Below are 57405 nucleotides of genomic sequence, written 5' to 3'. Positions count from 1 at the left end.
AAGTTATCGTTACACCGTCTAATGATTCGAGATAACTTCAGCCTGTTTTAAAATCAGCTCTACCGTACCCGGTGTTTTATCCGGCGGATACTTATACTTGCGCAGTGTCTGGCGCACCAGAATACGCAACCGTGCGCGGATAGCAGATCATTTTCAGGCCGAACGAAGCAAATTCTCAACCCACAAAACATCTCGGTGACCGGCCACAATTCTTCGAGCAAAGGCCGACAACTCCGCACTCTCAGAAATATAATCCGCAAGAGCACGCACATGTTCTGAAAACGAATTATCGATATCCACATTTCCAGATTCTGTTAGTGGAAATAACCTATCGGCGGCATCAATCTTTCGCGTTATTGAAACAGCGAGCGTCTTGCGTTTGTCAACAAGGTCAGAGTGATCCAAGTGGTAAAGCCTGATTGATTCAGCTGCTCGCCTATTGCGACCGACATGTTTCTCCTTCGAATATGTCGGTATAGGCCTTCCAGTTTCGTCAAAATCTATAAGGCCGGGTTCGTCTGGCTTGCACGGGTCCAAAAGAATTGGACCCTCATTTGCCTCATCTGCACAGCAAGTTGCCCGCTTATTCTCATCATGGAGGGGAAATTTTTCTCCTTTCCCCCTGTCTTCTCGCTTTCTTTATCCGACCGCACACTGTTGCAGAATGTACATGCAAATCTATAATTGGAAGGGCTAAAAGCCGACCACGGATATTTGCTCTTTGGACGGAAGTGATCTACTGCTCCATCAGACCGTTCCTGCACAATCTCGCAATAATAACATTTGTCATGCGAAAGCTTCATTAATGGTCGCTTTAGGTCGCGCCATACATCCGAATGATCTTTAATTTTTCCAGGCTCATCTGCGATAGCGGCGTCTGCACGCACCTGCCAGCCATCTGGTAATTCCAACTGGTCCAGATTAATATAGCGCACGTATCAATCCCCCTTCTTATTCAAGGCATTCTGAATTAGACGGTGAGCTTTCTCAGCCTCGTCAGGCAGCTCTTCCCTTTCACTTACTGGCATCGCCTCCTGATCCAGCCTTCGCAATGCCTCTTTAAGTTCGGGATCGCGCACCTCATAGCGGAACCCATAAGTTTGGAGCTCTTCGTTGATTTCCTTCAGCGTTTTCCTGTCATCTTCACTTAGCACATCCTGTCCGCTGAGATGACGCTTCCTCACAAGCAGATCTTGGGTATGGGTGTCTAGGGCCGCACTCAGTCCAAACATTTCACTGGTCATCACACCCGCATAGCCCATTCCACGCGGGTGCGTGTCCGGCTCCGCAGCCGAGATCGCCTGCGTATCCTTATCACGCGTAAGAATCTGAACTTGTTCCTTCTCAAGCTCAGCTACGGCAACTGGATTGTGCGTTGCCAGAAGAACGTGACTACTTTGCTTTTCTGTCCCATTCACATTCAGAAAATTGCGGATATGTTGAAGATACTCGACGCTCCATCTTGGGTTAAGGTGCGTATCGGGCTCGTCGAGCAGAAACAGGCTTTCCTCTTCCGCTGTGAAGCGAAGCAAGCCTAGTACAGTTAGAAGTTGTTGTTCGCCTTCGCTCAGTTCACGGAATGTAACAGACCCGTCATTTTTCCGCAGCTTGACCCTGATTCGTACCTCGTCGATTAACTCAGAAACATAGGTACTTTCCAAATCTTGAAAGAACTGGGCGGTGCTCTTTCCCGCTGCCAGCTTGCGCAGTGCGTCAAGGTCTTTCACGAAAAGATATAAGAATTCCAGTGTTCGCGAGTTCCATAGACTGACCTTTTCTTTGCGAGTGATCCGCAATGGCGCAAGAGATATATCGTAAAGTGTCGCCAAGAAATCGGATACGACACCACGTGCATTCCAGAAGCGTGGGTCGCCGTCATTGGATGTCCATGACGGCTGTCTAAGAACAAAGAGAACGGATTCGATTCCCCCTCTTCAAGGCCGAGCTGTTCCTGCAAAAACTTGTCTGTCAACTCGGCGTTATTCACTATGAAAGACAGCAAAACAAAATTGCTATGGACTGGAAGCGCATAGAACAGGCGCTTCAAGCCAGGATTTTTCCAGCCCGCAGGTCTCTATCGTACCGTTCGAGATATTTGAGAAAAACCTCTTCCATCCTTTCGCTTTGGCCCGAATAATAGCCAAATACAAACCTCGGCAGATAGCCGTCATCTGGATTTCGCAGCTTGGAAAGAGCCAAGGCTTCGCCGGGGGATTCCTCAAAGCTGAGGGCAGCAGGCGGAGATTTAGCATCGGGATTATAGGTCGCGAGCTTAATGCGATATGCTTCCTTGCCCGCTGGATCTGCATCGATGCGAACCCATTTGTCCTTGATCTGATAGCAAATTCGATAAGCAAAGGACGGTTTGTTTTTGTTCCCCTTCCCATCCTCACCCATGATCAGGTCCCGGAAAAGAACTGTAGCTGCCTCCAGAACATTTGACTTGCCAGTCCCGTTTCTGCCAATCAATACAGTAATCAGATGTCCCTGAGCGAAGTCAATCGTCAGGTTTTTCAGGTTTTTATATTCGCCAATCCATAGCCAATCGATACGCATGATCACTCCTCACTGATCGGCATCAGCCTCAACCAGTCTTCATTTCCCCGGCGCTCGACCTCAAGGTCACCATTTTGCAGGTGTATCCGCAGCTCGTTGTAGAACTCCTCAACCGCATCAGATGTCGCGCCATCGCCAATGCCCAACGCTTGCGCTGCGTGACTAGCGGAAACCCAACCTTCTTTGGATTTCATAACCTCAATCAAATTCGCCATCTTTGCCCCTCTTTTAATTGGCTTGTGGGGACGCGCTGCCGCCTTGCGTCCTGAGCTTGTTTTTTCCTTTATTGCTGCGCTTTCTGTCTTTATCCTCTCGATCAGGATTGAGGCGGGCTCATCATTCAGATTTTGTGAAACAAGCTCTCCCCTGAATGCTGTTTGAAGAATAGACGCGTCAAGTCTAGGAAGCTGATTTGATGCTGCAGTGTATTCGTCAGATACACGGTCGAGCCAAGCAAAAGCGATTTCAATCCGACGGACAATTTCTGCCTGTTGCTCTTTTGGTGGCAACGGCAACGGCGTGCTGTTGAGCTCTTTTTTATTGATTTTTGGTAGTACAGTACGTCCTTCACGCAAGGCAGAGAACTGCGCGAAATCCTCGCTAACAAGCCAATAAAGCAAAAATTTTGCTTCTAATTGTGAACCAACATTTATTGGATACATGTCTGCGCTGCAAGCGCCGTCAAAGTCGACAAGTACCGCTTTTCGGAGATAAGGTCGAATTTTTGAATATAAAATCTGCCCCGGATAAAATCGTTGTTTGGCGCTTGTGACGCCGTCCTCTCCAATCGTCTGATATGACAGAAGCTTCGCCGTGCCACTTTGGATGTTGTTAGGTGCAATATGTGGCAGAGCAAGAATGCTATCCGGGCGAACCAAATTGGCGGCAACAGCAGCAACCTCCTCAAATCTTACCCAGCGCCAGTCTGCTGGTAAATTCCAGCATCGGCTTTCGAGTAGGGTCGTTTCGCTCTCCATCTTTCCGATCAATCCGCCGTTAAAAGAGAGAGCCAAAACACGCGTCCTGAATTTTTCAATCAATGCTGGGATATGATCGAGTGCATCGCGAGCGGAGGCTGTGCGGGAGGTCAGATAGTCAAGTTTGGCAACGATCCGTTTTTGTTCAGCGAGGGGTGGCAGCGGAAGAAGATGTTCTTTCAAATACGCTGCAGGCACACGCTGTTGGCCAACAGCACCTGTCATTACTTTGCGAGCGTCGTCACGAAATGATATTTGTCGGATGAAATACCAAATATACTCTGGAATAACTCCGCCATAGCTGCGCAATACGTGGAACTCGGTTGAACCGAAACCAATGCCGTTTACAAGCCCTGTGGCGATAGCAGATTTTCCATTTTCCATCGATGGCGTAATCTTCGCGAAGATGACATCCCCTTCAGAAAATTGCGTAAACCCTTTGGCGACGTCACGTAGCGGGCGCGAAACATCATCAACAATGGCTCCGGAAATTTCGCTGACAGCTGCCATAGGAACGAAGGTCACCATGTCATCAGGCTCCAAGTCAAAAGACCTGCGCGGATTCACCTCCACAACATCTTTGAATGCAACTTGTGCCCACCCTTTCGGCAAATCACCCATGCCCACCTCCCATTTCGTGGCACGGGCTTTTTACCAGTCGTAGCTGCTCTGTTTTGATCCCTTCGCTCTCTAATCGGTCTGTTTCAACCGCCAAAACCAACTGGATTATTCGCGTAAATTCTTCCCTTATTGTCATTCGTTAACCTCAGAAGGCTCAATGAGCTCTCCGACTACGGCTTCAATTTCATTCATTGCCGATTGAAGATGTGAGAGGATCAGAGCGGCAATATCTTCTGGAGTTTCTGCCGCATCCTGAGCGTCGCCGCTTTCATCGCGCAACCAAGAAATAGCCAGACCATCTTCCCGATCAGCAATCTCTTGCCGCGAAAAGCAACGGAACCGACTCGTTTCGCCTTGATCCTCGCGCGTTGATTTGCCGTGCGGGTCATTTCCGAAACAGCACTCAAATTCGGCGAAGTGCTCGTCGAGCAACGGTGTGGTCTTTCCGAATACTGGCATGTTTGTGCGCAAATCATAAAACCAGACAGACCTCGTGTTATCTTTTTTCTTACTGCCACGGCTAAAAAACAGAACATTTGTCTTAACGCCGGCGCTTGTGAAAATTCCTGTTGGGAGCCTAAGAACCGTGTGCAGATCGCATTTGTCCATTAGTTCGCGTCGAACCAATCTACCAATACCATCATCGAACAGCACATTGTCCGGCAGAACGACCGCTGCGCGCCCGCCCGGCTTTAGGCCAAGATATATGTGCTGAAGGAAGGCCAATTGCTTGTTTGCGTTATGGTAAGGGATATCAGCGCGGAGCGATCTTCTGCTACCGGCCTTGCTCCCAAATGGTGGGTTGGCAAGAATAAGATCGGCGGGCTGGAGCCCATTTGCATCATCCGTCAGTGCATCGCCGTATATGACCTCGGCATCGAGGCCATTAAGAAACGTATTCATCAAACAAATTCGACGGGTATTTTTTTCAATTTCAACGCCTTGATATTTTGGGGGCGTTTTCGCGTATGCCTGTTTTGTATTTTCGGAATGAATAAACTGGTCCGCCGCAATTAGAAATCCGCCACTTCCAACCGCAGGGTCCTGAATTATCTCACCCAATTTTGGTTTCATGGCTCGCACCATGGAATTAACCAGTGCTCTTGGAGTAAAATATTGACCTGCTCCAGAACGCACATCTTGCGAGCTCTTTTCGATCAGCCCCTCGTAGATGTGTCCAAATCTATCACCCGAGAGATCATTCCAATCAATTTTGGCGATGCCATTTACTACGGCGCGAAGGTTCTCGTCGTGCGAAAACACTGTAGTGGGAAAGGCGTATATTGCCTGGATCGTTTCACTTTCTGCGCTAGTACCAAGGTGGGTCAGCATCTCCTGATAGAAGCCCAGCAAGCCATCTTTAGGATGACTCAGGAGGTCTTTCCAGCGGTTGCCAGATGGCAGAAGACGTTCAACACCATTCTCTTCTGCAATTTTGAGGAAAAGGAGATACGTTAATTCAGACACGTATTGGTGATAGCTGATCCCATCACCACGAAGGATGTGGCAAAGGTTCCAAATTTTCTGAACTATATTCGCATTTTTCATATGTTGCTTCTTTCACTCTAAACGCTTGAATGAATGCAAACGTAAGCTTGTCGGCCAAGAACGGCTTTCTCTACGGCATTCATCCTTGGCCCTCTGAAGCAACTGGCCTGCCGCTGGCATTCTCGGTCTGACCAGCATGCTTTGATTTCATCGCCGCTATGTATACTCGCATGAACTCCCGAATGACCTGCGCGGCGGGACGATCCTGCTCGCGGCATATCTTGAGAAATTCATCGCGAAGCTCCCGCTCGACACGGATTCGCATTCCGGCATCTTTTTCTTTCATAGCTCCAAGTGTAGCCTTTGGATACACATCAAGCCAAGTCGAAAGTCCGCAAGGAGCCGAAATTATCCGGAATTTGGCTAGCGGGCGTTTTGCGGCATATGAACGCCTGAGCCGACGCAGTAGGTCCGGCAGCTTCGTTGATGGCCTCTCGCTGTTTAAGAAAGGGCTTACAGTTGTCAGTAAGGATGTTTTTAAAGGTCAGATTGACCTTTAGGGAATATTTGGAAAGAACTGTGTCAAAGTTGTTTTTGTTCAGATTAACTTTTCCATGCTCTTACAGTGGCACAGACTCCTGACCGTTACTGAAGTCTGTTACCAACAGTGCGAAAGTTGGTCTTCCGCAACTTTGGTGGAAGAAAATCAATGAAAATTTTTAGTTAACAACGATCTAAACTGTTTTAGGTCATGGATATGGGAGAAGCAATTCACCAGAGCAGCTGTTGACGAATGAAGGGATGTCTGAACACCTCTGGGAAATATTCTTTGAAGTAGTCAAGCAACGTATGTCCCGGTGATTCATAACGCCCAGATCGCGTAACAAGTCTGATCTGAGCACTGCCGTTCGCGTGAATGACGAATGGAATTTAGAGATGTAGCAACTTAATCTTGCCCGGTTATTGCTACTTCAGTGCATTATCCGCATGTTAAAATCATGGTCGCTAATGTGGCGGACCATGTGGAGTTGCAGCTTGGCATCTCCCCAGCAAGCAGGCCAATTCAGGTGTAATTATTCTGCCAGCAGGCCTCCTCAATGCTGTAAATACCGGTACCGCAGGCAGTGCAGCGTTTTTCCCCGCTGTAATGGTTAGCGCACCAGACGCAGTACCAGTCCAGCGACATTACCGGGGAATCCAGGGTATTGAAAAGACTGCGTAATGTTCTTCTGCGTATCTCCGCTTTCACTGCCGGGTCAATATGCGCACAGCTCATCAACGTACTGGCAGCTACTGTCCTCTGGTCATGTTCGAACCAGGGTGAGTCAGCGTGCGTGCCGGTATGGAAGATGAGTCGACAGCCACAGGATAGGCAGCTCCATACCTGTCCCGGCATGTTCGCCGCTTCACTGGTGGTCACAAAATGCCCACGGTGGTCACTGGCGAGGTAGCATTTCAGCATACGAATTCCGGCGTTCTGTTCCTCACTGGTAACGGTCTTAAAATTCATCGGACTGACTCCTTACCGCCATACGACATGCAGGCAGGTACCGTCCCGGAACGAGATGGCTGTCTGTGTGGAGGATGGCGGGTTACAGGTTGATTATGGATGACTGGAACTGATGGTTCAGGGGTTTCGGCTGCAAATGGGGCAGGGTTTCGCGCCGCAATAGCGCCGCTTATTGTGTTCGCATTGCCAGCGGAGTGATATGCAGTTAGCCGTTTTACGGGAGCGATGCTGGCCGGTTGACTTCACTACTCCCGTGAGTTGGCAATAACCTGCTGCATCCAGCTCTGGACTTCACTTTTATACCAACGGGAGCTGCGTCCCAGTTTGATGGGTTTCGGGAATCTGCCATCTTGAATCAACTTGTAAAACCACTTGTCGGTCATCTTGGTGTGTTTGGTGATGTATGCCATGTCGATAAGAGGGTCTTCTGCATTAAGTAATGACGCGGCGGATGGGGTTGTACTGGTAGTCATGGAATTTCTCCCTCTGAAAATGAATTTTGGGAGGAGACCGGCGTGGGTTGAGTTCTGTTGCACACCGGTACTCCTTCAGAGGATAAGGCGTGTATGTAAAATATTACCTTGGGAGGCTAGGTAAGGGACTGGGAATGGCAGGAGGTCAGCCCTGGCTACAGCCAAAGTTACGCCCGCCATCACCGGTGACTTTGGTGTGGTCTTTAGCGAGGTAATCAGCCCGAGCTAGGGCTTGTTGAAGTTGTGCGCTGTTCCCCCTGTCAATCCATAGCGCTGGATTCTCAGGGAAATTCGCCAGTGTGGCATGCTGCTGCACGTCCACCTGCAACGCGCTACACCAGGCCTGTTTAATCATCCCGGCCAGGGTGTGCGGTGAATTGTAATCACCAGCTCCACACCAACTCTCTCGGTTCAGCAGTAAAACAGCGTGATAGTGCTTTTTACCGCTACGCTCGCCGAACTCCCGAGCCCAGACATACCGCAGCGTTGTGGGGTGTACCCGCTTGCCCTCCTGCTTTCTACGCAACTGACAGGCGGTAATTTTGGCTTTAAGGGATTCTGTAAAACGGGATATTACAGCGGCGTCAGTGGCGGCAGGGGCATCAGGCAGGCGTAGATCAACCCTCAGCATTAATACTCGTGGATAGGCATCCAAGGCATTCTGAAAGGTAGCGGCAATACGTTGCTGCCAGAAATCGTTAAAGATGTAATTCATGAGGAAAGTCTCCGGTTGAATGTGATTCATATCCATTACCGGTGACATAAAAAAAGACAGTTTCGTTAAAACAGAATCGATGACAGCTACGTATTTAAAACTGCGACTGATACAGTCGTCACTTTGCTGACGGTATTTCTTCTTGATGTTCATCTATGTGCTGAATATAGTATCAAAGTGTCTGTAACGCGCCAGTAAACGTTAATTTCTTTTATCTTACTTATACCTAAGTGACTACAGTAAAGCAGTAAGCACTACGATTTTTATGGTCTTGATACAGGAAGGGTTGAGGCTATAAACTAGCCAGAATAACGAATGGGCTGATCGGAACTCCGATCTGTTTACATGTGTTTCTAATCAGTCATAGACAAAGAGTATCTTCGGTAAAGATATTGTCGCATAAGTTCCAGATTAGTGTTAATAACTTCATTTAGTCAATTTGTGATGTGTAGATGATTAACAGCTATGCTTGCTGGTTATCCATTGTGATATGTACTTATACAGTTACAATGATGATATCAGGTAGTGCATAGTGAGTGGTTGCTGATGATAACACTTGCTTCATTTTTATTAATTAGGATAATGACTGTAAGAACATTATTATGTCGTTACTGACACTTCTTTGAGGTCAATATAATCAAGGTGCTTAACCTGCTTTACGATTAAGGTAGATCATGATACATACTCTTCTTTATTGTTTATATTACCAATCCGACAAGCAGGGCGGTATGCCCATGGTACAGATGGGGTGTACAGAGCGGTAGTTTTACTTCACGGGACATGTTGCCACTCTGGAGTTATGGTAGCTATGGCGGACAAGCATCGGTCAACACGGTAAAAATAGTCGCTGGAGTTTACAGGTCTGTAGCTAGACGGCTTAGTTTTTCGATTATCATGAGCTAAGAAAACCTCTGTAACGATCCCTACAGCTCTGAGATGAAGCCTGATGGGTAACCAGCGTAAGAGTCCCGGAATGACAGATTTTTTTACGTTATTTGTGTTGTTGAATTACATAATTTGTGTGGCGTGATGGCAGCCTGATCGGCTATCTTCAGAGAACAGAGAAAACAAAATGGTTGTTCTGATGTCTGGCGGATAGCCAGAGTCATGACGACGGACAGGAAAGGAGTCTGACCAGTGACAGTGTTCAACATGTCTGATGATTTTCGTTTTATATTCCCGAAAAAGGCAGATAAGTATAAGAATGTGATGGTCACATCTGTTGATTTTCATCGGCTGGAAAAAGAATATTGCATTTGTTTTTATCAAAAAGCTAATGATGTACGAACTGAAGATGTTATCAATCTTATTACTGTTTTAAGGTCTGAGTACGCAGGACTTCAGCATGGAAAGCTGATTTTTAATTCGGAAGGTAAGGAGAGTTGTGAACGAAATAAATGGATTTTACTTGGGGCGATAAAAAAAGATATAGATAAAAAGATGAGAATGTTCACTACTGCCAGACAGTTTCATAACGATATGAAACACAGATATAAAAATGCTGGCACACTCTGTTTCTCTTTATTTGCCGAAGGTATCTCCGGAAAGCCCATTCCGGATCACATGAAAACACTAAAAACGCTAAGCTCCCGCTTTTTTAATAATATCCGATCCAGAACTACATTTAAGCACCATGTTTTGGGCTATTTCTGGGTTGTGTTAAAGAACAGTTCTGATAACCGGCCTTACTTACATGTTAATTTTTATATTGATACTTTGGGTTTTAATAACGTTATTGGTGAGGAAATTAATTCTTGCTGGTTTAATGCTCTCAAAGCCATGGAGGATAGAGAAGGAGGGGTATTGCACCTTACTGTGACAAAAGAATATCAGAATGGGTTGCTCTTAAGAAGTACCAGTGGTTACAGGGAGCAGTCTGGAGAGAATCACGCTATTTTTACTCATTTCAATTCTGATACAAGTGTAATTACTCAAGATTTGAACGCTGCGAATTCAGAAATATACAAGCAGTTTACCAATAATAAAGATAAACAGTATTTCATACATTATCTTTATGCACTCGCTAAAGAGTCTTACTTTATTGCTGAAAACACTCATTTCTTTGGTTCTTCCTCAGTGGTAAAACGGTTGAAATAAATTTCAGATATATATCATCCTGGTGAACTGCAACAAACCAGTTGCGCTGGTCCCTTGGTTATTTCTCCCAAAGGCATAACCTGTCGCTTAAAGTTTTCTTTGCGCAAAAATCCACCATTTCTGATGACACATCCGTGCAATAGCCCCTTTTACAGTATGACCTCACATCACACTGACTGAGGACGGATAATGGCTGTCTACCGTAATGATCCTGATTTGAATCTGCTGGGCCAGTGCAGCAATGAAGAACTGCAATTACTGGTTTCCATCCTGACCACTGACCCACGCGATGGCGACACTCGCTGGACAGAGAGTCTGTCCAGTACCCCGGAGTACCGCCTGTTAGCACCAGAACACCGCCGCTACTGGCAACTGATAGCCGCTGAGTTTCAGCGTTATGGGGCAAACACGCTGGTAAGCCTGATGAGGCTGGGGCAGGGTGTGACCTATCGGGAAATTCTCGGCGATGTCTGCGACAAACTTGATGTGAACTACAACCCGAAAAGTACCACTGAGACCATTGAATTGACTCTGTTGATGAAGGTGCTGGAGAAAAGCCTGGACCAGATGACAGCGGAAGAGTTGACTGCCTTTTCCCGGACGATGCAACTCGATCTGACCAACCCGACGCCACAGCTTATTCTGATGGCGGTACAGGCTGCCATTCGCACCTCCACCCTGGCCGCTCTGGAGCTCGCCACTGTGCTGTCCGCCAGCGTCATAACCTCACTGGGCGGTATCGCCACCTGGGGCACAGTGGTGGCGGCCTCCAGGGCGCTGTCTGTCATTGCCGGTCCCGTCGCCATTGCGCTCAGTTCGGCGTGGATGATTTCCGACATTGCAGGTCCGGCTTACCGGGTCACCATACCGGCCTGCATCATAGTGGCCTGGCTCCGTCAGCAACATCTTTCCCGTTAATCCGCTTCGCCTCTGCCAGCCCAGCTCTGGTCCGACACTTTTCAGCAGGGAGCATTGATTATGCCTGAACAGGGACACCGTTATGACCGGCTGGCCAGCCGTCTCGCCATACTGGTCAGTCGTCTCTTTATGGGCGAGTTACTTAACGTCAAACAACTGGCGCAGGAGTTTGGTGTATCGGAACGTACCGTCCAGCGCGACCTACGTGAGCGTCTCCGCTATCTCGATACCGAAAATAACGGAGGCTGTTTCCGGCTCCGAGATGCTCGTGGACCTTTTCGCACCAATAGTGACATTCTTCGATTTGCTCAGATAACCAGCGTAGCACACTACTTTCCGGCGCTTGATCCCCGACTGCTGTCGGTTCTGCTCGACAGCGGACAGGAATCACCCTGCATTATCTGGAATGCACCGCCCCGTCAGGCTCCGACGTTATTCGGCGGCTTTCAGGTCATCGTTCAGGCTATCATCCGTAACCGCCGTATTCATTTTCTGCATCAGGGCCACCAGCAGTCGGCTGTAGCCCCTTACCGACTTATCTGTCTGGACGGGGAGTGGTACCTGGTGGCCTTATCAAAAGAGCGTATTCAGGTGTTCACTCTCTCAGCCATTACCGATGTGGTGATGACCATCAGCAGTTTTGCGCAAAACTGCCATACCAGCCGCATCTTTCAGGACCCGAGATTCATTCAGGCCCTGCCGCATTTTCAGTACATCAGCGGGCTCATTCGGGAATGAGCCCGCATTCCCGTCCTTCAGGACAGTTTGTTTTACTCACAAAAGGATACATCCATGAATAAATCATCACTCAGCGCGTTGGTGCTGGTCTGTGGCCTGGTTCCGGTCATCGCGCAGGCTTTCGGAAATAAGGACACCTGGTCCAGTGGTTGGGGCCAGGGCGTATCGGAGTTTGTCATCAAGGGGAAAGGTCAGTCGCAACTATCTCTGACCTGTGAGGATTACGGCTCGCAACCGGCCACGGTCATATTTACTGACGCCAGCGGGCATCAGGTCAGTATGGATGAAGATAAAAGCCTTCAGGTCAGTATCGACGGTGGAGCACTTATTGATATCAGCGAATCTGGCAGTCGAGTGGGCGGTAATAACTTGGCGCTGGCCTGGGCTCAGTTACGTAAGGGCAAACAGGTCTCAGTAACCGGAGACGGTGTTAAGCCTGCCACATTCACGCTGTCCGGGGCGACTAAGGTTTTACCGGCATTCGGGACACACGGCTGCGTGGGTAAAGATGTTCTCTAACCTGCATCTGAATTAACGCCTGTTGATTACGTTATTTTTAAATGGAACAGATTATGAAATTTAAACACATGCTGGTGCCCGCACTGTTTGTTCTGTCAGCCCAGGCGCTGGCAGAGCCAACGCCATCCATCAAAGTGGAGACCAGTAATCAGGTTCACCCTGCCGGAACACGCTACGTCACTGTCGTGGTCACTGCACTGGATAACACCGTGAAAGTCGAAAATATTGACGTGAACCGGGGAAACTGTCGCATTGCCAACCAGAAATATCTGTACTCCAGCAATAAAGAAACTATTTTGCCTGCCACCCTGCGTTACGGGCAGTCCGTCAGCGTGAGTTTTTATAATAACTGCGTGGCTTCAGAAGTCGTCGTCACTACTGATAAGGGGGATGGCGTTACACTTACCACTGAGTTCCCCGCCCCTGATTAACGTTTCCCCACCTAAAAAATGCCACATGACCAACGGGCTGCCGCTGCGCAGTCCGGAGTAAACCCTATGACCTTTCTGAAAATGCTGGTGACGGCCCTGGCCCAGGCACTGACCTGGTGCGGCGGCCATCAGGCCCGGCAATTTATTGAAATTCGCCTGCGTCAGGCAGGCTACGATGACAGCAGTATTGATACCGCCCGGGAAGCGGTTACATTGCTGGTCACTGCACTTATCACCGCCCTGATGGCGCAGATACTGAAGATTCTGGATACACTGTAGTCCCGCCCGCCACATCCCTCCCACCGTGAACATCACATTCTGCCCCTGCCTCCTTACGGAGCAGGGGCTTTGGCTTTTATGTCGTCTTATAACCAGATAAGGAATTTGCCATGAGATTAGCCAGCCGTTTTGGTCGGGTGAACCATATTCGCCGCGACCGCCCCTTAACCCGCGAAGAACTGATGCAGTATGTCCCCAGCGTCTTCGGGGAAGACAAGCACGGCTCCAGAAGCGAAAAGTACACCTACATACCCACAATCACCCTGCTGGAGAACCTTAAACGCGAAGGGTTCCAGCCATTCTTTGCCTGTCAGTCACGAGTGCGCGACCAGAGCCGACGGGAACATACAAAGCATATGCTGCGCCTGCGTCGTACCGGTCAGATAAACGGTCAGCAGGTGCCGGAAATCATCATTCTGAATTCGCACGATGGCGCATCGAGTTTTCAGTTACTGCCGGGGATATTCAGAAGTGTGTGCACCAATTCGCTCGTTTGCGGACAGTCGTTTGGTGAGATCCGCGTGCCGCACAGAGGGGATGTTGTCGGGAAGGTGATTGAGGGGGCCTATGAGGTTCTCAGCGTCTTTGACCGGGTGGAAGAGAAACGCGATGCGATGGAATCGCTTTTGTTACCGCCACCAGCACAGCAGGCGATGGCGAAAGCAGCATTAACCTATCGATTTGGTGAAGAGCATCAGCCAGTCACTGAATCGCAAATCCTTTCCCCACGCCGCTGGCAGGACGACAGCAACGATCTGTGGACCACGTACCAGCGTATTCAGGAAAACCTGATTAAAGGTGGCCTATCCGGGCGAACAACGAAAGGTAAACGCGCCCACACTCGCGCGGTTAAAGGTATCGACGGCGATGTGAAGCTCAACCGCGCCCTGTGGGTGATGGCTGAGAATATGCTGCAGCTTGCGTCATGAATCTTTTTATTATCCTCCATGCCCGGCCATAAACCAGTGGGGCATTTTGTTTTAAGGAACTGTGATGTCCGAATTCACGTTATCACCCATTTTTCCGGTTAACGAACAACGCATTATCCGCCGGGCACTACGTCTGCTGGAAAAATACCAGCGCCAGCCTGGAGAGTCGTTTACCTCAACCCGCTTCACGAAAACCTGGTTGCAACTGCAGATGGCGGGCCTTGAGCGGGAAATCTTTATCGTCCTGTATCTCGATAACCAGCATCGTCTGCTGGAGCGTGAAACGCTGTTTACCGGCACGCTCAGCCATACGGAGGTGCATCCCCGGGAAGTGGTCAAATCGGCCCTGAGGTATAACGCTGCTGCGGTCATTCTGGCCCACAACCATCCGTCCGGCGAAACGGAGCCCAGTCAGGCAGATAGGCATATCACAAAGCGGGTAGTGAATGCACTGGCACTGGTCGAAGTGCGGGTGCTGGATCACCTCGTGGTAGGGGATGAAGTGATGTCATTTGCAGAGCGCGGTTGGCTGTGACTCCGGCTAAATATCAACAAAAGTAGACTTCTATGTCTTTATCTGATTCTCACCAATGGGGACTGCAAAGCGATATCACCCCTCGCTTTGGGGCAAGGCTGGTACAGGAGGGCAACCGACTGCATTTTCTCGCTGACCGGGCCGGATTGACGGGGAGTTTCACGCCAGAAAAACTGCAGAAACTGGATCAGGCTTTCCCGCTGTATATAGAACAACTGGAAGCAATGCTGCGTTCCGGTGAGCTAAACCCACAGCAGCAACATCAGGTGACCATTCAGCTTACGGGTTTAACCTGCATAGCGGATACCCGTGGTAGCTGCGGCTACGTTTACCTCACTATTTATCCAGCCCAGTAACGCCTTCTCTCTTCTTTTCTCAGGACTCCACTCATGCATATTTCAACTGTACCGGCCACGGTGCCGGTTTCGTCACGCCTGTCGCCCGTGCAGGTCTGGCAGCTACTTTTAACCTATCTGCTTGAGCATCATTACGGCCTTACGCTCAACGACACACCATTCCATGATGATTCAGCCATCCAGGAACATATCGAAGCAGGGATAACACTGGCTGATGCGGTGAATTTCCTGGTGGAACGTTATGAACTGGTGCGCATCGACCGCAAAGGATTTACATGGCAGGAGCAGACACCATTTCTGACCGCTATCGATATTCTCAGAGCCAGGCGAGCTACCGGATTAATGAATATATAAATTCTTCGAGCATCATTCCTGATTTTTACCTCTGAACTTCCCACCTTATTTATTCATTGCATAATGCGCCTGCCATTCCCGGCAGGCGTGTTTGCTTTTATACGGACAAAAATCATGCAAACAGAAGCTGAAGTTTTAACTGACCATAATGAGCTAATTTGCTCGACCAGTATTGAACGTATCGTCACTGGACGTGATGCTGCGCTGAGCTTGATACAAATCCTGATCCATAAGCTTGATGATATCTCGCGGCTAACCTCCAGCATCGGTGGTGATGTGGCGGAGCATTGGGCGATGCGACAGGGCCATTCCTTTGACTGCTGGCTGATGCAACCAGTAGACAAAGCGATGCCGGTGATTACCCGCAATATCGATCGCAGCATCTGGCGCGATCTGATGCTGAAGTCCGGGATGTTGACCTTGATGGATGCGGAAGCCCGCAGTCAGTGGGCGAAGAACCTGGAGGAGGGCAATCTCCCGGCTATTAGCGAAGCCAACATACTGAGTACCTTTGAACAACTCCACCACAATAAGCAGGATGTTTTCGAACGTGGGATTATCAATGTATTTAAAGGGTTAAGCTGGGACTACAAAACCAATAATCCCTGTTATTTCGGTAAGAAGATTATCGTCAATAATCTGGTGAAGCATGACAGATGGGGCTTCAGTCTGAACTGGGGCTGGCGGCGCGACCAGTTAGCCGATCTGGAGCGAATGCTCTGCCTGCTGGATGGGAAGACCATTCCCGATAACCGGCATGATGTCTCTGTCCGGTTTATGGACTTTGTGCGCGACAACCCGCATCAGCAGGCCTTTAAGGATGAGCTGTTCACCATTCGCTACTTTCAGAAGGGCAGCGGGCATATCACGTTCAAGCGTCTGGATCTGGTTGAGAAGATGAATGACATCGTGGCAAAGCACTTTCCGGGGATGTTGCCTGCGAAATGAGATGTGATGTTTTTATAGGCACCTCTGTGCTAACCTTAATAGGAGTTATTAAATGTTATTAAACGAGGTAATCCCTATGGGTTCGCTTACTAAACAAACCATCAGCGCACAGATACCTGTTGAATTGGCTGCTGCTGTCGAAAATCTGGCAATTGAGTTGGATCGTTCTAAAAGCTGGATTATCAAGGAAGCGTTGACCAGTATGCTGGCCGAAAGAGAGCGACGCCATCAGAGCATCCAGGCTGGTCTTGCAGATGTGGATGCTGGTCGCGTGGTGAGCCACTCGGACATGGTGGATTTTGCTAATCGCTTAAAGAAATCCTGATAGATGGAAATTTACTGGACGCTTAAAGCTCAGGATGACCTGGAGCGTATCTACCGTTTCGCCCTTCAGTATAGCCGCCAGCACGCCGATGACGTTTTGGATCGCCTGATTACTGGCTGCGCTGGCCTTACAGCGCATCCGGCAATTGGCGTACAGCAGACTCGGTATGAACCCCGGGAAGTCCGAAAAGTGTTATTTGATGATTACGAGGTTCATTACGAACTCCGTGACAACGACATCTATATCGTGGATCTCTGGCATACCAGAGAAGAACGATGAAGAGATTTTCTTTTCGTTCACGAGTGTTGATTAGTGAGTAAAAACACATTTTTGTGTTTTTACTCACTTTTGTGTTTTAATGGCACTTTCTATTCCTTCTGAAGGATGGATGCCATGTTACAGAACAACATCAAACAGCTCCGTACCCAGCTATCTATCACCCAGCGCGAGCTGGCGTTTATGGTCGGCACCAGCCAGCAACAAATTCAGCGTATCGAAACCGGGAAGGTCGCGGCAAAACTGAGTCTCGCACAGGCAATATGCAATGCCCTGGATAAGCCTCTAAATGTCGTGTTCCCGGAAAGCGATCGGTTGATAAACGACTTCCGCAAGAAGCGTCGTAAAACTGATGAAGATCTTGAAGTGATAGCCACAAGCGGCATTGAAATGGATAGCGGTCTCTGGACCGTAAAACTTTGGCTACAGGGACAGCAGGACTATTTGCTGTTGCCCATTTCAGCTGCGGATAAGCGGAGGTTTTATTATTATTTTCAGGAAAAAGTCGGCCCAAACACAGAACGCTTCTTCGTTTTTGATTCTTCTGAGTATCGTTATGCGTTAAATATGCGTGAAGTGGTATTTCATCAGTTTCTGTCTGATGGCTTTGCCCCCATCGAGAGCGAAGAGGATGATGTCTACGAAGATGATTATTTTAATGTCCATATCACTCTGGTGAACGGCGGACCAGTGATTCCACTAAGTGTTGAGCCTGATGCGCCGCAAAACGAAGAGACGGATGATATCGGCCAGTTGAATGCGTTTTTTGACACGCTGGATTGCGAGCCTGAAACCACGGATCGTTTTATGATAACCGACGAAGATGGGGAAGATGTTTTTATTCGTATTGGCTCTATCGCGATGGTGCGAGTCACGCTTGACGCCTTAGAGCCTGTGGAAGATGATGAGGAGTAATTTTTGAGTTAGCTAAGACTTCAGAGAATCGCGTTGAGTATACATGTGAGTATATATGGCGGTTCTCTTATTTTAAAATTTCAATTATTTCAGTTGGTTATGTAGATAATCGCGGTGCGGCCTTCGCACCATAGTATGAAATTAAGTCACCTTAGGGTGGCTTTTTTTATGCCTGAAATTCAGTATCCGCAAGGCTTTCCTCGCTTTTGCACTCAACCTAAGTCAACCTGATTCAATCTACATCAACTTACTGATGCGGGTACAATTGCGGGTATATCGCGGTTCGATAATGCTAGTACCCACACAGAACCCTTGAAAGGATACTCATTATGGCTCTGAGTGATGTGAAGGTTCGTTCGGCAAAGCCTGAAGCAAAAGCCTATAAGCTGACTGACGGTGAAGGTATGATTTTGCTGGTTCACCCTAACGGCTCCAAATACTGGCGACTGCGTTATCGCTTTGGCGGTAAAGAAAAGATGCTGGCGTTGGGGAAATACCCTGAAGTGTCATTGGCGGATGCCCGGGCACGCCGGGATGAAGCCCGTAGGCTGTTAGCTAATGGCGTCGATCCCAGTGAGAACAAGAAAGCCGTTAAGGTAGAGCAGGAGCAAGAGGCGATAACGTTTGAAGTAGTTGCCAGAGACTGGCATGCCAGCAATCAAAAGTGGTCTGAGTCCCATAGTGCTCGTGTATTAAAAAGTCTGGAAGATAATCTCTTTGCTGCTATTGGTAATCAGAATATTGCTGAGCTTAAAACACGAGATCTACTTATTCCAATTAAAGCCGTAGAGATGTCTGGACGTCTTGAAGTGGCGGCTCGTCTTCAGCAGCGCACTACGGCTATCATGCGCTTTGCTGTGCAGAGTGGACTGATAGATTATAACCCAGCGCAGGAAATGGCAGGGGCGGTTGCTTCCGGAAACAGGCAACATCGACCGGCACTGGAATTAAAGCGTATCCCTGAACTACTTCAGAAAGTAGATAATTATACTGGTAGACCATTAACCCGCTGGGCGAGCCTGTCCATAATTCTGTGTAACTGCCAGCGTATTAAAGGTGCTCGTTTAGACGGTCACCAAACTCGATAATAAAGGAGACTGTAATTTAAATTGTGTAATTGCCTGTTTTTGATATGTTCTTCCTGACAATGGAGACAGGCAAATTATGGACGAAAAGAAACTTAAGGCACTGGCTGCCGAACTGGCTAAAGGCCTCAAAACCGAAGCCGATCTTAATGCGTTTTCTCGTATGCTGACCAAGCTCACCGTCGAAACGGCGTTGAATGCTGAGCTTACCGAACACCTTGGTCATGAAAAAAATGCCCCTAAAACAGGTTCGAATACCCGCAACGGTTACTCATCAAAGACGCTGCTCACTGATGATGGCGAGGTCGAACTGAATACACCCCGTGATCGCGAAAACACTTTCGAGCCTCAGTTAATCAAGAAAAATCAGACACGTATCACGCAGATGGACAGCCAGATTTTATCCTTGTATGCCAAAGGAATGACCACAAGGGAAATCGTTGCCACATTCAAGGAGATGTACGATGCCGATGTGTCACCCACGCTAATATCCAAAGTCACTGATGCCGTCAAAGAACAGGTCACCGAGTGGCAGAATCGCCCCCTCGACTCACTGTATCCCATTGTTTACCTTGACTGTATCGTGGTGAAAGTGCGTCAAAATGGTAGTGTCATCAACAAGGCCGTCTTCCTGGCTCTGGGGATTAATACCGAAGGTAAAAAGAACTGCTGGGCATGTGGCTAGCCGAGAATGAGGGAGCAAAGTTCTGGCTCAACGTGTTGACCGAGTTGAAAAATCGGGGGCTTCAGGACATCCTGATTGCCTGCGTGGACGGCTTGAAGGGCTTCCCAGAGGCGATAAACAGCGTTTATCCGCAAACCCACATCCAGTTATGCATTATCCACATGGTGCGTAACAGCCTGAAATACGTTTCGTGGAAAGACTACAAAGCGGTGACTAGCGTGCTGAAAACGGTGTATCAGGCCCCGACAGAGGAAGCCGCCCTGATGGCATTGGATAAGTTTGCAGGTATCTGGGATGAGAAATACCCGCAAATCAGCAAAAGCTGGCGTACCCACTGGGAAAATCTCAACACGTTCTTCGGTTACCCTGCGGATATCCGCAAGGCCATTTACACGACCAACGCTATAGAATCGCTGAACAGCGTAATCCGGCAGGCGATAAAGAAACGTAAGGTGTTCCCAACAGACGACTCAGTGCGAAAAGTGATTTATCTGGCGATCCAGGCAGCATCGAAAAAATGGAGTATGCCAATCCAGAACTGGCGGTTGGCGATGAGCCGCTTTATTATCGAGTTTGGTGACCGTCTAAACGAGCACCTTTAATACGCTGGCAGTTACACAGAATTATGGACAGGCTCTATAAATTAGGCGATGCTTGATTACAGCCTGTTTAAACTGGCTGTCGAAACAGCCAGTTTAAACACCGGCACCAATGAAATCGCCATATGAATCTTCTTCAAGGCTGATGTATTCCACCCTCCATTGATCCATCCGCCTCAATGCATACAGGGAGAAATGAGTATCGGCAACAGCAATGCACGTATTCAATTCTATAAGCTCTGAATGTCCCAAGATTGGATCACCATAAAACTTATAAAACAATGCCTTTAGATCAGAACAGGTTTGTTCAGCCGCCCCTCTGGCATCGGGGCCACCTTCAGTTGCATCATAAACAACATTGATAGAAAGCTCATATGGTATGCCTTCCTCAAGATCGTTAAATCTTTCTTCGCCCAAATCGAAAAAAACTCCGATCAAATGCTCTGCGTTTGTGGCGATAATGTCCGCAACTTCTTTTTCGAAAATAAACTTTTTATCCTCGTCGTAAGCCCGCAAGCGCTCTTCAAACGAGTTAGGAAACGCTGGACGACCATACTTAGCTGCTAACCATTGCTTAAGAGCTTGTTTCTCTTCTGTGCTAATGGAGAATGCCGGATCGTTTTCCTCACAACGGAAAGCTTCTTTAGAAATGATGACTTTTCTTTCATGCCGAAGCTCTACTGCGTTCTTCTTAGCACTTTCTGGGTTTTCAAAGCATAGATCGAGGATTCTCGGATGCTTAGCTCCTTTCATCTTGCTTGACCCCTTTTTCAAGGGGCCAAACATCAGTTCCACGTTTTTTTCAGAATTACTCTGTAAATCACAATCATGCGTTATAACTACAACTTTATGGTTCGTTTCATCAGGCTTCAGAAGTCCAAGTGAAACGGCATCATCATGTTTAAGAACATGCCCCTGACGCCATGATGTTCCTCGTACCAACATAAATGTGATTTATTCCTCTACTGTTCCAGGAATTGAAATAGATGACTTCCAATCATCTGTCGGTTTCGCCTTGCTTGCTAAGTAATTGGCCGATTCAGCAGCTGCATTCATCGCTTTAGCTTCATCAATCAGTACCTGAACTGGCTTGTTCCAATCCTCACCTTCTTTTACTAAGTCCATCAATGACCTACCATTGAATGCTTTCATTTTCACCAATAGCTTCGCATCATTGAGTCCAGCTTTGGAAAAAGAGTCAGCAACATTACTGAGGTTGGTAATGAATTGGACTTTTGAAGCATCATCAGGCTGGTTCTCCCCTGACAACCATTTATAGAGAGCCTGCCGAGTTATCCCCAAATCCTTAGCCAGTTCTGACATTGATGGAGACAGCACTTCTCGAATATTAGCCAAATGTTGGGCAACATTCCTGACATCAACCTCAGGAGAAATTGCAGGCGTGTACGTTGACTCTATGGAATCAAATGCAAACTGAACCCTTGGCTGAACATACTGACGCCATTGCTTATAAGCATTTACAGGGTATGAAGCCCCCGTACCAACTAATAGTAAAGATGCGGCGACAGCAACAACACCTGATACACATGAGCTTGACTGCGAATCTGGAGTATACCGATCTACAGAGCCTATGCTTCCAGTAGGAATTGCATACATTTTAGTCACCCCCGTTGTTTCAGTGCCATTTAGCACGGGCAAAATCTGAAACCATGCCTTCAAATGCTTCTTTAACTTTACTATGCAACGAAAGAATCTGTTTTTCAATTAACTGCAAATCAGTTGACATGTTGCCTTCAACATAATGATCTGTATCAATTATTGCGTGCATACGATGCTCTGTGTTACTAAATCTCGGCAGCGGCAGTAAACCATTAGGAATCATATCTGGCGGAAAACCTAGTTGACCATTCATCTTATGTATGCGTGAAACCATAAATCCATTAGAGATCAATGGCTCAACACATGTCTGATATACAGACTCTTGTATGGACTGTATTGGCGTCCATCCAAAATCAACACCATGAAGTTCCTTTACAAGATACTGCTCAATTGTTTCGCTTTTCTCAGGAAACACAGCATCCAAATATCGAAGCCCAATCCGGCTTACCAACGATGGCTTAGCAAATTCAAGAACTTTGCTCAGACCAAGTATTAATGACGCGATGAAAGGTACATGATTATCATAATCTGTTGTATGGAACGTAATGAAATCGTTGCCTAAAACAAAACCAGACCTTCTATCTGCATCAATCATCAACCAACTTGTCACAGGCTCAAATGAATGTACCGGTGGCTCATTGGGGTTTTTCATTTCAAATTTCAGCTGAGTTGTATTGGAAACTTCAAATAAAGGAAATCCTTCAACTCTTAGCGCATCTTGTATGTCTGGAACATACTTACTCATTGCAGCTACTGGAGTAAACTTTACTTGCACCAATGCGTAGTAAACGGGCGCATTGGACATACGTTCGCTGTTAGTACTCATGCCGCCCTCCTTGAAGTTGTTTCATCTCACTATCTCACTATCTCACTATCTCACTATCTCACTATCTCACTATCTCACTAACTGTAGTTTACACATAGGTTGACACTTTCTCCATCATTAAGTTCACTATGACATCAATAGCCAAAACTCTTACATAATCGCTTCGGCGCGCGCTCGTATCCCCGCCACGCCTGCCCGCTTTGTGTAGTGGTTTTCATGCACCTGCATGACATAAGCAAAAGCCCGCCATTCCTGGCGGGCCTCAGCAAAAACGATCCTCAAACGATCATGCGGATTCATGCAGCATAGTCATGCACTACCCTGCTCTGCGTCGCCAGCAGTCCTTCTCCTGCGTGTTGATGGCTTTTTACTACCCAACTTGCGGCAGTCTTTCCGGTCGCGCGCTTCGTCTTCTTTAAATTTATTATACGTTTCAGTGTCAAAAAACGAGATGGTTTCAACTTCATCTTTAGGGATCAGTACACGGAAATCCTGGATATTCAGACGCGACATCCCACCAATAACACCGCTTTCAAGATAGTGCTGATGATAGTTCGTCGTGATGCTTATTGTGAGATCGTCTTTATCACGATAGCCGCTTAGCATAGGGAGTATTTCCAGATGTTCTGACAGCCCATTTTCCAGCGCCGGACACGTCACCAGGCCAACATAGATTTTTCGCGATGAGAGTGTCGCGATGATCGGAAACTGCCGTGCTGATGCTTCCATCAGCAAAGACTCAAAAGAGTTATTCCCCACAGCCTTAGCCAGGGCATCCCAGCGGCGATCACCGCTCTTTGTACGCAACTTATTACCCAGACCAGAAATTGCAGAAAACACAATTGAAATAACAACCCATGCAATCTGTTTGATTTCATTGATACGCTGGGCTTTATCGGATGAGGTAGACAACATGCCGTTGAAGCTATCTGGCGTAAGGTTAAGCTCATTGGATAGCCAGCGGAACCCGCCTGTAATATTCAGGACGAAGGTCAAAAAGCCACCGAGCAGAAAGAACACAATTCCCCAGGCGGCGACAAAAAAATAAGCGTCCCAGCCATTGGAACGCTTATATCTGTAACGTGTTGAAAGTGATAGGTTTACATATATAAAACCACTAACCAAAATCACTGCTAAAAGTAATGTTGCCATTATCGGGTTCTGTAATAATGTTTTGCTTTGACAGTGCTCGTCTTGATGCCTTCAAGCTTATCCATCTGATCTCTGATGGCTTTCATAGCTTCTTCGTTGGACAAATCTACGGACACAAAACCATCTTTACTCAGATTGAGCTTGTCCTGGTTCTCTTTCAGAACCCGTGCCAAACGTTCAACTGGATTACCCAGCCTCAATGCGGCGATACTTGACATAACCCCTCCTTCTTATATGGCGCGGAAGTGTACACTTCGTCACCAGCAACCACAACAGCAAATTCCTTATAACTAAGACAACCGTTTTAACTGTTGGTTGCGTTACTTAACTTAAGTTCATTGCCCCTAATCGCGCAAGATGTTTCTGCCTTAACCCGCTGCATTTAGCATATATAGTGCCTCTTATGAGAAGTAGGCACTAACAAAGGAATTTTCTAACGCCTCGCGCGGCTCGTTGTTCAACCTTGCGGACGGTAAAAACCAGTTTTATCGTCCGCAACGTTCGCTAATGTAACCAGCTGTCGTCCTCCCAGACCTGCTGCATTATTTCCATCACTCGCTTTTTATCTTCATCCAGTTTTAACCCGCTCAGCTCAACGCCGTTGGCGCTGCCCTTGCGGATACGAATTGCTGTTTTGGGATACAGAGGGCGCTAATTACGGTAAAGCTCGGATTCAAGGGCGTCCAGTGTAGCCTGGCTAATCTTCTGCTCTTTATCGATCATTATTTCAATGCGCATACAGATCCCCTTAACTGGTTACGTCCATCGACCGACCGTATTCATGGCTGCGGATTTTCGCCATCAGCTCGTCGGTCAGTTCGGACACCCACTGGATAGCCAGCCGCTTTTCTTCGTCGCTGCACTCACTAGCCGCTACAAGCTTGATAAAAAAATCAATGCGCTGGAGCTTCAATGACTCCAAAAGATAATCCTGCATTTTCCCTCCTATCACTACCTCGGATACATAACAACTGTATATATATCCACTGTTTGTAATTACAGTATAGTAGGGATTTGCGAATGTAAACCGTTTTTTATCTGTCAATTAGAACGCTCTGATGCGGATCAATAAGAGCAAGAATTGTTAAAGCTGCGGCATCAGTACCACTGACGCCATTTGTCATCTTCCTGCAGACGGTGGTTGCGGTAAAAAATACGCAGCCCGGCAGCTGACGGAATACTGCCGCCGCGCAGAAGCAGGTCAATCTCTGACTCGCTACCATCGAACCCTCTGGAACTCAGTTCTGCCTCAAGCTGCAGGCGCTGCTGATCCGAAATATTCTGTTTATATGCTTTTTTCCGCTTCGGTTTTACCAGCCTTAACCTGGCTGTCAGCTCCCGCCGTTCCTTCTGGCCCATGTTGTGGAGATATTCCTGCAGCTCCTTCTCATCCATGGTTTTAATATCGGGTAAATCACCCCCTGATTTGTTCAGATTTTCAACAGGGGGACAGTTATTGCCACGAGTCCGAGTCCAAGGGGCGCAAGCGCCCTGGTCGGCTGCCGCCTCCTGAACGTCAACGGCCTTACGAACCTTTTTCCACTTCACCGCGTGCGTGCAAATCTTGCCCTCTGCGATCGGGGACCAGATACCATAGATACGGATACCGTGATCGCCGTAGGCGCTTGGTTCGTCGTTAAGCTCATAGGCCGTGCGGACAAGGTGATGTTTGCGGGGAACCAGTACACCGCCCTGCTTCATGATGTAGGTAGCAAAGCAGCCCGCATCAGCTGCCGCCAGTACCGCATCCAGACGCGGGTTATCCAGTACCGGTGCGCCAGCTTTGCGTTCACCCTGCACTCTCACCGCCTGACCAGCCAGCAAGCGCAGCTCTCGGTATGCCTGACGCCCCGGAATACCAAAGAAACGGAACTGCTGGACACGATGCAGTGACGCCCAGGCGCTGACATGCTCGGCGCTGTCACGCAGTGTTCTGCCGGTTTCTTTGCTGATTTCTTTAGCCAGCCCGCACCCGTCGATGTTCTTGCTGATGTATTTGGCGATGTAGCTGGTCGGCGTGCCCTTACGCGGGTTGATTAGCTCGGACTTGAAGCGCGGCCCGGTATTGGTGCCCAGCTCCTCGCGGTCTTCACGGATGGCAAACTTGCGCAGCATCGCAGTGATGGAACGGCGGTCTTTTTTGCGCATGAAGCACAGAAGATGCCAGTGCACGGTGCCGTCATGGTGCGGCTCTGGCGCAGCCCTGCCTTGTGCATTGCCTTGCGGAAAGCGGCGAACGTATCAACCAGATAGTCACTGCTCTGCCGGACAGTGGCGCTGGTCCACTTCGGATTAGGTCTGCCGTTGTTGAGGGTTGCGTGGAAGCGTGACGGGCAGGTGATGGTATAGAACACTGCGCAGTCTCCGCGCATTTCCGCTATCAGCTCCAGTCCCTTAACACAGGCCATCATTTCATTACGGCGATGTGCCGGGTTGCTGTTGCTGGCGTTCACCACGTCTTCCATGTCCAGCGTATCACCGTCTTCGTTGACCAGCTCGTGCGAGCGGAAGAACTCCAGCGATTTGCGGCGCTGCTCGCGTTTGTGGATCACGGCTTCATAGCTGACATACGGGGACGCTTTTTTGTTGACCAGGCAGACGGCGCGCAGCTGTTCCTCCCGCCACTCGCAGCGCATCTGCCACAATTTTCGATACCACCAGTCCGCGCACAGCATACGCGCCAGCGACGATGGGATCAGTTCATAAGGCACCGGCTTGCGGCGGTGCTTTTTGCGGCGTAACTGCTCAAACGCTGGCGGGATGACCTCAAGGCGCATGGCTTCTGCGGCAACCCTTTCCCATGCCTGGCGGATTTCTTCTGGTTTAACATCGTCGCTGACAAACAGATCACCGCAGGCCGCATCAAGACACATGCTCATATGTGCCGCAACCAGCGTGGAAAGGTGCTTGACCTGATCCTGATTCATTTCAGGCAGTACCAGCAGCCCCTCCAGCCCGTCATGGCTCGCCATGAACCGGAAAGACGCAGACACCTGACTGTTACGCACGCGCTCCAGCCGCTCAAGACACGGCCTGATAGTTTCGCGTAGGTAGCGGGAATAAGCCTTTGCCCTGCCCAGGCTATGGAAATATTTAATCCGTTCCAGCAAAGGCTTGCTGATGTGGGGCGGCATGGCGTTAACGTCAGCCAGAATGACCAGATCAGGATTAAAACGCTGCTGCTCGCGCGCCATTTTGGCACGACTAATCAGCCGGTCCTGCTCCATTTCGCGCTGGACAGGATCACGGGATTCATTGAAGAAATAGCGTTCCCAGACCTCATCGCTCAGCGCCTCACGGCGCAGCTGCTCCTGCTCGTTATCCGCAGCGTAAAGAGCGATCAGGTTTGAAAGCGCAGACTCCGGCGCAACTTCCGCCGGGTCCAGATATGGGTTAACCGCTTTTTTAGGGTTATTCCATGAAAAGGCCACGGCGGCCTCATTCGAGCCGCCGGTGGTTGGTGCATTATGTAATGTGAATTTACTCACTGCCACGCCCGCACCTCAGTTTCCACCGAGATATCTGGACCGGACGCCAAATCGACACCAAACCAGCCTGCTGATTTTGTGGCGATGATTTCTGCTGCAGATTTACTATCACCGGCAGCCACACCCATGCTGCGCTTTGCAGTGATACGATGGCGGGTAAAGTTACGATAAAGCGAACGGGTCAGTGATGTGTCGCTGTTGGACACGATAACCGGATGACCTTCTGATGACCGGCGCTCCAGAATTGTAGTGGATCACAAAATTAGGACACCGGGATAACCTGTCTCCACTGTTCTTCATACGCACAAGGGGGTATACCCCCGTTATGCGTATGAGGACGAAAAACGTTGTAATAACCGTTTATCCAATTGCTGATATCACGTATCGCATTGCCAAAATCAACATAGCCTCCCTTTGGCAACCACTCACTTTTTAGACTACGAAATACCCTTTCCATTGGTGAATTATCCAGGCAATTCCCTCTGCGACTCATGCTTTGCATTACCCCATATAGCCAGAGTAACCTTCTATATTTATTGCTTTTATATTGACTGCCTTGGACGGAATGAAAAAGCAGACGACCATTGCGAGGGCGAGTTTCCAATGCATTACGTAAAGCCCTACACACCAGGTCAGCGTCAGCTGTTAATGACAGAGCTGACCCCACAATCCGGCGTGCATATAAATCCACAACCAAAGCGAGATAACACCATTTATCCTGTAAACGAACAAAACTGATATCGCCACACCACACGCGATTGGGGGCTGAAGGGGTAAATCTGCGACCCAATATGTTGGGTAATGCAGGACTGTTATTATCGTTTATTCGGTAATGGTGTTTACGCGGTTGACAGCTTGTCAGGCCGCACTCTGTCATCAAGCGTCGCGCCAACCATCGACCTACATCACATCCACTCTGGCGCAACATTTGGCTAAGTGTACGGCTGCCTGCCACACCACGACTGAGTGCATGAAATGCTCTCAGTCGGCTACGTAACTCCACTCTACGAGCATCAAGGGGACGTCTTACATAAGCATAATAAACGCTGCGATGAACCCCCAGCAAACGGCAGAGTGTCACTATCGGCCATTTCACCTTTAGCCGTGTGATTAGCGGACAGATTTTCCGGGGATTTCGCTCATCAACACGGCAGCCTGCTTTAGTATTTCTTTTTCCATCTCAAGGCGCTTTATCTGCGCTTTAAGCTGCTGAATTTCCCGCTGTTCGGGGGTAATAGCGTTCCCCATCGGCTCAATGCCGCGGAGTTCTTGTTGATAAAGCCGTATCCATTTACGCAGATGGTCAGGATTGAGTTCAAGTGATTGAGCAACCTCTCGAACATCGCGCTGATATTTAACGACTTGCTCGATAGCTTCAAGTTTAAACTCTGGGGAGAATGTGCGTTTGGTTCGCCGAGTTTTGAGCATGTATCACCTCATATTCACTGTTTTAACATTAACAGGTTTTAGAGATGTCCTGAATGACCGAACCACTACAATGCCGCTATTACATATCAGGCCAGCGACAGTATTGTCATGTCCGTACCGCTATCGCCCCTGGGTGGGGCGTTCATTCGGATGAGAAGACCATATTCGGGGAGGGACGCAATAATGCCTGATTCAGGACAAGATAAAACTTCTGCGTTGTCATTAAATATCGGCAATAAAATAAGGCGCCTGCGGCAGTCACGGGGAATTTCGTTAAACGACCTGTCTAAATTGTCTGGGGTTTCAAAGGGAGCGTTATCCAAACTAGAGTCAGGATCTTCCTGCCCCCGTGTCGATACGCTGGACGCTATCGCCACCGCTTTACGTTTACCGGTTGGTGATTTGCTGAGTGGCGGCAGCAGGATGTATCCCTGTTTTGAAAAATATCGTCCTGTACCAGGCGAGTATTCGCAAATGATGAAATTCCGCATCGGCCCCGGCAATACCTCCGAGATATGGTTCCTGCAAATGGATCCGCAGGTCACTATCCACAGTCCCGGGCATTCAGACGGGACGCATGAACATATTCTGGTTCACAGTGGGACCCTGCTCCTGCGCTTTAGCAAGTACGAGGTCATCACATTACAGCCCGGGGATTTTTATGGTTTCTCCGCGCAGGTTGCGCACGCGTACAGCTCAACGGAAACGGCAATTAGCGCAACGGTGGTGATGTCTCACCTCGAGCCAGGTTAACTCCGCCTCGTCATTATCTGGCGAGGAGGCTTCAGGCAAGGCGTCGTAGATCCGGGTATTTGTTTACTTAAAGAAACAAAAACGATGACCTGAAAGCCAGGCGGAAAATTATTTTATAAATAAAAGAGAGTAAATTTAGTCAATTGGTTGTGAGTTGATGAATTTCTGCGCTCGTAACCGGGAAACCTGTTGTTCTGCGTGCAGGCCGACTGTATTGTTATTTCGAACAACTGCACTGGTCTTCTCGCGCTGTATTTTGCCGCAAAGCGAAGCAGGCGTAAGGGCCGGACCGCTGACCGTGATACGGTCGGTTTATCCGTGGTCAGCCGGAGTTTTTTTCAGCCGTTAATATCGCCTTCAGGCTGAGCGCCGTGCTGCCCATTGTTGGCTCTGTTTTACGACAAAATAAATCTACCCGGATTATATATGTGTGACGGAGAAGATGAATGCGTAAGGTTAATTTGAAAGAAAGTTTTGCTCAATTCAGCGATCGCTGGAGTCCAAAAATTGTCGGCGATATTAATGACGAGTATGTCAAACTGGCTAAATTATCCGGAAAGTTTGACTGGCATCATCATGAACATGAAGATGAGCTTTTTCTTGTTATCAGTGGCCGCTTGCGGATGGGGTTAAGAACGGGCGATATCGATCTTGATGCAGGTGAATTTATCATTGTGCCGAAAGGAACCGAGCATTGTCCTGAAGCGTTAACCGAAGAGTGCTGCGTCGTTTTACTGGAGCCCAAATCGACCCTGAATACGGGCAATATCGTCAATGAACGTACCGTACATGAGCTGGATAAATTGTAATCGCGTCTCCTGACGTTAGGTAGTCTGTCAGCAACAAACCGGGGCTTTTCTGGCAGCTTATTCGGTATCACTTTATGAGAAAAATGTCTGCTGTTCGCTCAGAGTAATCCTTGGTCCTTGCCGTGGACAACTTTTGTGCCAGAAGCGGACGTTACTAACATCGGAATGTACTAATCTGCGGGGGCTGGTCAGCGCAATATGGCAACATACGCTGCTGTAATGACATCAGCTTGTAAAGTAGTATGAGTTCTTCTCCTGTCACACTTGGATACTCAATGACATTACAAGCGGCCTATCTTGAAAAGCCTACGCCCGGTGATGAAATGGAAGGTGTTTCGATCATCGACATCAATCCTTTTAGCCCAAATGGGGAAAAGGATCGGCTACTGCTAATCAGTAAGGACGCTGAACCCATTCTGATTTTACAGTTGTATGTACGTGCAGATGAGGATGGCTGGCTGATTTCCAGCGCCTTTTCTGATTTTCTCCTGAATGAATCCCACGTTGCAATCATTTGTGGCGACCACTTTCATGTTTTTGACATGGCCACACACTCGTTCAGAAGTCATCCATTAGGTGATTACGTTGCCCATATTTATTCAATTCCTGACATCCATTCTGACAGGCTACATGATCGGGTTATGGTCACCACTTACTGCCACGTTTTTCTGATTGATATTCCAACTGGCATTCTCTGGAAATCCAGTCAGTGCGCCATTGATGGCGTGATCATTACATCAATAGAGAATGATACGGTGCTTGGCCTTGGAGAGTGGGATCCGCCAGGAGGCTGGGAACCTTTTAAGCTCGATCTCAAAACGGGTATCCCGATTTGAAGAAAAGGGGTTATCCTCACAGTAATTGCCAGAAGCGGAACTTGCTTACATCGTGCTATGTTAGTTTGCTAGGAGCAGGTCAGACCGATGTCAATGGTGGCGTCAGTTCAGATTGCTGGCTGGAGCAGTACAATCTCTTTCTGACAGACTTTGCCCGGATGTCATGTGATGATGAAAGTCAGGTAGGGTATCTTTGGGAGTACCATAAGGGAAAGGCCAGATTGCGGGTTATCTTCGCCCTTATGGCACATCGATGCGCTGCGACATGATTATTGCAGCCCTTGATGTATGGAACCTCCAAGCTGAAGAGACGCTGGAATTTATTGATAAGATGAAGCCTGCCTGGCAGGCATAAAAATCTTACAAAAGAGCAACGAAAGAGTCTGGAATCACCCCTATTTACTTCGGTTATTTTCCACGGTTGCCATTTTTCACGTTGTGAATTGAACACATAGCCACCAGTATACAGAGCATACTTACCAATAAGTTTTAAGAAAATGAAGAAAGGGCGCTTCACTATACTTCGCTGTGAGATGACGGGCGTACATGCGGTATCAGCGGATACCTCCTTCAGCTTCGGGCGTCATACTCATGACCAATTCGGCATTGGCTTAATTGATCGTGGTGCTCAGGTGTCGATGAGCGGGCGAGGCATTGTCGAAGCCAAAGTGGGCGATATCATTACTGTTAATCCGGGAGAAGTGCATGACGGCTCTCCGCTGGGGGCAGAGAGCAGATCGTGGCGAATGCTTTATTTTGAGCCGGATGTTCTATCCGGCGTTATTCAGACACTGACAGAAAGCCGTTCTGGCTGTGTCGAGCTGTCCAACCCGGTTGTACATAATCATGAATCAGCGACATATTTTTCGACACTCTTTCGTGCATTGACAGATTCTTGTGGGGGGTACAGCGAAATTGAGCGGGAAGAAACACTCCTCTTTTTGCTGACAGGCCTCCTTGGTTACCAGCACCAGGAAGGGGCTGTAGCCCCAAGAGCAATTGCCCTTGCGAGGGAACGTATTGATGATGATCCCTCATTACCACTGTCACTCGATGAGCTATCAGACCTTGGCGGAGTGAGTCAGTTTCAGCTATTGCGTGGTTTTTCAAAAGTTACCGGGCTCACTCCGCATGCTTATCTTATTCAGCGCCGATTACAGAGGGTAAGGCAATTAATCGCTGGTGGTATGCCTCTTGCGGATGCATCGCATGCCGCTGGTTTTGCAGATCAGAGCCATATGACCCGGCTTTTTGTTCGTACATATGGTATTACGCCTGGAGTCTATGCTGTGGCGATAAAATGAGCTGCAATTTTATTCAATACAAATAGTAGTGACAGGCGGCATCTTTATGGAAACGTTCAAAAGAGAGGTCTGCCAATGTCGTTACACTACGCAACTGAAATCCGTTCACTGTTCGAAAGGCTCCACTCTGGCATAGTGACTGTTGATGGCATCCATCCGAATGCCAATCCTTCAACGCAGATTGCATTTTTACATGATATTGCCAACAAGCGGCTGGCGGCTGCCAGTGAGGGAGAATTTGTTGAAATCAAGGCCTGGAGGCGGGCTTATTCCTTGTTGGGACTCAAACCAACACAATATCGCTGCGCGGCTGAGGCACTCCTGAGGCGCTATCGCAAAGGCGGTGAATTCCCGGAACTTCATCCTCTTATTAGCCTGTGCAATGCGGTTTCGCTCGCGTTTGCTATCCCTGTCGCCGTGTTTGATCTTGATCGAGTCACCGGGGATATGACTGTCCGGCCAGCAAACGGCGAGGAATACTATGAGTCTTTTGCAGGGGAGACTGAACATCCTGAATCTGGTGAGATCATTTTTGCTGATACCTCTGGCCGGGCCCATGCACGGCGCTGGACCCATCGTCAGAGTGGCTGGTCTGCAGTGAGTTCAACAACCTGGCGTGTGATGATTGTCGCCGAGGCCCTGCATGAAACGTCCCGTGAAGATATTACAGCTCTCCTGTCGGCGCTAACTCAGTCGCTATGTCAGATATGGCCAGAAGCTTCAGTCAGTGTGGAGGACACAATGTGACACCTGAGTTTCTGTTTACTACCTTCATTATCGTTGCATCTCCAGGTACTGGCGTGCTCTATACCATCGCTACAGGGCTTTCAGACGGCGCACGTGTAAGTATGATTGCGGCATTAGGCTGCACGCTGGGTATTGTTCCACATATATTAACGGTTATTACAGGGCTTGCCGCATTGCTGCATACAAGCGAAATTACCTTTCAGATAATAAAATATCTGGGGTCGGCATATCTGCTTTATATGGCATGGAAGACAATGAATGAAAAGAGAAAACTGAATATTAATAATGAAATGAGAAGCCAGAGTTACCGGCAGGTTATGACTTCAGCGATACTTATTAATTTGCTCAATCCAAAACTGTCAATGTTTTTCCTGGCTTTCTTACCGCAATTTGTTATTAAAAATGAGATATCACCGGTTACTCAGATGCTGGAGATGAGTCTGATATTTATGGCTATGACTTTCTTTATATTTATCTTATACGGAGTCTCTGCTGCCAGAGTACGCCAGTATGTTGTTGCTAATGCAACTGTGCAACGATGGGTGTTACGCTTCTTTTCTGTTGCTTTTGCAGGGCTTGCAGTTAAGCTGGCATTAATGCAAGTTTAAACGAGAAGAGCTTTAATAACAGGCGCATCTAATAATTTTCCGCGATAGAAACATTTTTTATTGATGTGAGTTTATTATTTCAGGCCTTTAAATTAAAGGCATAATCATATCTAAAAACTCCAGGGGAAGTATTGCGTCAGATTTAAATAGCATTGCCTTGTTATATTTGTAGCAGGCTTTGGCCTTGTCACGCTTGATGCCGAGCTTAGCAAGGCATTTGTAAGGCACACATCGCTTACCTCTAAAACATATGGAAGGCAATAACCATGACATGCTGATGGGTATTGTTGTATTCGCGGGAGTAACGCATTTTGCACTCTGGCTTTTGTCTCAAGCAGCACTGTTCGGTTTTGGTACAGAAGAATGGCCAGGAAATGTTCCTGTTTCTCAGGAGGCGAGTTTGACGTTAGGGGTATCGACATGGCGACAGACATCCTGATGAAAAAGGGTGATCAGTTGTTAATCGCCAGACGTCTGGCCCCCTGGGGGCCGGCAATTACTCGGTTACTGAGCCCGTCGCGAACCCGCGCAGGTTATTGGCCAGCGGAGTAAGCAGATCGAAATCAGGCGGCAGTGGGGCAGCGGCTTGCAGGGAGCAACGCCTACAGGAAAGGGAACACGGCCTGCAACTGGCGCTCGGTGGCCGAAACTGCGATGTACCGTGTCAAACAGCGGTTCTGTGGTCCTCTGCTCCAGCGGGATGACGAGGCCCAGGTTGGCGAGACGATGGCCACGTCGGTGCCTTAAACAAAATGATGCGTGCAGGCATGCCAGAACCTGTACCCATTGCCTGAAGAAGAGGCTGACAAGCCGATGTTTTGGCTAAATTCGATTTAGTCAACCAAGCCGATATCTGCCAAACCAGTGTTGCAAAAACGGAAGGGCCCCTAGATTCCGTTGTTCACGCAGGCCCCATTTAGTAATAATTAATGGTAAATGTCAGCTTACCATTGGCCTTTCCTGGTGTTGGATTCGCGGTGGTTTGAATATAGCGGGCAGCCAACGGAACACGTATCGTCGAGCTGCCGTCTTTCGGCAATGTCAACACCTGCTCAGTGGCGAAGTTAAACGGCGTCGGCGTTTGGCTGCTCAGCCCCCAGCCAATCTGGATCCCTACGCCCGATGCGGCTCCCGGCACCGTTGTGTCAATCGCCATGATGCCATTGGCGGCATCCACCACATCTCCCGCCGGTGTCAAACGCACGCCAATACTGTTATTGGTCGAAGTAGCCAAAGTGCCAGTCCCTGTTCCTGTCGCGGGATAGTATTCAAACATTAGCGTGGGGTTTGCTAAGTTATAAAATCCATGGAAAGTCGGGCAGTTGGTCATTGAAATGGATGCGTCAATCCACGGCGTGGTTGAGTTAATACCTTTGAAATGTACCCCCTTCTCATAAGAGCCGAGCGATACAGGCACATCTGGGGTCGTACAGGTTTGTGAAGTGACGGTTAATTGCCCCTGAAGCCTGACCGTATGCGCTTTAATGGGGAACCCGGCAATAGCCGCATAGCCCCTCGGATTGGTGAGATCTATCCCAAAGCTAGGGAGTTGAGAGGAATCAAGGGAATAATTACCTGGACTGATTGGCCCTGTCTTAATCAATGAAACACTGAGCTTGTTATTTGCCATGCGCACTGCGAATGTTCCGTCACTGGCAGCTGTCGCAGATATATCAGTGGAGTAAATTGGTGAACCCAGTGTTGCCGCATCAGTTTTATCTCTAATTGAGATCGCGACGCCGATCCCGGGAATATTGGTGTTATAGACGGCACCACCAAATGGGCTTCCTGACCAGCTGCTAAGGGGTAAAGGTGCGCTTCTAATCATAACCGTAACGTTGTACCAAAATGATTCATTGGGGGTACCATTACACATAGCCCCTATTGCAAATGTTTCTCCCGCGTGCCACCGCCCCTGATAAATTACCGTACCAATCGGGATATCTGCACCCGCTGAAATGATCGGCGGACTCAGTTGCACAGTATCAACACGGGGCATACCAGCCACTGGCGTGCATGACACCACAGCCCAACTGCTGAGGCTGTTCATGGCCAAGAGTAGCCCACCAATGATGTAGATAACGCTTCTCATAAGTCGCCTCATTGTTTGTTTATTACTCTCAAGGCTGAAATGGTGCAAAGCAATCAACTAACCGTGACAGTCACTGATAATAATAATTATGATAAAAGTCAGTTTGCTTTGGCCTTGCCGGGTGCTGGATTGGCGGTGGCCTGAATATAGTGGGTAGTTAGCGAAAACGTATCGTTGAGCTGCCGTCTTTCGGCAATGTCATCGCAGGCCCAGTGGCGAAGTCAATTGGCGTCGGCGTTTGGCTGTTCAGCCCCCAGCCAATCTGTAGCCCTACGTCCGATGCGGCTCCCGCCACCGTCAAGTCGATCGCATGATACCATTGGCGTCGGCCGCCACATAACCCGCAGGCGTCATACGTCCCCTCAACATTGTTATTGATTGAGGTGATCACACTGTATATTCCTGTAGTGTAGTGCATTTGATGGTTTACAGATAAACCAGCGAAACGAGCAGGTAGGGAAGGGGGAGGCTGGCAGAGCCAGCCGAATATCAGCGTTCAATCCCTTTTTAAGGGTTTGCCAGACATTTGACTAGGCCAATGTGGAATTTGAAACAACATCCCTGCATTAAACCTTTTTAACCAATGGCATGTAGGCAATAACCTGCAATCGTCCCTGGCCGTGTTGTCTGTGCTTCGTTATAGTTATTTATTGGTTTTCCCTGGTGCTTGACAGTCTGGCAGCACCGAACCTGTTGTAAAATAGTTCGGTTTTTTAACTGGAAGTGACTCCAGTACAGACTTCGTGGCACAGATAGTAGTACATATATCGGGATAAAATAATCTGGCTATAAGTACAGCTGACACCTGTACTTCACAACTTCAGCCTGATTGAACGTGGCCCTGGTTCTTGAAGCGCAAGCCCCGTACTACCAGGGGTGTTGCTGTAGAATATCGGAGCTTTCGGCATAGAGTCGCTATCTGGTATATTCAACTCTGTAAAGTTATTTCAGATGTCGGGAGAAAGCAGTTAATGGAGTATGAAGAAAATATTAGTAATGTTATCAGAAAACACCTGGAAGCTGCATTGAATGATTTCGGCGAGTTAATCTGGGCGTATGTTGTCTTATACAAAAAGGATATGTCATGCATCTTTGGCGTAACAAACTACCCAGGGGAGTGGGTAGAGCATTATAAAGAAAATGGTTTGCAGTATACCGACCCGGTGGTGATCACGGCGCTGAACCGGTTGACGCCCTTTTCATGGGATGAAAATCTGATGACTGGCTCAGGGTTTCATTTTTCTGAGTTGTTCGAGCAGGCGCGCGAATTTGGCGTGACCAACGGTTATACCTTTGTATTACATGATTATAATAATAATCTTGTCACCTTGTCCTTTACCATCCCACCAGAGCGAAGTGCAGAAATTACACACATGCTCATCCAGAATAAAGGGGATCTCTCCGTATTACTGGCGTCAGTACATGAGACGTATCTCACGTTAACTTCATTGTCAGAAAAAAACGCTTCCAGCTCAGAGAAAAATGCACGGTTCACAGATAGGGAAAACGAAATTCTCTATTGGTCAAGCATGGGTAAAACTTACCTGGAAACGGGGATGATCCTTGGGATCACGACCCGAACGGTCAAGTTTCATATGTCGAATATTGTCAAAAAACTGGGGGTGGCGAATGCCCGGCATGCAATACGTCTAGGTATGGAACTCCAACTGATTAAACCGGCTAATTAATTACATCGCGGGTTCAGAAGACAGCGGCCAATCGTTCAGGATGCTTGCGTCCGGAATGCTGTGCCTGCTGAAAATCCGGGTTTTTAGCTGCTTCTGGCTTTCAAGATCGACATGCCCAAGTAACAGATAGACAGGCTCATCCTTTTCGGAAATGCCGGTAGCCAATACCGTGACATTCCAACCTGAACTCCTGATTATGTGCATCATCGGATGACTGGCGACAGCAAGAATGCCGTCATAACGATGCTGTCTTGCATAGTTAATCAGCGATAAAAACAAAACCATGGTTACAGGAAACCTGTGCCCCAGAAGCGATTGGGTTCTTTCTTTATCCACAAAAAAGCGTGTGGACTCAATAAAGTTACCTTCTGGAATGGTCACGTTGTTAAAGAAGGATGAAAAGGTACTGTCCAGCATATTGCTGTCTTTCATGTCGATCATCCTGGTACCGCATACAATCGTTCCATCTTTTGCTCCAAAGATATAGTTTGTCTTTTCATTATCAAACTCATCCAGCTCCTTGCCGTCAGAGCAGCTTACGGCCCATTGTAGCCTGTCTTTAAACGTATTCTTTCTTAGCATAAAGAGATCTTCTGACTTTTCATTGCTCAGAGCTGAGTAATTAACACTGTAAATATTAAACATAATGTCACCTGTATATGAATCTATAAAATAAGTTCATCCAGTAACATCAGTGAAGTTTCAATAAGAGCATGCCGGTGCACAAGAATGATAATGCCTTTTAGCCGGTTTAAGCTAACCTTATTATGCCATTCGGTTTGTTTTGAGAATGTATCGAGTTCTGTCGTGTACCCGGCGTTTTTATATTGAATGTTAGCAGTATAATGTTCTGTTAGCCTCAGGTAGGATGTTTTTTAAGGGTAAATATAGAGATGCGATAAAAACGCCAGATGTTATTAAAGGAATAATCCAGAAATTAAATAATGTGCTATTAGCAACTAAATTAAGTATTTATTAGTGGCGGGGGTTTTTACTTTGTTTGTGACGGTAACGTATCATTTCACTACATGAAGCATCCACCAAGTATTAGCGTAGCAAATAAAAATAACCTTACTACTTAAAATGTAGGCTTGTCTTTGAGTTGGCCGCATTTTACTAATTTCATAAGTATTTATATTTGTTTTTATGCATGATTTTGTACTGCATTACCCTGGATTTAATAACGACACCCTTACCATTTCAATTAACGGCTTTGCTGTATAATATAATGATTTTGTTGACTTTTTTTCGGTAAGATTTAACCCGATTTTAAATAATGTTACATCGATCACATATTTTAAGGATTTTAATGCTTATTGTTTTCCCCGTTGTGCTTCTCGCTATCCCATTTATTTTAAGGGGTTTTTGAAATAAAAAATAAGAGGGATTGTCAGCCATGTTCGCCGGGTTGATAACATCACCCGCTGGTGACGACACGCTTATCAAACTCCATTCTGCCGGAATAGGCGAACTCTGGATTTATAACAGCAGCACTCTGAGGTGGAATTATGAATAATACCGCTCAAGCAAGTACCCCGGCCTATCTGCTGGAAGTCACCGGGGTAAAAAAGGCTTTCGGTTCTGTAGTCGCCCTGAAAAATGCGGAGTTCTGCCTGCGTAAAGGATCGATTCATGCGTTATGTGGTGGCAATGGCGCAGGGAAGTCCACATTCCTCAGCATATTAATGGGCTTTATCCAGCCTGATAGCGGCGATATTTTTATTAACGGCAAACGTTGTGAGTTCTCTCACCCTAAAGAGGCATTGGCGGCGGGAATAGCTATTGTGCAGCAAGAATTGAGCACTATCCCCGATCTGACGGTGGCAGAGAATATCTGGCTGGGGCGGGAACCTCGTCGTTTGGGGTTTATTGATTTCAAAACAATGAATCAACAGACCGAAGCCTTATTGAGTGACCTGCATTTTCCCCTTTCGCCTAAGGAAAAAATGCGCAACCTCAGCGTTGCGGAGCAGCAGTTGGTTGAGATAGCCAAAGCGCTCTCCCATGCCGATGCGGGTATCATCATCATGGATGAGCCGACATCCGCCATCGGCGAGGGGGACGTGCAGAAGATCTTCCAGGTTATTACGCGCCTGGCGGCCAGAGGTAAAGGGATCATTTATGTCTCGCATCGTCTGTCTGAAATCTTCCAGATCGCGGACAGCTACACCATTTTCCGCGATGGCAGTTACGTCCATGAAGGTTTACTGCAAGACATCACCCGTGAACAGTTGATTGAGCATATTATTGGCGGTGAGTTTGAGAACGAGTTTGCCAAATTTAATCAGCCTGGCGATAGGGTGATCATGGAGGTGTGGCATTTATGCTGGCGTAACAAGATCCACGATATCAGCCTGGCGCTTAAAAACGGGGAGATCCTGGGGATATACGGCTTGGTAGGTTCTGGCCGCAGCGAATTTCTCGATCTGCTATTTGGTATTCAACATGCAGACAGCGGCACCATTGGGGTTAATGGCCATCGGTTAACGGGGCATTCGGTGCAGGAGGCGATTAAAAGCGGCTTGGCTTACGTCACGGAAGATCGCAAAGAAACCGGTTTGATGCTTTGTCGTTCGGTAAAAGAAAATATCAATGTGGCTTCCTTTGGCGCCATAAGCCGCCTGGGAATGGTTAACGAGAACAGAGAGCAACAGCGCGCTGCGGCCATGATCCAGCGCTTCAATATTAAAACCCCTGGCAGCGACCATAGGGTCGGTAATCTGAGTGGTGGTAATCAGCAGAAAGTGGTGCTGGGCCGCTGGGCGCTGTTGGATCCGCAGGTCTTGCTGCTGGATGAGCCGACACGCGGCATTGACGTTGGTGCCAAAAAGAGATCTACCGCTTTATGTCTGAATTCGCCTTGCAGGATAAAGCCATCGTTATGGTTTCCTCAGAGCTTTCAGAAATTATCGGTATGAGCGATAGGATACTGGTTTTCCGTAATGGCACGCTCGCCGGGGAATTATCTGCCGAAAACGCCACCCAGGCGGCGCTAATGAAATTGGCCGTGTAACCGATATACCCGTCGTGTTTCAAGCCGCAACGTGAGACCCGAAAAGGCAATATTAACTGATTATTACAAAGGGACTTTTATGATGAATGGCACCCATTTATTAATGCCAGGAGCGGCTTTCTTTGCGCATAATAAGCGGCACTTATATAAATACGGTATTGTTATTACCTTCTTTATTTTATGTTTAATTGTCACAGCCATTGGCGAAGTGCAAGTAGCGCAGGGTACTTGGAGCAGCAATTACTTTTTAAGCGATGACAATATGCTGATCGTACTGCGCCAGATCTCAGTGAATGGCATTTTGGCGATCGGCATGACCTTTGTCATTATTACCGCCGGTGTCGATCTTTCCGTCGGCTCGGTATTGGCGCTGAGTGGGATCGTTGCCGCACGGTTTGCCACAACCCACAGTGGGCTGGCCATCGGAGATACTGCTCATGCTGTTCTGATGCCACTGATTGTTGCTCTGGTTATCGGCATTATCTGCGGGTTAATCAATGGCACCATCCTGGCCCGTTACCGGCTGCAACCCTTTATTGTCACCATGGGGATGCTTTCTGCTGCCCGTGGCCTGGCGTTACTGACCACTAATGGTAATCCTGTTTCCCAGTTAAACAATGATTTCCGCTGGTTAGGCAATGGTTATGCGTTTGGCATACCTGTGCCGGTGATCATTTTTATCACCCTGTTTGCGCTTGCCTGGGTGTTACTGAATAAAACTCTCTTTGGCCGTTATGTTTATGCCGTGGGGGGCAACCAGAAAAGCGCCCGTACTTCCGGCATCAGTGTTATTCAAATCAAAGTGTTGGTCTACACCCTGTGTGCAGCCCTGGCGGGAGTCGCCGGGTTGATCCTGACGGCGCGGACCGGTTCCGCGCAAACCAGCGCCGGTAGCGCCTATGAGTTGGATGCGATAGCCGCAGTGGTGATCGGCGGTACCAGCATGGCTGGAGGCATCGGTACCCTGGTTGGCACCCTGTTTGGCGTCTTGATTATCGGCGTAATGAATAATGGCCTCGATTTACTTGGTGTTCAGTCCTATTACCAGCAAATCATTAAAGGCGCACTGATTGTTGTCGCAGTGCTGCTAGACCCGTCACGTAAACAACAGCGTAGCTGACCTTCTCAACCAATAACCCGTAATCCCTCTACAAACCAGGAGTCGTAATGAACAGGATGACAAAGATTGCGTTGCTCACCTCCGGCCTGCTATTAGGAAGCTCATGGGCCGCCCAGGCCGCGCCGGTTAAAATTGCCGTATTAATGTACGGTATGAAAGCCGAGTTTGTACAACTGATGGAAAAAGCCGCGAAAGAACACCCTGAGGTCAAAAACGGCAACGTGCAGCTTACCGTTTACGATGGTCGTTACGATCCTATGGTGCAAAACAACCAGGCAGAAACGGCCATACAGACCAAAGTGAATGCCATCATCGTTAACCCGATGGATTATGAGGCCAACATCGACGTGGTTACCTTAGCTAACGATGCCAAGATCCCGGTGATTGTCACCAATACCCGGTTAAACACCGATCGGATGCTATCGGAAGTGGTGTCCGATGACGTACTTGGTGGTTATCTGGAGGCCAAAGCGGTGCTGAAAAAATCAACTGTCAGGGCAACGTGGTGATTATCGAGGGGCCAAAAGGGGGAGCAGTGAGATCCAACGCGGGCAAGGGAACGACAAGGCCATCGCAGAATGCGGCAAAGGTAAAATCAAGGTGCTGGAGCGCAAGACCGCGAACTGGTCGCGCGCCGAGGCGTTGCCCTTAATGGAGAACTGGCTGCAAAAGCACCGTGGTCAGATTGACGGCGTGATTGCACAGAATGATGAGATGGCGCTGGGGGCTATCGAGGCTATCAAAGGGGCCAATCTGCAGGTGAAAGACTTCGCTATTGCTGGCATTGATGGGGTTTCAGATGCGATTCGTGCCGTGCAGTCGGGTGAAATGGTGACGGTTTTGCAAGATGCCAATGCCCAGATGCAGGGGGCCATTGATGTGGCATTGCGTGCAGTGAAAGGCAGCAGTTACCAGCCGCAATCAAGTATCTGGCAGCAATACGAAAGCCAAATGCAGTGGGATGATGGGGAGGCCAAACGCTATTCGGTTCCTTGGACCGAAGTCACCGCCGAAAACGCGGCCCAGTTGTTGCAGGCCCGTAAATAACAATATTCCGTCGGGGCGGTAACTGGCCCCGATAGTTATCGCTTGCCAAGGGTGGCACGGCTCAGGTGCAAAAATATAATGGGGGATTGATATTTTTGGCGCGTAATGTTTGTCGCGCCACTTTGGAATTGAAAGAGTGCAGGAGAAAAATAATAAAAAACCTGACCTAGTTTTAGGTCAGGGTGCCAAAATGGCCAACACCAGGGAAATTTTTACTTTCAGCATCTTAAAGCCATCAGGATAGTAGAGGCAAGTGTTCTCTACCGTTTTTAGCCCAGGTTTACCGTGATACCGCTACGGGGGATTGTAGGCGCGTTAAAAATTTCATAATGACATGATTTAAATCAACATTAATGGCATTTCGGCTAATTATTTCCGCATGAGATGCGGTGATTTTGAGGGGGATATCTTAAGAGAAGTCTCGCTTGCTTATGGCCTGGCAACGGAAAAACGCTTGAAAATGGGTATTCAGGGCAAAAAATATTAAATGGGAGCGGATTTCTAATTATCTCTTAAATGCCAACCCGGGATCGGTGTTGCCACTTCCATTAGTTTTATATAGATGGAACGCGGTAATACAGGCGTCGATAAGTGGGTTATGTTCTGGCGTCAGTTGCTGGCCCGGCTTGCGGTGGTAATCAGTGGCGATAATACCGCGCCGATGGGGAGTGGTTTTCTCAACCTGAATGTGGATAGCAACCACGATGCTTAAAATAAAGGTTTTTATTAACGGTTTTTTTGCCTCCGTGCGCGCAAGAACTGAGGATAATGCCTGAATAATAGCGTTATCCTGCATAAAGTACCCTTTCGCCGTCCGGATTTTATTTTGTATTGTTTTACAAATAGTTATGTGCAGTTCTTTTCCGCTGAAGTATCAATCATCCGAAGGAGGTAGATTTATTAATTGATATTAATTTATTTAAAACAATGGCTTACAAAATTTTCTTAATTGACGCTCCTGGCCCGTTTAGAGGGATAAACAAACGCCGGTTCAGTCTATAAGAAATCACGATAACTTATTGAATATATTGATATTTATTGTTAATAATCAACAATTAATATTACTTCACTAAGAATTTTCCTGTTTTGCAAATAATATTTATCCCAACAGCAAGAGGCTGGGAGATACAGGTTAACTTGATTCAACTCCACCTGTTATAGCCAAACGTTTCTGGCGCTGTATTGCGGTAGATATTGAGTTCTTTATCGTACCGACACAATGAACATATCCATTTATATGGATACTCGAATAGTTTAGTTTTAATAACGCAAGGTAAGTAGGAATTAATATGAAAAAGTTAACAATTGTTGCATCCCTGGCAGCTGTATTCTGTACTGTAGGTCTGGCTCAGGCTGCTTCTACTGGCACCATCACCTTTAATGGTGAACTGATTGCAAACACCTGTGATGTGGTAGTTGATGGTCAAAATGCTGATGCAACCGTTGTGTTGCCAAGTGTCGGGACCGGCCAATTGGACGGCGCAGCTAAAACTGCTGGTGAAACAAACTTCGTTATGGCTCTGAATAACTGTTCAGGCTCATTACAGACCGCTTCTGCCTTCTTTGAAGCAGGTGCCTCGGTGGATTCGACTACCGGGCGTCTGAAAAACCTGGCAGGTACGGCTTCTAACGTCAGTCTGCAACTGTTGGATGCTTCCAGCCCGTCTCAGGCAGTGATCGAGGCCGGTAACGCTAATCAGGTAACTAACACTACCTATAAAGACGTTTCAGGCGGTAGCACCACTTTGCCATACGCTGTGCGTTATTATGCTGAAGCAGCAACGACTCCGGGCACCGTTGTCAGCAATGTGGTCTATTCTATTCAATATCAATAATGATATCCGGGAGGGGATCCCCCCTCCCTATCTGAACTTGGGTCAGGAGTTTTAAATGAAACTTTTTTCTCAAAATACCACTCGTCAGCTTTGCACCTTTGCTGTGGTCACACTTTTCAGTGCTGGCAGCCTGGCCAGCGTAGTGATCAGCGGCACGCGGGTGATTTACCCGTCGGATGCCAAAGAAGTCAGCGTCAAAATCAATAACGTGGGCCCCTCTCCGGTGCTGTTGCAAAGCTGGATAGACAATGGGGATGCCAACGCCAAACCCGCTTCCATCAAAGTTCCTTTTGTACTGACCCCTCCGATGAACCGAGTAGAACAGGGTAAAGGCCAAACGTTGCGTATCAGCTACGCCGGTGGCACCTTGCCTATGGATAAAGAGTCGGTGTTTTGGTTGAACGTGCTGGAGGTTCCCGCCAAGAATGAAGCTAAAGCCAACGAAAATCGCCTGCAGATGGCTTTTCGTACCCGTATCAAGCTGTTCTATCGCCCGAAAGGCCTGGAAGGCAATGCCAATGAAGCTGCCAAAGCGGTCACCTGGAACACCCAGGGTGGCAAAGTACAGGCTAACAATCCTACCCCGTTTTATGTCAATTTCGTGAACCTGTCGGTTAATGGCAAAAAACTCGACAACGCTATGGTCGCGCCACGTTCTACCATGGTCTTGAATTTAGCTGGCAATGGGGGCAGTAAAATTAGCGGCGCTTTCGTTAACGATTACGGTGCAGTCAATCCCTTCGATGCCGTTATCAAATAACACGAGAAGATTGTTCATCATGGCCTGAGGGGGCGAGGTGTCAAAATTGTTGTGCTATGCCACCCGTATTCGCTGCGCCCCTTTGGCGATAGCCGTATTATCGGTTTTATGGGTGGGAAATACCCATGCAGAGACCGAGAGTTCTCCCGCCTCCAAGGCTGCAAGCCTGGAGTTTGATTCGTCTTTTCTGAACGTTGATGATGAAAAGACGGTCGATCTCAGCCGCTTCGCTCAGGGGGCTTCTGCGTTGCCCGGGATATATAAAACCGCGCTGTATGTTAACGAACAACCGATCAGTAACACCGATATTGAATTCAAGGCACGGGCTGATAAGTCCGTGTTTCCCTGCCTGACCCGCGACATTATTAAAAATATAGCCTTCAACTATGAAAAGCTGCCGGCGGATTTTTTAAAGCAGTCCGCGGGTGAGGAGTGCATGGATCTGCAAAACATGCTGCCAGAAGCTCAGGTCAATTTCGACAGTAATGAACAGCGTCTGGACATCCTCATCCCCCAGATCTACATGCTGAGTATTGCGCGGGGTACTGTCAGCCCGGAATTATGGGACAGCGGCGTGCCCGCGTTCCTGTTTGGTTATAACGTCAATGGTTATACCAGCGAGTCACACGGCAATACGTTTAACTCGCTGTTCGCTGGGGTGAATGCCGGGCTGAACGTAGGAGCCTGGTATCTGCGGCACAATGGTTCTTATAATCAGGTGAGCGATGGGCCGAGCCAATACAGCACGATTAACACCTATTTGCAGCGAGATATCCCGCAGTTAAAAGGGCGTATGTTGTTGGGGGAGTCGAATACCACCGGGCAACTGTTTGATACCTTGCCGTTTACTGGTGTTCAACTGGCCAGCGACGAGCGGATGTTGCCGGAGTCCCTGCGTGGCTACGCGCCGGATATCCGTGGGATTGCCCGTACCAATGCCCGGGTGACCATCACCCAGGGGGGCCAGGTCTTATATGAAACCACGGTGCCCCCTGGGGAATTCCTGATTAACGATCTCTTCCCGACCGGCTACGGGGGCGATCTGGTGGTCAACGTGCGCGAGTCAGACGGCACGGAACAGACCTTCAGCGTGCCTTACGCCTCGGTGGCTCAATTATTGCGCCCGGGATCGTCACGTTATTCGGTCACGGCGGGTGAATTGCGCAGTGAGAACCTGCGTGATAAACCTGCATTATTCCAGAGTACCTACCAGTATGGGTTGACCAATGCCATCACCGGTTATGCTGGCCTGCAGCTCAGCCAGGATTACTATGCGGCACAACTCGGTGCAGCATTGGGGCTGCCGATCGGGGCATTGGCCTTTGATGTTACCCAGGCCGGGACCAAGCTGGGTGACAGCACCGATGAAGATGGGGGGCATCACCCCGGCAGCACGCTTAGCGGGCAGCGCTACCAACTCAGCTACAGCAAGCTTATCAGCGAGACCAACAGCAACCTTTCGGCGGTCTGGCAACGTTCTTCTTCCCAAGGCTACCTGGATTTTTTAACCGCCTCACAAACCCGCGATACGCTGGAGCAGGGGTTGGATCTGGGTTCCATTCCACGCAGCAAAAATCGCCTGACGCTGACTGCCGGGCAAGGCCTGCCAGATAACTGGGGGCAATTGTATATCAGTGGTTCCGTACAGGATTACTGGGGTCAGGATGGCAGCGATATCCAGTATCAGGTGGGGTATAACAACCGCTACAAGAGCCTTTCTTACGGCATCAGTGCCAACCGCAGTCATTCCAGCCAGGGCCAGATGCAAACCAACTACCTGCTGAGTTTCAGTTTGCCATTAGGCCCGAGTGATAAATTGCACACGCCACAATTGCGCATGGACTTGTCCCATGACAGCAGCGGCCGCACGGGTCAGCAAGCCACCGTGTCCGGCAGCGCCGGTGTCGAAAATCAATTCAGTTATGCCTTGACCGCGATGAACGCCAACCAGGGTATGGGTACCAGTGGGTCGGCGAGTGGTAACTACCGCAACCGGATCACCGCACTGAGCGGCACCTACAGCACCGGTAAAGGTTACCAGAGCGGGTCTGCCGGAATGACCGGGACGGTGATAGCGCATGCCGGAGGCTTGACCTTTACTCCTTATGCTTCAGATACCTTTGCTTTGGTTGAAGCCAAAGGAGCGGAAGGGGCAAGTGTATCTTCCTATCCAGGGGTGAATGTGAATTCGCGTGGCTATGCGGTGGTGCCTTACCTGAACCCGTACCAGATGAATGAAATCAGTATCGACCCGAAAGGCACGGCAGCGGATGTTGAGCTGGACAATACCAGCCAGAAAGTCGCCCCGTATTCCGGGGCAGTAGTGAAGGTGACTTACTCCACTAAGCGGGGTACGCCAATTCTGGTGAATGCGACCTATCGTGACGAGCCCGTGCCCTTCGGCGCTGATATCTTTGACAGCAATGGCAACAGCGTGGGGTCTGTGGGGCAAGGCGGGCAAATGTATGCACGCGTGGAGCAAGACAAGGGGCAGCTCATCGTGAAATGGGGCGAAGGCAGCGACATGCAATGTACGGTGGGCTATATGCTGATGCCACAGGCGAAAAACAGCCCCGATTCGGCTATTCAGGTCTTTGACTCGGTTTGCCAGTAGAAAACGCAAACAGGGAAGAAGGGCTGATGACCCATGCTGATGAGCACCGCTTTGTTACCCGGATTTGTTTAAATTTTTCACAATTATTTAGATAGCCCGGGTTGGGCCAGATCACTGCCCAGAGGGATTGCCGAATCCGGGAATGTTAACTTCTTAACACCCTAATCCGAGTTTAAAATCACACTCAATAATGCCTTTTTGCACATTAATTAAGTTTTTTCTGAGAAAGATGTTTCTTTCATCACAAAAAAACACGGAAAAATCGGATAAAAAACCAGCAATTGGTTAATCGTTTGTTAATTTTATGTTTTATTAATAGGTGGGGTACCGAGGCCAGTAAGATTATCTATAGGTGCAAGTTGGTACGTATCGTTGCTGGTGTGTTTTTTAAGATTTTTCCTTATCCTCTCTTGGGTAGTAAATGTGTTGTTGGCATCAATCCATTGCTGAATAGGAGTATTCTGGGTCTTGGTGGCTCTTTTTATGGGATTTTTAATAGAACATTCTTATTCTTTATTTTCTCATAAATTTAATTTCACAGTTGACTATTTAGGGTTTTATTAAAACCGAAATTGATGATCAATAATAACATTTTAATAGATATTAGCGATTGATATGCCGACATTTGATCATTATAACCAATTTTGAATAATTTTACTTCGCCGTTAATATTGTTTTACAAATTCAGAAAAAACTTAGTCATAATTAATGTCAGTCTGCTCATCCAACGGCGTAATGGAGTTGGTACTTTAGTTAGCGTAAAGGGATCTGTATGCTACAGATATTGAATCATGGGTTCGCGTTTGAACGTGAAACTCCACTTAGAAGGCCTATGGCCTGGCCAGACACCAATAGATATTTCTATGAAGGTGTAATGGGCTATTTTAACTCTGATAAAACACATCCAGAAAAATTGAAAGTTGTATTTATTGACTTTCAGTTATCAAATTTGTGTCTTTTGTTAGGCCAAGATTGGTTGGTATATTCTATTCGCCACCGTATTATCCTGGTTACGGACAGTTATTTGCTGCCATTAGCCAATTATTACAAAAACATATACCATCAAATCGATGCGGTGATCCCGAGCAAGGGTCCCCCGAAGATTTTTTTAACCAGATTGAGTATGTGATCTCTGGGGAAAAGATAACACCATCATCAACATCCCGACTCTCATCCCGAGAAATATGCTTGCTTCGTGCATTAACACGTGGCGAAACCGTGCGGGATATTGCCCATAGGTTACAGCTCAGCCCAAAGACAGTGTATGCCATGCGCCATAATATGCTGGGCAAAATGGGGTTAAACAAAATGAGCGATATCTATATGCCAATGGTTAATGGTGCAAAATAGTTCGCTTTATCTTTTATCAAAAATAATAAAAAACTCTAATCAATGGTATCGGGCTTAGATAACCTCTATAGGTTTCAATGGGATCTATTTTATTGTGCCATGCAGGACTTATTCGAAAGTTTAATTTTCGAATGCGCCCTTGTGTCGCATTTACTGAGCCACGCCAGCGCATTCTGGCGGGAAATTAATTGAAAAATATAAAGGAAGAGTTTTTATGAAGAAGTTAGCTTTGGCTTTGATTGCCGCTTCAGCAATGGGAACAATTAATCTGGCGAATGCAGACACTCGTACTGCGAATGCAATGGCTTCCTGGGATGCTAAAGCGATCAAAGATACCACCAGCATGCTGGTAGTGACTCCACTGAAATCTTTGACTTTTAACTATGCAGAAGGCATGGAGCGTTTTAACACTCAGGATGGCGCATTTGATATCACTATTGCTGGCCAGTCTGGCGCCAGTGACTTTAAATTGACCTCAAAAATCATCTCTAACACCCTGACCCGTACCAGCGATGACTCTGAGTTGTCTGTCGGCGTGCAGTGGAACGGCCAGGCGCTGTCTGACAGCACTGATTTAGTGATGATCGATACGTCTACCGGTATCAGCGCGGGTCTGTCCCCGCTGGCACAGGAAAGCGCTTTCGCCAGTGCTGACCGTGCCAGCACCCAGGGTGTGTTTGCCTTCAGCATCCTGAAAGCAGCGGTTGCTGGCGCAGACACTGCCTTCAAAGACCTGACTGACGGTTACTGGGATGGCAACGTTAACGTTGAATTCGCGGCGACCTGGGACGGCACCTTTACCACAACACCGTAATCTCTCTGCAGTCTTAACCTGGTCAGGACCGGGGTGAATAACCCCGGCCCTTCTGGAACACATGATGAAAAGATGGTTTCCTACGCTGATGTGCTCAGCATTGTTGTGTTGTACTCACACCCATGCAATTAACGTGGGTGCGATTACATCAATTATTTCCCCGAACCAAAGTGTTATCGCCAAGGAAGTGATTAATACCGTCGATGATGCCCGTCTGGTTAGTTTGAGGGTCGAGCGTATTTCTTCTCCGAGGGAAGGGGGAAGGTCATCCCCATGGAGAGTAAACAGGAAATAATGACCACGCCAGCCAACCTGATTTTACCTGGCAAAGAAAAAGATGTTTTTCGCGTTTTTTATTCCGGCCCGAAGGACGATAAGGAACGTTATTACCGCTTAATCTGGAATGATAATCCGGTAACCGAAGAGGGAGCGTCAAAAACGCGTAAAGCGGCATCGGCAACCACCTCGGCGACAATCAGTACCATCCTGGTGGTCACACCCAGGCTTGATAGGTTCGATTATCAATATCGGGATGGCGTTGCTTATAACACCGGGAACAGCTCTTTCCGCGTAGTGGCATATGGCCCATGTAAGCAACCGCAGGCTAACGAAGATAAAAATAAAGGGTGTCGTGAGCGTTATTACGTCATGCCAGGGCTAGGCGTGCATTTGAAATTTGTTGATATACATAATCAAAAATTAAGTGTCGGTATTTGGCACAACGAAGATTATATCACCGTTAAATAATGTTTGATTTATTACCTGCAGCCGGTCTTCCAGGTAGGGAGTTGAAGCGTTGTTTGGGGAAGAAAAATGGATAATAATTTCATCTTAAGGACAAGAGCAAAGGCCATTACGCTATGTGTTGCTGCGGCCCTGATGTCTATGCAGGCAGAGGCTAAAAACTTACAGGATGTTCGTTTAGGAAATTATCTTATCCCTGGCGTTTTTGGTCAGGCCCTGACTGAAGGTATGACCATTCCTGTGCTTCTCCGCTACAAAGGTGGCGACCAACAAGAGAAACAAAAGGTAGCGGATGCGCTGGTGGTGCTGGAAAAAGACCGCCTGATGATAAAAGACATTACGCTGCTGGAAGACACCGAAGGGGCGAAATTAGCTGAAGCCACCCAGGCATTAATCACAGGGCTGAAAGATCGCTTCTTTGAGAACAATACCCATATTGCCCTTTCGTCCGACGCCGATCTGAACCTGAATATCCGATCGTTTGTGTTGACGCTGGACGTGAGTGAAAAAAGCCTGTCTACCGCCATTATTCCACGCTTGAGCCTGTTGGGCGGTTCTTCGGTACCGCAGCTCAGCTCGGTACTGAATTACGATCTTGGGGTTTATCGTTCACAGTTAAAAAAAGGCGATAACAGCTCTAACAGTTATCTGACCCTGGATAATACCTTTGGCATGGCGGAGCACCATTTCAATGTGAATGGTTCATTTTACGGTATTGGTGAATCCCAGCGGGATAGCCAGCTTTACCGTGCCATGTATGAAAGGGACATGAGCGGTCGCCGTCTGGCGCTTGGGCTGGTTGATACCTGGAATCTGCAATCGCTCGGCAGCCTGTCGGCACTCAACACCAGCAAGGTCTATGGTGTGACCTACGGCAACAAGTCTTCAACCAAAATCCAGAACACCCAATATTCACTGACGCCAATCACCGTATTTTTACCCAGTGCCGGTGAAGTACATATTTACCGCCAGGGGCGTCTGCTGAATATCCAGAATTTCCCGATGGGCAGCTTTGAGGTGGATACCAGCCGCCTGCCCTACGGCATTTATGATGTCGATGTTGAGGTCGTGATCGAGGGCAAGGTGAACTCGCGAGTACGCCAGACAATCAACAAAGCGTTTTCCGGCAACAATCTCGGGGCGCAGGAACTGAATTGGCAGTTGTATGGCGGCTATGTCGATTATGATAATCGCCGTAACCGCAGCGATACCAGTACCAAGACCGAAACCTATCTGGCCGGGGTGTCTGCGGCGCTCTCGATCCCGGAAATTCTCAAGATTGGCTCGGTACCGGCGATATTGGGTATGGCGGTGCAAACCTCTACCTACACCTTCGATAAGAAGGTGGTGAATGAAACCTCGGTCTCTGTCAATGTGAATCAAATTGCCACTCTGGGCTGGCAGGGGCTGCTCTCGCAGGGGGGCATTATCGCAATATCCTCAGTGCCAGTGCTTCGCTGCCAGGAGGATATGCTTCTTTGTGGGCCAACCGTGAAAAAAGCCATATTGGCGATGGCCTGCCGATCTATGAGTCAGACAGCTATTCCTATGGGGGCACGCTCAGTTTAAGCCGCTTTTTTGAGCGCGGTGGTCAAATTACGCTGAGCCGCACGGTGGATAAACGCGATCGCAGTACCTCAAATAACCTGGAATATTCCACGGCGTTGTTCTCGGGGCGTTATGGCAATGTGAATCTGCGTGCCGGTATCCAGCGCTATCGCTACGGCTATCAGTCAAATGGTTCTAATCAGCGCTATGTCTCGCTGGACTTCTCGTTGCCATTGGCGGCCTGGTTAAGTACCGGGGTGTCTTCCAATAACGGCAACATCCGCGCCAACCTGAGTGCGAATAAAAGCTTTGATAACTCGGCGCTCACCTCTGCCGGGGTCAACTTGGCCAAGCTGGTCAAGGATAAACACAATGGTGACAGTGATTACTCAGCCTCCGGTTATGCCGCTTTCGATACCAAATACAGTACGGGCACGTTTTCACTTTCGCGGCCGGACAACAATCGGCTCAATGGCAGCATGACCGCGCATGGTGCGGTGGCCTACAGCGATAAAAGCTTTGCCGCCAGTGGGCTGCAGGAGAAATCCGGCGTGATTGTGAAAACCGGCTTTATCGACGATGCGGTACTTTCGGCGCAGGTTAATGGCCGCAATTACCGCCTGACCGGTTCGAATAACTTTATTCCGTTGCCGCCGTACTCGACCTACAAAGTTGAGCTGATGAATGACAAAAACTCGATGGACAGCTTTGACATCGTGAAAGGGCGTACCAGTAACGTCACGCTGTATCCGGGCAACGTTGCCGTCTACCAACCCGAAGTGAAGCAACTGGTGACGGTGTTTGGCCGTATGACAACAGAAAATGGCCGGGCGATTGCCCATGCGGCGGTGCGTAACCACATCGGTAAAACCACTACCGATGAAACGGGAGCGTTCTCTATGGATGTGGATAAGCGCTACCCGAGCGTGTCACTGACCACCAAAGAACATGGCATCTGCGAAGTAGATCTGGATTTGGCCAAGGCTAAGGGCGTGAAGTGGGTCGGTGATGTGGTTTGTGCAGCACAAACCGTTCTGGCAAAACGTTAAGGACAGAATTTGATATGAGACTGTGTAACTTCTCCTGGCTGGTCACGGGGATCATGCTGGCCTCGTTTGTGGCCCAAGCGGCTAACGTGGACAACGAGTATCTCTTTATCGAGAACCAGGTTGATGGCGAGTACTTCATTGCCCCCAGGAAGACCGACCCGCGCTTTTCGGGGGCCAACGTATTCACCAAATATGCCTCCGGCGATCAGCGCAGCCTGGGCTATATGGGGTATACCGGCCTCTTGCAGACTAATTCTTTTGCCGATATCTGGTTGGAGGACTCGCCTATCGACCGGCCTTTTATCGGTAACCGTTGTATGAATAGCGGCAGCAATTGCCCATCGAATGGCTATTTATCGGGTTATATCGGTAATGCGGGCGTGCATCACGTCGAGGTGAATACCAGCAATGGTGAAGCGCGTTATGCGCGAGGGATATTCTCTGATTCGGCCTATGAGTATTTTAAAAACGTTTCTGTCGGGAGCACAGAGGTTTACAAATATCGTTACTGTTCTACCCGTACGGATTACAACCCTGCCGCTGGGGAAACCTGTGCTTCAGTGGGGGGACCCTGGGGAGTCACCAGTTCACGATGAGCAAAGCGGGCAATATCAAGCTGGAATCCACCAACGCCTTGCAGGAGATCTTTATTGATAGCAATGGTAATCCGTCGCTGGGGTTAGGCTCAGAATTTTGCACCGTGGGTTACATCGGCTCGATGAGCGGTGCTATCTGCAAGCTGGTGTCCTACCAGATGGATGGGGTCGTTCTGTCACAGTTACGTATAAACATGAAGGTGAATACCACCGCGCTGGGTTTCACGCCTGCGGCAAGTACGATCCGTATGAGTAGTAACGGTGCCAGCGGTTGGGTAAACTACAGCGCAACCACAACGGCATCGAACCTGATCAAGGTGGGTAATGGGGGGATTTATGTGTTCTTCTCGCAGACCTTCCTCAAGCAGCTGATCGATCGTGGGGTGGATATGGCCCGCAGCAAGGATTTCTTCACCTTCTTATTCACCAACAGCGCGACACCGCAGTCAGGGTATTACGAGTTTTCACCTTCCAATGCCATCCTGTTACGCCCACGCGATTTCGGTATCAGTATTATCTCCAAGGATTTAGAGGCTAATCCAAAGCGTGAGGGTAAGGTGGGAAGTAAAGAGCCCCCGATCGTTTTCGATTATACCGTCACGACGACTGGCCCAAGGCAGGCAGACAGTATTACTGCGCAGGTTTCCGGTCCTGTCGGGCAGGTAGGCGGGCGCCCGTATTGCATATTCTCTTCCAGCGATGGAAAGCTCCAGGTGCCTTTCTCTGCCTATTTGGCTTATACCAACGGCCTTGGGCAAACTGTTCGCTCACGCGCCAGCTGTGATGATGTGCCGATCAGCCTGAATGCGGCGCGTTGGACCGAATCCCCCTGGCCAGTTCCAGCGCAGAATGACGGCAGTTTTTATCGTACCGACTTATCGCTAACCTTCCCGATGAATGAGGGAAATTCCATGTGGTCTGTCGATGGTCAGGATTGGATCGGGGTGGTCAGTGCCACCGGTGAGGTGCGGGTGACGGCAACCTGGACCGGCGCAGATATTCACTAGGGATTGATTGATAATGAAAATAGGGCTGTGGTTAGTGGCGTTGATGCTGGCGTTTCCGGTGCAGGCGATTTATCTCTCTTCAGGCGTATTTACGCTGGAGAGCGACCGCAGCTTTTTTCACGCCAGTTTGTTAACAACACCAAAGACACCAATCTGTACATGATTAATGCTTATCGAATCAGCAAGCCTGGGGTGGATGAGCGGCCTCAACCGTTGGAACAGGGGAGATTCTCTATACACCGCTGCGCAAGATTTTGGAGCCGGGCAGTTGGGAGTATTTTAAAATCTTCTACCGTGGCCCGGCGGATGATCGCGAGCGCTATTACCGCATTGCGATCAAAGAGGTCCCGGCCAATGCGATAGAGATGCGGGAGCAGGGTAAAACGCCGCTGGTTTCGCCGGTCGTCGCCCTCGATACCATTTTGGTGATCCGCCCGCGTAAGATGCGTTTCACTTATCACTATGACCCGCAGGCCGGGGTGTTGAAAAACACGGGCAATACTTATTTCCGCGTGATGATCCACCAGAGCTGTGATGCCGAGGATGACACCGCCAAGGTGTTCAATCTGTTGCCAGGGGAAAGTTATCGCGGGGCCGACCTGCGTGGGCAGCACCGCAAGTTTATTATTGGTTTCAACAAGTACCAACGGCTGGGGGAGCAGTGTTTCGGGCCGGTTCAATGATCTTTTTGTCTTTCGGGAACGCAGGGATTTGGCGCGGCGGTGATAGGTGAAGCCAATTTGTGGCACATTATTCCCCTCTCCGGTGGGAGAGGGGCTGGGTGCAGGGATAAGTTAAATTAAACTTCTGACCGCCCAAGGTATCTCTCTTTCATCAAAGACACGGCAATAGCGACATCAAGTACCGGAGACGGTGGCAGATAGTTGGCCTTGCCAAGTTGCTGCATGGCGCCGATCAGCGGATGGTCGATCCCCAAGGCATAATCTGCCAATAACGTCCCGGCGATAGTTTGTTTGGATACGCCGGCGCCGTTACAGCCACCTGCGGTATAAACCCCTTTTTTCAACGCGCCCCATACCGGAGCCCCATTCCTGGTGACGCTAATGGTGCCAGACCAGGTACGGGTAACCGGCACATCCGCCAGTTGCGGGTAAATCTTGTTGAATATCTGCTGGTGCATTTGGGTGGCGTGATAAGTCTGCGCTGCGGTTATGCGGCCATTCAGTGCGGGGGTCACATGCTGGCGGATCAGGAATCGGTGATCCTGGGTATAGCGCAGCGTTGCCCCGGCAATCGCATTGACCGGCGTCAGCCCCCAACTGCTCATTGGCGGGAGTTTCTGGCGCTGCTCCAGGGTTAACGGGGCGGTGATGCTGGCAAAGGTCGCCATTGCTGCCTGTTGGCTGGCGACGGGCGCCAGTTCCCGGGAAAGGGCATTGGTGGCCAGCATGATATTGGCCGCTCTGATAGTGCCATAAGGGGTCAGCACCTGCGCTACATTGCCGTGGTGGATCTCCATGACCGGGGTGTTGTTATACACTGTCACATTCTCTGGCAGGCTATTTGCCAGGCCGACAATCAGGCTGGCAGGATTAACCAGGATCGAACTTGGGGTATATATCCCTTTATTATAAAAACGGGTTCCCAATTTTTGATAAAGCGCCTCTTTTGCCAATATTTGATAAGGCTCGCTCATCATATCGAGATTGTCTGTATATTCTTTCAGCACCCGCTCATTGGTGGTATCAACCTGACAATGATATTTGCCGACATTCTCCCACTCACATTCGATCCCCTGTTGGCTAATCAGAGAAGTTAATTGATTGATCCCTTCTTGTAATAAAGAACGATAAGACTGGGCCTTTTTAAGTTCTGCAGTTGAACTGCCAATATTATGGGGTAAACCGATAATAAAGCCTGAATTTCTGGCCGATGAGCTTTCTGCCGCACAGGCGGCATCGATGACAATGATCTTCAGGCTGGGGTTGTGGCTGGCCAGCCTTCTGGCAAAGGAAATGCCCGCAAAGCCTGAGCCTATCACCACCCAGTCCGCGTTGGTGTCACCAATCAGCGCAGGAAAAGCCGTGGGCAATGCGTCATCTTTCAGCCAGCCATTCTGGTTTTGATTTAACGGCACTGATGCATATTTCAAGCTTAACATCCTTTTTAAAAAAATTTCACCAATTAAGGGTTGCCATCCCCAAGGTATTTGGAGTCGCAGTTAGACGGCAAGGGCGTTAATCCCTGGCGCTTACTCAGGTCGGTGG

55 protein-coding genes and 11 pseudogenes are annotated in these 57405 nt (G+C 48.5%); 39 read left to right on the top strand and 27 right to left on the bottom strand.

Annotated elements, in window-relative coordinates:
* Positions 1-18 precede the first annotated feature (18 nt).
* From ACQ86O_RS01850 to ACQ86O_RS01800, 11 genes and pseudogenes are all read right to left on the bottom strand, one after another.
* Positions 19-144 (bottom strand): annotated as a pseudogene (locus ACQ86O_RS01850) (type I restriction enzyme endonuclease domain-containing protein); the annotation flags it as partial.
* A gap of 356 nt (positions 145-500) precedes the next feature.
* A complete protein-coding gene (locus tag ACQ86O_RS01845; protein WP_431223907.1) occupies positions 501-935 on the bottom strand; it encodes a hypothetical protein in 435 nt (144 codons plus the stop codon).
* Positions 936-938: 3 nt separating this feature from the next.
* Positions 939-1829, bottom strand: coding sequence for an AAA family ATPase (locus ACQ86O_RS01840; protein WP_431223906.1), 891 nt, complete (start codon positions 1827-1829; stop codon positions 939-941).
* Between the two features lie 214 nt (positions 1830-2043).
* Positions 2044-2556 (bottom strand): AAA family ATPase, encoded by a 513-nt coding sequence (locus ACQ86O_RS01835; protein WP_431223905.1) that lies wholly within the window; start codon positions 2554-2556, stop codon positions 2044-2046.
* A gap of 2 nt (positions 2557-2558) precedes the next feature.
* A complete protein-coding gene (locus tag ACQ86O_RS01830; RefSeq protein WP_431223904.1) occupies positions 2559-4154 on the bottom strand; it encodes a restriction endonuclease subunit S in 1596 nt (531 codons plus the stop codon).
* A gap of 132 nt (positions 4155-4286) precedes the next feature.
* Positions 4287-5702, bottom strand: a complete 1416-nt coding sequence (locus ACQ86O_RS01825) for an N-6 DNA methylase (RefSeq protein WP_431223903.1) — start codon at positions 5700-5702, stop codon at positions 4287-4289.
* A 79-nt stretch (positions 5703-5781) separates the two neighbouring features.
* Complete coding sequence (locus ACQ86O_RS01820) at positions 5782-5988, bottom strand: hypothetical protein (RefSeq protein WP_431223902.1); 207 nt, start codon at positions 5986-5988, stop codon at positions 5782-5784.
* Between the two features lie 172 nt (positions 5989-6160).
* Positions 6161-6304, bottom strand: a pseudogene (locus ACQ86O_RS01815) (type VI secretion system contractile sheath small subunit); the annotation flags it as partial.
* 401 nt (positions 6305-6705) lie between these two features.
* On the bottom strand, positions 6706-7152 hold the full coding sequence (locus ACQ86O_RS01810; protein WP_431223901.1) for a putative zinc ribbon protein: 447 nt from the start codon (positions 7150-7152) through the stop codon (positions 6706-6708).
* A gap of 245 nt (positions 7153-7397) precedes the next feature.
* Positions 7398-7625: a helix-turn-helix transcriptional regulator gene (locus tag ACQ86O_RS01805; RefSeq protein WP_316150388.1), complete on the bottom strand. Its 228-nt coding sequence runs from the start codon at positions 7623-7625 to the stop codon at positions 7398-7400.
* Between the two features lie 145 nt (positions 7626-7770).
* Positions 7771-8340: an inovirus Gp2 family protein gene (locus ACQ86O_RS01800; RefSeq protein ID WP_058706462.1), complete on the bottom strand. Its 570-nt coding sequence runs from the start codon at positions 8338-8340 to the stop codon at positions 7771-7773.
* A 1137-nt stretch (positions 8341-9477) separates the two neighbouring features.
* On the opposite strand from ACQ86O_RS01800, the gene ACQ86O_RS01795 reads away from it, so the two are divergent.
* The 16 genes and pseudogenes from ACQ86O_RS01795 to ACQ86O_RS01720 all read left to right on the top strand — a co-directional run bounded on the left by ACQ86O_RS01795 (position 9478) and on the right by ACQ86O_RS01720 (position 20332).
* Positions 9478-10437 (top strand): hypothetical protein, encoded by a 960-nt coding sequence (locus ACQ86O_RS01795; protein WP_431223900.1) that lies wholly within the window; start codon positions 9478-9480, stop codon positions 10435-10437.
* Between the two features lie 189 nt (positions 10438-10626).
* Positions 10627-11355, top strand: coding sequence for a DUF3944 domain-containing protein (locus ACQ86O_RS01790; protein ID WP_431223899.1), 729 nt, complete (start codon positions 10627-10629; stop codon positions 11353-11355).
* Between the two features lie 60 nt (positions 11356-11415).
* Complete coding sequence (locus ACQ86O_RS01785; RefSeq protein WP_431223898.1) at positions 11416-12093, top strand: helix-turn-helix transcriptional regulator; 678 nt, start codon at positions 11416-11418, stop codon at positions 12091-12093.
* Between the two features lie 54 nt (positions 12094-12147).
* A complete protein-coding gene (locus tag ACQ86O_RS01780; RefSeq protein WP_431223897.1) occupies positions 12148-12612 on the top strand; it encodes a hypothetical protein in 465 nt (154 codons plus the stop codon).
* A 53-nt stretch (positions 12613-12665) separates the two neighbouring features.
* The gene (locus tag ACQ86O_RS01775; RefSeq protein ID WP_431223896.1) at positions 12666-13043 is read left to right on the top strand and encodes a hypothetical protein; all 378 of its coding nucleotides are present in this window, start codon (positions 12666-12668) and stop codon (positions 13041-13043) included.
* A gap of 66 nt (positions 13044-13109) precedes the next feature.
* Complete coding sequence (locus ACQ86O_RS01770; RefSeq protein ID WP_038418589.1) at positions 13110-13322, top strand: hypothetical protein; 213 nt, start codon at positions 13110-13112, stop codon at positions 13320-13322.
* A gap of 110 nt (positions 13323-13432) precedes the next feature.
* Positions 13433-14251, top strand: a complete 819-nt coding sequence (locus tag ACQ86O_RS01765; protein WP_431223895.1) for a DUF932 domain-containing protein — start codon at positions 13433-13435, stop codon at positions 14249-14251.
* Positions 14252-14315: 64 nt separating this feature from the next.
* Positions 14316-14786, top strand: a complete 471-nt coding sequence (gene radC / locus ACQ86O_RS01760; protein ID WP_431223894.1) for a RadC family protein — start codon at positions 14316-14318, stop codon at positions 14784-14786.
* A 32-nt stretch (positions 14787-14818) separates the two neighbouring features.
* Entirely contained in the window at positions 14819-15142 is a 324-nt protein-coding gene (locus ACQ86O_RS01755; RefSeq protein ID WP_431223893.1) for a type IV toxin-antitoxin system YeeU family antitoxin, read from the top strand.
* A gap of 33 nt (positions 15143-15175) precedes the next feature.
* Complete coding sequence (locus ACQ86O_RS01750; protein ID WP_431223892.1) at positions 15176-15496, top strand: TA system toxin CbtA family protein; 321 nt, start codon at positions 15176-15178, stop codon at positions 15494-15496.
* Between the two features lie 114 nt (positions 15497-15610).
* Positions 15611-16444 (top strand): DUF4942 domain-containing protein, encoded by an 834-nt coding sequence (locus tag ACQ86O_RS01745; RefSeq protein WP_431223891.1) that lies wholly within the window; start codon positions 15611-15613, stop codon positions 16442-16444.
* Between the two features lie 76 nt (positions 16445-16520).
* Positions 16521-16769 carry a CopG family ribbon-helix-helix protein gene (locus ACQ86O_RS01740; RefSeq protein ID WP_000535213.1) on the top strand — a complete coding sequence of 83 codons (249 nt, stop codon included), beginning with the start codon at positions 16521-16523 and terminating at the stop codon, positions 16767-16769.
* 3 nt (positions 16770-16772) lie between these two features.
* Entirely contained in the window at positions 16773-17048 is a 276-nt protein-coding gene (locus ACQ86O_RS01735; protein WP_001683517.1) for a type II toxin-antitoxin system RelE/ParE family toxin, read from the top strand.
* Between the two features lie 114 nt (positions 17049-17162).
* Entirely contained in the window at positions 17163-17960 is a 798-nt protein-coding gene (locus ACQ86O_RS01730) for a helix-turn-helix transcriptional regulator (RefSeq protein ID WP_431223890.1), read from the top strand.
* 329 nt (positions 17961-18289) lie between these two features.
* A pseudogene (locus ACQ86O_RS01725) lies at positions 18290-18976 on the top strand (tyrosine-type recombinase/integrase); the annotation flags it as partial.
* A gap of 148 nt (positions 18977-19124) precedes the next feature.
* Positions 19125-20332: pseudogene (locus ACQ86O_RS01720) on the top strand (IS256 family transposase).
* Positions 20333-20425: 93 nt separating this feature from the next.
* Here ACQ86O_RS01720 and ACQ86O_RS01715 read toward each other — a convergent pair.
* The 11 genes and pseudogenes from ACQ86O_RS01715 to ACQ86O_RS01665 form a co-directional block, all read right to left on the bottom strand.
* On the bottom strand, positions 20426-21274 hold the full coding sequence (locus tag ACQ86O_RS01715) for a hypothetical protein (protein ID WP_431223889.1): 849 nt from the start codon (positions 21272-21274) through the stop codon (positions 20426-20428).
* A gap of 9 nt (positions 21275-21283) precedes the next feature.
* Entirely contained in the window at positions 21284-21946 is a 663-nt protein-coding gene (locus tag ACQ86O_RS01710) for a hypothetical protein (RefSeq protein ID WP_096079987.1), read from the bottom strand.
* 19 nt (positions 21947-21965) lie between these two features.
* Positions 21966-22775, bottom strand: a complete 810-nt coding sequence (locus tag ACQ86O_RS01705; protein ID WP_431223888.1) for a TIGR04255 family protein — start codon at positions 22773-22775, stop codon at positions 21966-21968.
* 150 nt (positions 22776-22925) lie between these two features.
* A complete protein-coding gene (locus ACQ86O_RS01700; RefSeq protein WP_431223887.1) occupies positions 22926-23075 on the bottom strand; it encodes a hypothetical protein in 150 nt (49 codons plus the stop codon).
* Positions 23076-23084: 9 nt separating this feature from the next.
* Positions 23085-23927, bottom strand: coding sequence for a hypothetical protein (locus tag ACQ86O_RS01695; protein WP_431223886.1), 843 nt, complete (start codon positions 23925-23927; stop codon positions 23085-23087).
* On the bottom strand, positions 23927-24145 hold the full coding sequence (locus tag ACQ86O_RS01690; RefSeq protein ID WP_032706396.1) for a hypothetical protein: 219 nt from the start codon (positions 24143-24145) through the stop codon (positions 23927-23929). The genes ACQ86O_RS01695 and ACQ86O_RS01690 overlap by 1 nt, the downstream gene beginning before the upstream one ends.
* Before the next feature lie 286 nt (positions 24146-24431).
* A pseudogene (locus ACQ86O_RS01685) lies at positions 24432-24665 on the bottom strand (DinI-like family protein).
* A 10-nt stretch (positions 24666-24675) separates the two neighbouring features.
* Positions 24676-24864, bottom strand: coding sequence for a hypothetical protein (locus tag ACQ86O_RS01680; RefSeq protein WP_431223885.1), 189 nt, complete (start codon positions 24862-24864; stop codon positions 24676-24678).
* A 161-nt stretch (positions 24865-25025) separates the two neighbouring features.
* Positions 25026-27421: pseudogene (locus tag ACQ86O_RS01675) on the bottom strand (replication endonuclease).
* Positions 27412-27663 (bottom strand): annotated as a pseudogene (locus tag ACQ86O_RS01670) (DNA adenine methylase); the annotation flags it as partial. The pseudogenes ACQ86O_RS01675 and ACQ86O_RS01670, both read right to left, overlap by 10 nt.
* 14 nt (positions 27664-27677) lie before the next feature.
* Positions 27678-28843 (bottom strand): IS3 family transposase gene (locus ACQ86O_RS01665; RefSeq protein ID WP_431223884.1). Its coding sequence is split into 2 segments (ribosomal slippage): positions 27678-28579 and positions 28579-28843, totalling 1167 coding nucleotides; the frame shifts between segments, so codons are not numbered across the junction.
* Positions 28844-29026: 183 nt separating this feature from the next.
* Between ACQ86O_RS01665 and ACQ86O_RS01660 the strand changes: the two genes are divergently transcribed.
* The 7 genes and pseudogenes from ACQ86O_RS01660 to ACQ86O_RS01630 form a co-directional block, all read left to right on the top strand.
* Positions 29027-29596 (top strand): helix-turn-helix domain-containing protein, encoded by a 570-nt coding sequence (locus tag ACQ86O_RS01660; RefSeq protein WP_431223883.1) that lies wholly within the window; start codon positions 29027-29029, stop codon positions 29594-29596.
* Positions 29597-30042: 446 nt separating this feature from the next.
* Entirely contained in the window at positions 30043-30405 is a 363-nt protein-coding gene (locus ACQ86O_RS01655) for a cupin domain-containing protein (protein ID WP_431223882.1), read from the top strand.
* Between the two features lie 275 nt (positions 30406-30680).
* Complete coding sequence (locus tag ACQ86O_RS01650; RefSeq protein ID WP_431223881.1) at positions 30681-31241, top strand: hypothetical protein; 561 nt, start codon at positions 30681-30683, stop codon at positions 31239-31241.
* Positions 31242-31738: 497 nt separating this feature from the next.
* Positions 31739-32545: an AraC family transcriptional regulator gene (locus tag ACQ86O_RS01645; RefSeq protein WP_431223880.1), complete on the top strand. Its 807-nt coding sequence runs from the start codon at positions 31739-31741 to the stop codon at positions 32543-32545.
* 75 nt (positions 32546-32620) lie between these two features.
* Entirely contained in the window at positions 32621-33292 is a 672-nt protein-coding gene (locus tag ACQ86O_RS01640; protein WP_431223879.1) for a B3/B4 domain-containing protein, read from the top strand.
* Positions 33289-33900 (top strand): LysE family translocator, encoded by a 612-nt coding sequence (locus ACQ86O_RS01635; RefSeq protein WP_431223878.1) that lies wholly within the window; start codon positions 33289-33291, stop codon positions 33898-33900. Before ACQ86O_RS01640 ends, ACQ86O_RS01635 begins: the two co-directional genes overlap by 4 nt.
* 507 nt (positions 33901-34407) lie before the next feature.
* A pseudogene (locus ACQ86O_RS01630) lies at positions 34408-34694 on the top strand (IS5/IS1182 family transposase); the annotation flags it as partial.
* Positions 34695-34816: 122 nt separating this feature from the next.
* Here the strand turns inward: ACQ86O_RS01630 and ACQ86O_RS01625 are convergent.
* Complete coding sequence (locus tag ACQ86O_RS01625; protein ID WP_431223877.1) at positions 34817-35992, bottom strand: fimbrial protein; 1176 nt, start codon at positions 35990-35992, stop codon at positions 34817-34819.
* A gap of 157 nt (positions 35993-36149) precedes the next feature.
* Positions 36150-36383, bottom strand: coding sequence for a hypothetical protein (locus tag ACQ86O_RS01620; RefSeq protein ID WP_431223876.1), 234 nt, complete (start codon positions 36381-36383; stop codon positions 36150-36152).
* A 580-nt stretch (positions 36384-36963) separates the two neighbouring features.
* Between ACQ86O_RS01620 and ACQ86O_RS01615 the strand changes: the two genes are divergently transcribed.
* Complete coding sequence (locus tag ACQ86O_RS01615) at positions 36964-37680, top strand: helix-turn-helix transcriptional regulator (protein WP_431223875.1); 717 nt, start codon at positions 36964-36966, stop codon at positions 37678-37680.
* Here the strand turns inward: ACQ86O_RS01615 and ACQ86O_RS01610 are convergent, their stop codons facing one another.
* The gene (locus ACQ86O_RS01610; protein ID WP_431223874.1) at positions 37681-38325 is read right to left on the bottom strand and encodes an acyl-homoserine-lactone synthase; all 645 of its coding nucleotides are present in this window, start codon (positions 38323-38325) and stop codon (positions 37681-37683) included.
* An 863-nt stretch (positions 38326-39188) separates the two neighbouring features.
* Here ACQ86O_RS01610 and ACQ86O_RS01605 point away from each other — a divergent pair.
* The 3 genes and pseudogenes from ACQ86O_RS01605 (at position 39189) to ACQ86O_RS01595 (ending at position 42860) form a co-directional block, all read left to right on the top strand.
* A pseudogene (locus ACQ86O_RS01605) lies at positions 39189-40693 on the top strand (sugar ABC transporter ATP-binding protein).
* Positions 40694-40775: 82 nt separating this feature from the next.
* Entirely contained in the window at positions 40776-41813 is a 1038-nt protein-coding gene (locus ACQ86O_RS01600; protein ID WP_431225626.1) for an ABC transporter permease, read from the top strand.
* A gap of 47 nt (positions 41814-41860) precedes the next feature.
* Positions 41861-42860: pseudogene (locus ACQ86O_RS01595) on the top strand (substrate-binding domain-containing protein).
* Positions 42861-43365: 505 nt separating this feature from the next.
* Here the strand turns inward: ACQ86O_RS01595 and ACQ86O_RS01590 are convergent.
* A complete protein-coding gene (locus tag ACQ86O_RS01590) occupies positions 43366-43656 on the bottom strand; it encodes a hypothetical protein (protein ID WP_431223873.1) in 291 nt (96 codons plus the stop codon).
* 493 nt (positions 43657-44149) lie between these two features.
* Between ACQ86O_RS01590 and ACQ86O_RS01585 the strand changes: the two genes are divergently transcribed.
* The 12 genes and pseudogenes from ACQ86O_RS01585 to ACQ86O_RS01530 all read left to right on the top strand — a co-directional run bounded on the left by ACQ86O_RS01585 (position 44150) and on the right by ACQ86O_RS01530 (position 55860).
* Complete coding sequence (locus ACQ86O_RS01585; protein WP_431223872.1) at positions 44150-44695, top strand: fimbrial protein; 546 nt, start codon at positions 44150-44152, stop codon at positions 44693-44695.
* Between the two features lie 55 nt (positions 44696-44750).
* Positions 44751-45455 carry a fimbria/pilus periplasmic chaperone gene (locus tag ACQ86O_RS01580; RefSeq protein WP_431223871.1) on the top strand — a complete coding sequence of 235 codons (705 nt, stop codon included), beginning with the start codon at positions 44751-44753 and terminating at the stop codon, positions 45453-45455.
* A gap of 37 nt (positions 45456-45492) precedes the next feature.
* Positions 45493-48069, top strand: a complete 2577-nt coding sequence (locus ACQ86O_RS01575) for a fimbria/pilus outer membrane usher protein (RefSeq protein ID WP_431223870.1) — start codon at positions 45493-45495, stop codon at positions 48067-48069.
* Positions 48070-49020: 951 nt separating this feature from the next.
* A complete protein-coding gene (locus ACQ86O_RS01570; protein ID WP_431223869.1) occupies positions 49021-49419 on the top strand; it encodes a LuxR C-terminal-related transcriptional regulator in 399 nt (132 codons plus the stop codon).
* A 214-nt stretch (positions 49420-49633) separates the two neighbouring features.
* Entirely contained in the window at positions 49634-50233 is a 600-nt protein-coding gene (ecpA, locus tag ACQ86O_RS01565; protein WP_431223868.1) for a common pilus major fimbrillin subunit EcpA, read from the top strand.
* A 64-nt stretch (positions 50234-50297) separates the two neighbouring features.
* Positions 50298-50980, top strand: a pseudogene (locus ACQ86O_RS01560) (hypothetical protein).
* A gap of 66 nt (positions 50981-51046) precedes the next feature.
* Positions 51047-52546 carry a TcfC E-set like domain-containing protein gene (locus ACQ86O_RS01555; RefSeq protein WP_431223867.1) on the top strand — a complete coding sequence of 500 codons (1500 nt, stop codon included), beginning with the start codon at positions 51047-51049 and terminating at the stop codon, positions 52544-52546.
* Entirely contained in the window at positions 52456-53574 is a 1119-nt protein-coding gene (locus ACQ86O_RS01550) for a CS1-pili formation C-terminal domain-containing protein (protein ID WP_431223866.1), read from the top strand. The genes ACQ86O_RS01555 and ACQ86O_RS01550 overlap by 91 nt, the downstream gene beginning before the upstream one ends.
* A gap of 14 nt (positions 53575-53588) precedes the next feature.
* Positions 53589-54170 carry a hypothetical protein gene (locus tag ACQ86O_RS01545; RefSeq protein WP_431223865.1) on the top strand — a complete coding sequence of 194 codons (582 nt, stop codon included), beginning with the start codon at positions 53589-53591 and terminating at the stop codon, positions 54168-54170.
* The gene (locus ACQ86O_RS01540; RefSeq protein WP_431223864.1) at positions 54167-55177 is read left to right on the top strand and encodes a hypothetical protein; all 1011 of its coding nucleotides are present in this window, start codon (positions 54167-54169) and stop codon (positions 55175-55177) included. Before ACQ86O_RS01545 ends, ACQ86O_RS01540 begins: the two co-directional genes overlap by 4 nt.
* Positions 55178-55190: 13 nt before the next feature.
* The gene (locus tag ACQ86O_RS01535) at positions 55191-55340 is read left to right on the top strand and encodes a hypothetical protein (protein ID WP_431223863.1); all 150 of its coding nucleotides are present in this window, start codon (positions 55191-55193) and stop codon (positions 55338-55340) included.
* A 91-nt stretch (positions 55341-55431) separates the two neighbouring features.
* Positions 55432-55860 carry a hypothetical protein gene (locus tag ACQ86O_RS01530; RefSeq protein WP_431223862.1) on the top strand — a complete coding sequence of 143 codons (429 nt, stop codon included), beginning with the start codon at positions 55432-55434 and terminating at the stop codon, positions 55858-55860.
* A gap of 116 nt (positions 55861-55976) precedes the next feature.
* On the opposite strand, the gene ACQ86O_RS01525 is transcribed toward ACQ86O_RS01530, so the two are convergent.
* On the bottom strand, positions 55977-57290 hold the full coding sequence (locus ACQ86O_RS01525; protein WP_431223861.1) for an NAD(P)/FAD-dependent oxidoreductase: 1314 nt from the start codon (positions 57288-57290) through the stop codon (positions 55977-55979).
* Positions 57291-57405 lie beyond the last annotated feature (115 nt).

Source organism: Serratia sp. L9 (genome assembly GCF_050632285.1).
GTDB lineage: Bacteria > Pseudomonadota > Gammaproteobacteria > Enterobacterales > Enterobacteriaceae > Chania.
Note: the sequence above shows the minus strand (reverse complement) of the source record. Positions and strands in the feature narration are given on the sequence as shown.

What these genes read in the sequence shown, in the direction of transcription:
- ACQ86O_RS01835 (WP_431223905.1), bottom strand. Translation starts at nt 2,556, where the DNA reads ATGCGTATCGATTGGCTATGGATTGGCGAATATAAAAACCTGAAAAAC.
- ACQ86O_RS01830 (WP_431223904.1), bottom strand. Translation starts at nt 4,154, where the DNA reads ATGGGTGATTTGCCGAAAGGGTGGGCACAAGTTGCATTCAAAGATGTT.
- ACQ86O_RS01825 (WP_431223903.1), bottom strand. Translation starts at nt 5,702, where the DNA reads ATGAAAAATGCGAATATAGTTCAGAAAATTTGGAACCTTTGCCACATC.
- ACQ86O_RS01820 (WP_431223902.1), bottom strand. Translation starts at nt 5,988, where the DNA reads ATGAAAGAAAAAGATGCCGGAATGCGAATCCGTGTCGAGCGGGAGCTT.
- ACQ86O_RS01810 (WP_431223901.1), bottom strand. Translation starts at nt 7,152, where the DNA reads ATGAATTTTAAGACCGTTACCAGTGAGGAACAGAACGCCGGAATTCGT.
- ACQ86O_RS01805 (WP_316150388.1), bottom strand. Translation starts at nt 7,625, where the DNA reads ATGACTACCAGTACAACCCCATCCGCCGCGTCATTACTTAATGCAGAA.
- ACQ86O_RS01800 (WP_058706462.1), bottom strand. Translation starts at nt 8,340, where the DNA reads ATGAATTACATCTTTAACGATTTCTGGCAGCAACGTATTGCCGCTACC.
- ACQ86O_RS01790 (WP_431223899.1), top strand. Translation starts at nt 10,627, where the DNA reads ATGGCTGTCTACCGTAATGATCCTGATTTGAATCTGCTGGGCCAGTGC.
- ACQ86O_RS01785 (WP_431223898.1), top strand. Translation starts at nt 11,416, where the DNA reads ATGCCTGAACAGGGACACCGTTATGACCGGCTGGCCAGCCGTCTCGCC.
- ACQ86O_RS01780 (WP_431223897.1), top strand. Translation starts at nt 12,148, where the DNA reads ATGAATAAATCATCACTCAGCGCGTTGGTGCTGGTCTGTGGCCTGGTT.
- ACQ86O_RS01775 (WP_431223896.1), top strand. Translation starts at nt 12,666, where the DNA reads ATGAAATTTAAACACATGCTGGTGCCCGCACTGTTTGTTCTGTCAGCC.
- ACQ86O_RS01770 (WP_038418589.1), top strand. Translation starts at nt 13,110, where the DNA reads ATGACCTTTCTGAAAATGCTGGTGACGGCCCTGGCCCAGGCACTGACC.
- ACQ86O_RS01765 (WP_431223895.1), top strand. Translation starts at nt 13,433, where the DNA reads ATGAGATTAGCCAGCCGTTTTGGTCGGGTGAACCATATTCGCCGCGAC.
- radC (WP_431223894.1), top strand. Translation starts at nt 14,316, where the DNA reads ATGTCCGAATTCACGTTATCACCCATTTTTCCGGTTAACGAACAACGC.
- ACQ86O_RS01755 (WP_431223893.1), top strand. Translation starts at nt 14,819, where the DNA reads ATGTCTTTATCTGATTCTCACCAATGGGGACTGCAAAGCGATATCACC.
- ACQ86O_RS01750 (WP_431223892.1), top strand. Translation starts at nt 15,176, where the DNA reads ATGCATATTTCAACTGTACCGGCCACGGTGCCGGTTTCGTCACGCCTG.
- ACQ86O_RS01745 (WP_431223891.1), top strand. Translation starts at nt 15,611, where the DNA reads ATGCAAACAGAAGCTGAAGTTTTAACTGACCATAATGAGCTAATTTGC.
- ACQ86O_RS01740 (WP_000535213.1), top strand. Translation starts at nt 16,521, where the DNA reads ATGGGTTCGCTTACTAAACAAACCATCAGCGCACAGATACCTGTTGAA.
- ACQ86O_RS01735 (WP_001683517.1), top strand. Translation starts at nt 16,773, where the DNA reads ATGGAAATTTACTGGACGCTTAAAGCTCAGGATGACCTGGAGCGTATC.
- ACQ86O_RS01730 (WP_431223890.1), top strand. Translation starts at nt 17,163, where the DNA reads ATGTTACAGAACAACATCAAACAGCTCCGTACCCAGCTATCTATCACC.
- ACQ86O_RS01715 (WP_431223889.1), bottom strand. Translation starts at nt 21,274, where the DNA reads ATGTTGGTACGAGGAACATCATGGCGTCAGGGGCATGTTCTTAAACAT.
- ACQ86O_RS01710 (WP_096079987.1), bottom strand. Translation starts at nt 21,946, where the DNA reads ATGTATGCAATTCCTACTGGAAGCATAGGCTCTGTAGATCGGTATACT.
- ACQ86O_RS01705 (WP_431223888.1), bottom strand. Translation starts at nt 22,775, where the DNA reads ATGAGTACTAACAGCGAACGTATGTCCAATGCGCCCGTTTACTACGCA.
- ACQ86O_RS01700 (WP_431223887.1), bottom strand. Translation starts at nt 23,075, where the DNA reads ATGAATCCGCATGATCGTTTGAGGATCGTTTTTGCTGAGGCCCGCCAG.
- ACQ86O_RS01695 (WP_431223886.1), bottom strand. Translation starts at nt 23,927, where the DNA reads ATGGCAACATTACTTTTAGCAGTGATTTTGGTTAGTGGTTTTATATAT.
- ACQ86O_RS01690 (WP_032706396.1), bottom strand. Translation starts at nt 24,145, where the DNA reads ATGTCAAGTATCGCCGCATTGAGGCTGGGTAATCCAGTTGAACGTTTG.
- ACQ86O_RS01680 (WP_431223885.1), bottom strand. Translation starts at nt 24,864, where the DNA reads ATGCAGGATTATCTTTTGGAGTCATTGAAGCTCCAGCGCATTGATTTT.
- ACQ86O_RS01660 (WP_431223883.1), top strand. Translation starts at nt 29,027, where the DNA reads ATGCCTGATTCAGGACAAGATAAAACTTCTGCGTTGTCATTAAATATC.
- ACQ86O_RS01655 (WP_431223882.1), top strand. Translation starts at nt 30,043, where the DNA reads ATGCGTAAGGTTAATTTGAAAGAAAGTTTTGCTCAATTCAGCGATCGC.
- ACQ86O_RS01650 (WP_431223881.1), top strand. Translation starts at nt 30,681, where the DNA reads ATGACATTACAAGCGGCCTATCTTGAAAAGCCTACGCCCGGTGATGAA.
- ACQ86O_RS01645 (WP_431223880.1), top strand. Translation starts at nt 31,739, where the DNA reads ATGAAGAAAGGGCGCTTCACTATACTTCGCTGTGAGATGACGGGCGTA.
- ACQ86O_RS01640 (WP_431223879.1), top strand. Translation starts at nt 32,621, where the DNA reads ATGTCGTTACACTACGCAACTGAAATCCGTTCACTGTTCGAAAGGCTC.
- ACQ86O_RS01625 (WP_431223877.1), bottom strand. Translation starts at nt 35,992, where the DNA reads ATGAGAAGCGTTATCTACATCATTGGTGGGCTACTCTTGGCCATGAAC.
- ACQ86O_RS01615 (WP_431223875.1), top strand. Translation starts at nt 36,964, where the DNA reads ATGGAGTATGAAGAAAATATTAGTAATGTTATCAGAAAACACCTGGAA.
- ACQ86O_RS01610 (WP_431223874.1), bottom strand. Translation starts at nt 38,325, where the DNA reads ATGTTTAATATTTACAGTGTTAATTACTCAGCTCTGAGCAATGAAAAG.
- ACQ86O_RS01600 (WP_431225626.1), top strand. Translation starts at nt 40,776, where the DNA reads ATGAATGGCACCCATTTATTAATGCCAGGAGCGGCTTTCTTTGCGCAT.
- ACQ86O_RS01590 (WP_431223873.1), bottom strand. Translation starts at nt 43,656, where the DNA reads ATGCAGGATAACGCTATTATTCAGGCATTATCCTCAGTTCTTGCGCGC.
- ACQ86O_RS01585 (WP_431223872.1), top strand. Translation starts at nt 44,150, where the DNA reads ATGAAAAAGTTAACAATTGTTGCATCCCTGGCAGCTGTATTCTGTACT.
- ACQ86O_RS01580 (WP_431223871.1), top strand. Translation starts at nt 44,751, where the DNA reads ATGAAACTTTTTTCTCAAAATACCACTCGTCAGCTTTGCACCTTTGCT.
- ecpA (WP_431223868.1), top strand. Translation starts at nt 49,634, where the DNA reads ATGAAGAAGTTAGCTTTGGCTTTGATTGCCGCTTCAGCAATGGGAACA.
- ACQ86O_RS01555 (WP_431223867.1), top strand. Translation starts at nt 51,047, where the DNA reads ATGGATAATAATTTCATCTTAAGGACAAGAGCAAAGGCCATTACGCTA.
- ACQ86O_RS01545 (WP_431223865.1), top strand. Translation starts at nt 53,589, where the DNA reads ATGAGACTGTGTAACTTCTCCTGGCTGGTCACGGGGATCATGCTGGCC.
- ACQ86O_RS01540 (WP_431223864.1), top strand. Translation starts at nt 54,167, where the DNA reads ATGAGCAAAGCGGGCAATATCAAGCTGGAATCCACCAACGCCTTGCAG.
- ACQ86O_RS01535 (WP_431223863.1), top strand. Translation starts at nt 55,191, where the DNA reads ATGAAAATAGGGCTGTGGTTAGTGGCGTTGATGCTGGCGTTTCCGGTG.